The 57,671-nt window shown below is 36.6% G+C and carries 53 protein-coding genes and 2 pseudogenes (1 of these 55 running past the window's edge); 14 read left to right on the top strand and 41 right to left on the bottom strand.

Annotated features, from left to right (window positions below; genetic code table 11):
• A protein-coding gene (locus BLS38_RS07235; RefSeq protein WP_092748146.1) for an NRAMP family divalent metal transporter crosses the window boundary here: on the bottom strand, window positions 1-61 show its 5' portion. Its footprint begins 1,172 nt before the window's first position; the window shows 61 of its 1,233 coding nt (coding positions 1-61); its start codon is at window positions 59-61; its stop codon lies beyond the left edge, outside the window.
• Between the two features lie 373 nt (window positions 62-434).
• Between BLS38_RS07235 and BLS38_RS07230 the strand changes: the two are divergent.
• The 3 genes and pseudogenes from BLS38_RS07230 to BLS38_RS07220 all read left to right on the top strand — a co-directional run.
• Window positions 435-695, top strand: a pseudogene (locus BLS38_RS07230) (PAAR domain-containing protein); the annotation flags it as partial.
• A 260-nt stretch (window positions 696-955) separates the two neighbouring features.
• On the top strand, window positions 956-1,708 hold the full coding sequence (locus BLS38_RS07225; RefSeq protein WP_092748144.1) for a peptidoglycan recognition protein family protein: 753 nt from the start codon (window positions 956-958) through the stop codon (window positions 1,706-1,708).
• 5 nt (window positions 1,709-1,713) lie between these two features.
• Window positions 1,714-2,007, top strand: coding sequence for a hypothetical protein (locus tag BLS38_RS07220; protein ID WP_092748143.1), 294 nt, complete (start codon window positions 1,714-1,716; stop codon window positions 2,005-2,007).
• Between the two features lie 333 nt (window positions 2,008-2,340).
• On the opposite strand, the gene BLS38_RS07210 is transcribed toward BLS38_RS07220, so the two are convergent.
• Together BLS38_RS07210 and BLS38_RS07205 are read right to left on the bottom strand one after the other, a co-directional pair.
• Window positions 2,341-3,279, bottom strand: coding sequence for a LysR family transcriptional regulator (locus BLS38_RS07210; RefSeq protein WP_092748141.1), 939 nt, complete (start codon window positions 3,277-3,279; stop codon window positions 2,341-2,343).
• Between the two features lie 68 nt (window positions 3,280-3,347).
• The gene (locus BLS38_RS07205; RefSeq protein ID WP_092748140.1) at window positions 3,348-4,031 is read right to left on the bottom strand and encodes a GntR family transcriptional regulator; all 684 of its coding nucleotides are present in this window, start codon (window positions 4,029-4,031) and stop codon (window positions 3,348-3,350) included.
• 738 nt (window positions 4,032-4,769) lie between these two features.
• Between BLS38_RS07205 and BLS38_RS07200 the strand changes: the two genes are divergently transcribed.
• The 4 genes from BLS38_RS07200 to BLS38_RS07185 all read left to right on the top strand — a co-directional run bounded on the left by BLS38_RS07200 (window position 4,770) and on the right by BLS38_RS07185 (window position 9,597).
• Window positions 4,770-6,053 carry a siderophore-interacting protein gene (locus BLS38_RS07200; RefSeq protein WP_092748139.1) on the top strand — a complete coding sequence of 428 codons (1,284 nt, stop codon included), beginning with the start codon at window positions 4,770-4,772 and terminating at the stop codon, window positions 6,051-6,053.
• A 9-nt stretch (window positions 6,054-6,062) separates the two neighbouring features.
• Window positions 6,063-7,241, top strand: a complete 1,179-nt coding sequence (locus tag BLS38_RS07195; RefSeq protein ID WP_092748138.1) for a multidrug effflux MFS transporter — start codon at window positions 6,063-6,065, stop codon at window positions 7,239-7,241.
• Window positions 7,242-7,461: 220 nt separating this feature from the next.
• A complete protein-coding gene (locus tag BLS38_RS07190) occupies window positions 7,462-8,133 on the top strand; it encodes an exopolysaccharide biosynthesis polyprenyl glycosylphosphotransferase (protein ID WP_092748137.1) in 672 nt (223 codons plus the stop codon).
• A gap of 51 nt (window positions 8,134-8,184) precedes the next feature.
• A complete protein-coding gene (locus tag BLS38_RS07185; RefSeq protein ID WP_092748136.1) occupies window positions 8,185-9,597 on the top strand; it encodes a mannose-1-phosphate guanylyltransferase/mannose-6-phosphate isomerase in 1,413 nt (470 codons plus the stop codon).
• 53 nt (window positions 9,598-9,650) lie between these two features.
• On the opposite strand, the gene BLS38_RS07180 is transcribed toward BLS38_RS07185, so the two are convergent.
• From BLS38_RS07180 to BLS38_RS07105, 16 genes are all read right to left on the bottom strand, one after another.
• Window positions 9,651-10,733, bottom strand: a complete 1,083-nt coding sequence (locus BLS38_RS07180; protein ID WP_092748135.1) for a glycosyltransferase family 4 protein — start codon at window positions 10,731-10,733, stop codon at window positions 9,651-9,653.
• A 1-nt stretch (window position 10,734) separates the two neighbouring features.
• On the bottom strand, window positions 10,735-11,766 hold the full coding sequence (locus BLS38_RS07175; protein WP_092748133.1) for a glycosyltransferase family 4 protein: 1,032 nt from the start codon (window positions 11,764-11,766) through the stop codon (window positions 10,735-10,737).
• 3 nt (window positions 11,767-11,769) lie between these two features.
• Window positions 11,770-13,029: a hypothetical protein gene (locus tag BLS38_RS07170; protein ID WP_092748131.1), complete on the bottom strand. Its 1,260-nt coding sequence runs from the start codon at window positions 13,027-13,029 to the stop codon at window positions 11,770-11,772.
• 8 nt (window positions 13,030-13,037) lie between these two features.
• Window positions 13,038-13,976 (bottom strand): glycosyltransferase family 2 protein, encoded by a 939-nt coding sequence (locus tag BLS38_RS07165; protein ID WP_092748129.1) that lies wholly within the window; start codon window positions 13,974-13,976, stop codon window positions 13,038-13,040.
• A 39-nt stretch (window positions 13,977-14,015) separates the two neighbouring features.
• On the bottom strand, window positions 14,016-14,786 hold the full coding sequence (locus BLS38_RS07160) for an acyl esterase (RefSeq protein ID WP_092748127.1): 771 nt from the start codon (window positions 14,784-14,786) through the stop codon (window positions 14,016-14,018).
• Window positions 14,783-16,039 (bottom strand): oligosaccharide flippase family protein, encoded by a 1,257-nt coding sequence (locus BLS38_RS07155; RefSeq protein ID WP_244518235.1) that lies wholly within the window; start codon window positions 16,037-16,039, stop codon window positions 14,783-14,785. Before BLS38_RS07155 ends, BLS38_RS07160 begins: the two co-directional genes overlap by 4 nt.
• A gap of 17 nt (window positions 16,040-16,056) precedes the next feature.
• Window positions 16,057-16,959: a glycosyltransferase gene (locus tag BLS38_RS07150; protein ID WP_092748123.1), complete on the bottom strand. Its 903-nt coding sequence runs from the start codon at window positions 16,957-16,959 to the stop codon at window positions 16,057-16,059.
• A 15-nt stretch (window positions 16,960-16,974) separates the two neighbouring features.
• The gene (gene rfbC / locus BLS38_RS07145; RefSeq protein ID WP_092748121.1) at window positions 16,975-17,550 is read right to left on the bottom strand and encodes a dTDP-4-dehydrorhamnose 3,5-epimerase; all 576 of its coding nucleotides are present in this window, start codon (window positions 17,548-17,550) and stop codon (window positions 16,975-16,977) included.
• Between the two features lie 14 nt (window positions 17,551-17,564).
• Entirely contained in the window at window positions 17,565-18,464 is a 900-nt protein-coding gene (gene rfbA / locus BLS38_RS07140) for a glucose-1-phosphate thymidylyltransferase RfbA (RefSeq protein WP_092748119.1), read from the bottom strand.
• Window positions 18,461-19,369: a dTDP-4-dehydrorhamnose reductase gene (rfbD, locus tag BLS38_RS07135; RefSeq protein WP_092748372.1), complete on the bottom strand. Its 909-nt coding sequence runs from the start codon at window positions 19,367-19,369 to the stop codon at window positions 18,461-18,463. Before rfbD ends, rfbA begins: the two co-directional genes overlap by 4 nt.
• An 11-nt stretch (window positions 19,370-19,380) precedes the next feature.
• Window positions 19,381-20,454, bottom strand: coding sequence for a dTDP-glucose 4,6-dehydratase (gene rfbB / locus BLS38_RS07130; protein ID WP_092748117.1), 1,074 nt, complete (start codon window positions 20,452-20,454; stop codon window positions 19,381-19,383).
• Window positions 20,455-20,487: 33 nt separating this feature from the next.
• Window positions 20,488-21,930, bottom strand: coding sequence for a capsule assembly Wzi family protein (locus BLS38_RS07125; protein WP_092748115.1), 1,443 nt, complete (start codon window positions 21,928-21,930; stop codon window positions 20,488-20,490).
• 24 nt (window positions 21,931-21,954) lie between these two features.
• Window positions 21,955-24,159 (bottom strand): polysaccharide biosynthesis tyrosine autokinase, encoded by a 2,205-nt coding sequence (locus tag BLS38_RS07120; protein ID WP_092748113.1) that lies wholly within the window; start codon window positions 24,157-24,159, stop codon window positions 21,955-21,957.
• Window positions 24,160-24,169: 10 nt separating this feature from the next.
• Window positions 24,170-24,604, bottom strand: a complete 435-nt coding sequence (locus BLS38_RS07115) for a low molecular weight protein-tyrosine-phosphatase (protein ID WP_092748111.1) — start codon at window positions 24,602-24,604, stop codon at window positions 24,170-24,172.
• A gap of 1 nt (window position 24,605) precedes the next feature.
• Window positions 24,606-25,706 carry a polysaccharide biosynthesis/export family protein gene (locus tag BLS38_RS07110; RefSeq protein ID WP_425283472.1) on the bottom strand — a complete coding sequence of 367 codons (1,101 nt, stop codon included), beginning with the start codon at window positions 25,704-25,706 and terminating at the stop codon, window positions 24,606-24,608.
• 214 nt (window positions 25,707-25,920) lie between these two features.
• Complete coding sequence (locus BLS38_RS07105; protein ID WP_171258552.1) at window positions 25,921-26,682, bottom strand: DUF4184 family protein; 762 nt, start codon at window positions 26,680-26,682, stop codon at window positions 25,921-25,923.
• Window positions 26,683-26,822: 140 nt separating this feature from the next.
• Here BLS38_RS07105 and BLS38_RS07100 point away from each other — a divergent pair, with 140 nt between their 5' ends.
• Window positions 26,823-27,416, top strand: coding sequence for a hypothetical protein (locus BLS38_RS07100; RefSeq protein ID WP_092748105.1), 594 nt, complete (start codon window positions 26,823-26,825; stop codon window positions 27,414-27,416).
• 186 nt (window positions 27,417-27,602) lie between these two features.
• On the opposite strand, the gene BLS38_RS07095 is transcribed toward BLS38_RS07100, so the two are convergent.
• The 18 genes from BLS38_RS07095 to BLS38_RS07010 form a co-directional block, all read right to left on the bottom strand.
• Window positions 27,603-28,094 (bottom strand): flavin reductase family protein, encoded by a 492-nt coding sequence (locus BLS38_RS07095; protein WP_092748103.1) that lies wholly within the window; start codon window positions 28,092-28,094, stop codon window positions 27,603-27,605.
• Between the two features lie 155 nt (window positions 28,095-28,249).
• Window positions 28,250-29,278 carry a methionine synthase gene (locus tag BLS38_RS07090; protein ID WP_092748101.1) on the bottom strand — a complete coding sequence of 343 codons (1,029 nt, stop codon included), beginning with the start codon at window positions 29,276-29,278 and terminating at the stop codon, window positions 28,250-28,252.
• A 34-nt stretch (window positions 29,279-29,312) separates the two neighbouring features.
• Window positions 29,313-30,290, bottom strand: coding sequence for a DUF1852 domain-containing protein (locus BLS38_RS07085; protein WP_092748099.1), 978 nt, complete (start codon window positions 30,288-30,290; stop codon window positions 29,313-29,315).
• Between the two features lie 506 nt (window positions 30,291-30,796).
• Entirely contained in the window at window positions 30,797-32,869 is a 2,073-nt protein-coding gene (locus BLS38_RS07080) for an OPT family oligopeptide transporter (RefSeq protein ID WP_092748097.1), read from the bottom strand.
• A 253-nt stretch (window positions 32,870-33,122) separates the two neighbouring features.
• Entirely contained in the window at window positions 33,123-33,833 is a 711-nt protein-coding gene (locus BLS38_RS07075; protein WP_092748095.1) for a PqiC family protein, read from the bottom strand.
• Window positions 33,823-35,484, bottom strand: a complete 1,662-nt coding sequence (locus tag BLS38_RS07070) for a PqiB family protein (protein WP_092748093.1) — start codon at window positions 35,482-35,484, stop codon at window positions 33,823-33,825. The genes BLS38_RS07075 and BLS38_RS07070 overlap by 11 nt, the downstream gene beginning before the upstream one ends.
• A 1-nt stretch (window position 35,485) precedes the next feature.
• Complete coding sequence (locus tag BLS38_RS07065) at window positions 35,486-36,274, bottom strand: paraquat-inducible protein A (RefSeq protein WP_092748091.1); 789 nt, start codon at window positions 36,272-36,274, stop codon at window positions 35,486-35,488.
• The gene (locus BLS38_RS07060) at window positions 36,271-36,936 is read right to left on the bottom strand and encodes a paraquat-inducible protein A (RefSeq protein ID WP_092748089.1); all 666 of its coding nucleotides are present in this window, start codon (window positions 36,934-36,936) and stop codon (window positions 36,271-36,273) included. The genes BLS38_RS07065 and BLS38_RS07060 overlap by 4 nt, the downstream gene beginning before the upstream one ends.
• Window positions 36,937-37,335: 399 nt before the next feature.
• Window positions 37,336-38,031 (bottom strand): aspartate/glutamate racemase family protein, encoded by a 696-nt coding sequence (locus tag BLS38_RS07055; RefSeq protein WP_092748087.1) that lies wholly within the window; start codon window positions 38,029-38,031, stop codon window positions 37,336-37,338.
• Window positions 38,032-38,040: 9 nt separating this feature from the next.
• Window positions 38,041-39,012 carry a succinylglutamate desuccinylase gene (astE, locus tag BLS38_RS07050; RefSeq protein ID WP_092748085.1) on the bottom strand — a complete coding sequence of 324 codons (972 nt, stop codon included), beginning with the start codon at window positions 39,010-39,012 and terminating at the stop codon, window positions 38,041-38,043.
• A 22-nt stretch (window positions 39,013-39,034) separates the two neighbouring features.
• Window positions 39,035-40,378: an N-succinylarginine dihydrolase gene (gene astB / locus BLS38_RS07045; RefSeq protein ID WP_092748083.1), complete on the bottom strand. Its 1,344-nt coding sequence runs from the start codon at window positions 40,376-40,378 to the stop codon at window positions 39,035-39,037.
• A gap of 24 nt (window positions 40,379-40,402) precedes the next feature.
• A complete protein-coding gene (astD, locus tag BLS38_RS07040; RefSeq protein ID WP_425283476.1) occupies window positions 40,403-41,857 on the bottom strand; it encodes a succinylglutamate-semialdehyde dehydrogenase in 1,455 nt (484 codons plus the stop codon).
• 27 nt (window positions 41,858-41,884) lie between these two features.
• Complete coding sequence (gene astA / locus BLS38_RS07035; protein ID WP_092748079.1) at window positions 41,885-42,907, bottom strand: arginine N-succinyltransferase; 1,023 nt, start codon at window positions 42,905-42,907, stop codon at window positions 41,885-41,887.
• Between the two features lie 20 nt (window positions 42,908-42,927).
• Window positions 42,928-44,139 (bottom strand): acetylornithine/succinylornithine family transaminase, encoded by a 1,212-nt coding sequence (gene astC / locus BLS38_RS07030; RefSeq protein ID WP_092748077.1) that lies wholly within the window; start codon window positions 44,137-44,139, stop codon window positions 42,928-42,930.
• Between the two features lie 116 nt (window positions 44,140-44,255).
• Window positions 44,256-45,527: a Glu/Leu/Phe/Val family dehydrogenase gene (locus BLS38_RS07025; RefSeq protein ID WP_092748075.1), complete on the bottom strand. Its 1,272-nt coding sequence runs from the start codon at window positions 45,525-45,527 to the stop codon at window positions 44,256-44,258.
• Between the two features lie 336 nt (window positions 45,528-45,863).
• Window positions 45,864-46,091 carry a hypothetical protein gene (locus tag BLS38_RS07020; RefSeq protein WP_092748073.1) on the bottom strand — a complete coding sequence of 76 codons (228 nt, stop codon included), beginning with the start codon at window positions 46,089-46,091 and terminating at the stop codon, window positions 45,864-45,866.
• Window positions 46,092-46,117: 26 nt separating this feature from the next.
• Window positions 46,118-47,815, bottom strand: a complete 1,698-nt coding sequence (locus tag BLS38_RS07015; RefSeq protein ID WP_092748071.1) for an NAD-dependent malic enzyme — start codon at window positions 47,813-47,815, stop codon at window positions 46,118-46,120.
• A 183-nt stretch (window positions 47,816-47,998) separates the two neighbouring features.
• On the bottom strand, window positions 47,999-48,259 hold the full coding sequence (locus BLS38_RS07010) for a type B 50S ribosomal protein L31 (RefSeq protein ID WP_092748069.1): 261 nt from the start codon (window positions 48,257-48,259) through the stop codon (window positions 47,999-48,001).
• Window positions 48,260-48,455: 196 nt separating this feature from the next.
• Between BLS38_RS07010 and argS the strand changes: the two genes are divergently transcribed.
• Together argS and BLS38_RS07000 are read left to right on the top strand one after the other, a co-directional pair.
• Complete coding sequence (argS, locus tag BLS38_RS07005; RefSeq protein WP_092748067.1) at window positions 48,456-50,246, top strand: arginine--tRNA ligase; 1,791 nt, start codon at window positions 48,456-48,458, stop codon at window positions 50,244-50,246.
• Window positions 50,247-50,262: 16 nt separating this feature from the next.
• Entirely contained in the window at window positions 50,263-50,835 is a 573-nt protein-coding gene (locus tag BLS38_RS07000; RefSeq protein WP_092748065.1) for an SPOR domain-containing protein, read from the top strand.
• Here the strand turns inward: BLS38_RS07000 and BLS38_RS06995 are convergent, their stop codons facing one another.
• Entirely contained in the window at window positions 50,836-51,744 is a 909-nt protein-coding gene (locus tag BLS38_RS06995; RefSeq protein ID WP_092748063.1) for a DMT family transporter, read from the bottom strand. It lies immediately after the preceding gene.
• A gap of 152 nt (window positions 51,745-51,896) precedes the next feature.
• Here BLS38_RS06995 and BLS38_RS06990 point away from each other — a divergent pair, with 152 nt between their 5' ends.
• A complete protein-coding gene (locus BLS38_RS06990) occupies window positions 51,897-52,772 on the top strand; it encodes a helix-turn-helix transcriptional regulator (protein ID WP_092748061.1) in 876 nt (291 codons plus the stop codon).
• 222 nt (window positions 52,773-52,994) lie between these two features.
• Here BLS38_RS06990 and BLS38_RS06985 read toward each other — a convergent pair whose 3' ends face one another.
• Together BLS38_RS06985 and BLS38_RS06980 are read right to left on the bottom strand one after the other, a co-directional pair.
• Complete coding sequence (locus BLS38_RS06985) at window positions 52,995-53,528, bottom strand: DUF924 family protein (protein WP_092748059.1); 534 nt, start codon at window positions 53,526-53,528, stop codon at window positions 52,995-52,997.
• A gap of 94 nt (window positions 53,529-53,622) precedes the next feature.
• Entirely contained in the window at window positions 53,623-54,921 is a 1,299-nt protein-coding gene (locus BLS38_RS06980) for an MFS transporter (protein WP_092748370.1), read from the bottom strand.
• A gap of 228 nt (window positions 54,922-55,149) precedes the next feature.
• Here BLS38_RS06980 and BLS38_RS06975 point away from each other — a divergent pair, with 228 nt between their 5' ends.
• Window positions 55,150-55,836 carry a glycoside hydrolase family 25 protein gene (locus tag BLS38_RS06975; RefSeq protein ID WP_244518234.1) on the top strand — a complete coding sequence of 229 codons (687 nt, stop codon included), beginning with the start codon at window positions 55,150-55,152 and terminating at the stop codon, window positions 55,834-55,836.
• 76 nt (window positions 55,837-55,912) lie between these two features.
• The gene (locus BLS38_RS06970) at window positions 55,913-56,269 is read left to right on the top strand and encodes a RidA family protein (protein WP_092748055.1); all 357 of its coding nucleotides are present in this window, start codon (window positions 55,913-55,915) and stop codon (window positions 56,267-56,269) included.
• Between the two features lie 53 nt (window positions 56,270-56,322).
• Here the strand turns inward: BLS38_RS06970 and cysK are convergent, their stop codons facing one another.
• Window positions 56,323-57,297 (bottom strand): cysteine synthase A, encoded by a 975-nt coding sequence (gene cysK / locus BLS38_RS06965; protein WP_092748053.1) that lies wholly within the window; start codon window positions 57,295-57,297, stop codon window positions 56,323-56,325.
• Window positions 57,298-57,406: 109 nt separating this feature from the next.
• On the opposite strand from cysK, the pseudogene BLS38_RS06960 reads away from it, so the two are divergent.
• A pseudogene (locus BLS38_RS06960) lies at window positions 57,407-57,538 on the top strand (DUF1345 domain-containing protein); the annotation flags it as partial.
• Window positions 57,539-57,671: the final 133 nt, after the last annotated feature.

The following is a 57,671-nucleotide window of genomic DNA, read 5'->3' as shown; positions in this document are numbered from 1 at the left end:
AAATAGAAGCAACAATTGCCCACTGTCTTTCACTAAAAAATTTCTTGGTATTATTTTCCATGACACTCCCCATTCAAAAAAGTAAAATACTTTACTTAATAAATCATAGAAAACATTGAACACTCAAGGCTTAAATTATCTTTTTTTAAATTATAAATAATTGATAAATAACAATATAAATAAAATATTAGTTTAGCTAATACAAAAGCATTAAATAAACTAATGATTGAAATTTAAGCATGTTTTATTGTGGTGCTTTATTGGTTTTATTGTAGTGCACTCTGCAACATCATCATGCAATTTATATCTGTTCATTGCTTTCTACTTCCTTCTTGAATTTACCTAAAGCAAAATCAAAAAAATCAACACATAAAACACTAATGAATTAAAATGTGATATATTTCACATTATGTAAAATTCAAATTGAATTCAAAATGAAAGGCTTTGCAATACATAACGCACCCACAAATCATGGTGGTGTCATTCCATCAACTCAAAGCAGCGCATCACAAGAAAGCAAAGCTTTCGTAAGAGCAGGTGATAAACATTTTTGCCCTCAATGCAAATGTTGGTCTACCGTACAGGCAAGCCATAGCCATGTTATTTTCGATGGTAAACCTGTGGCTTATGTTGGTGATAAATTGAGTTGTGGCGCAAAAATTTTAGAGCAGCAAACACATGTTGTTGGCGATAACTAAGGGAATAATCAAGTAAGTAAATCGTCAACTCATGTAAAACATACCGCACAATTTAAATGTGCAGATAAACATACTAACGAACCCATAAAGAATAAAAACTATGTTTTAACGCTTGAAAACGGGCAAAATATTTATGGAAAAACAGATGCAAATGGATTAACCAAAGTTATTGATGCTCGAAAAGATAAAAAAGTAAGTATCAACTTCTTATTTACCTCCCCGAAGGGTGATGTTGTTAAACACGAGGATATTCACTGATGAAAGATAGTCGTTTTACAACAACCGTTAGAGCATCATCTGGTCAGTGTGAGCCTACAGAGGTTCAAGTTGATGATCGTGCAGCCACGAGATCGGCTATTCTCAATTTCATCAAAAAACAGCAAGTACATGTGGTAGAAAGCTCTGAATGGGGCGCAAAACCTCCTCAAAAAGTAAATAAAGAATGGATGTATAAATCCATCGCACTTCACCATGCAGGCAATAGCTTTGCTTGTAATACAGATGCCCGAGAACTACTTAAAAAAGTTGAAGAAATTGATCGTAAGACTTTTCATCAATTAACCTATCATTATGCGATTGCTTGTGATGGCACAGTGTACGAATTATTAGATATTCGTTGGAAAGGCTCACATATAGACAATGGTAATACTAAAGTGATTGGCATTGTAATGTTAGAGGATTTAAGTCATAGCGGTGAAGCATATGTGCAAGAGTATAAAAATAAAAGTTTTAGACAAAAAATCAGAAACTTAAAAGGCTTAATTTTTGATCAATTTGATACTAGTTATGACACCGTTAGCCAACCACAAGAAAAGGCTTTAACCGCATTATTGTCAGCATTAACAAAGTATTTTGCGATTGATATTTTAGGTGGGCATCGAGAATTTCAAGTCCTAGCAAATAAAGAGGGTCGAGCTTGTCCTGGTGCAGAAGGAATGAAACTTGTTAAAAATATGCGAAAGACTTTTAGTTTTGTTGCACCTTCTAAATCTAATTACCCACATAAGTGATAGGTATGAAAAAACTGAAATATACCATTTTAATTCTCTTATTGATTTGTCCATTATTCTATTTTTTTGTAGGGATTGAACTTGTTGGTACAGAAGATGACATACTTTACGATTTTTTTATCAAAAAACACCCAACAAGCTTATTTTTTTATCAAAATATGGTGAAGTGTGGTGAGTGTGACTTTGTTGAATACAAGGATCTTTACTCAGAAGAAACTAAAACTGATTTTAGAAACCTATGCTATTACCGCTATGACTTAACCGATATTAAACAATGTGAAAATTTATTTCGTTATTAAATTTTAAAGCATTATTTCACTGTCTCTATAAAGTATACACATGAAAAAACTGAACTATATTATTGTAACAGTGCTTGTACTTTCCCTATTATTCTATTTTTTTGTAGGCAACGAAATTATTGGTAGAGAAGAGGGTTATGAATATAATTTTTTTATAAAAAACACCCAACAGGTTTATTTATTTTTCGGAATTGGGTTTTATGTGGGGAATGTGATTTTAAGGAATATTCAAAATTAGATACAGAAAGTCAGAGTGATTTTAGAAACCTATGCTATTACCGCTATGATTTAACTGATATTAAACAATGTGAGAATTTATTTCGGTATTAAATTTTAAATCAGATAAAAATCCTCAGCTTCAAACTGCTGATTCAGCTTTTTCATGGCATGATTGGCGACATCAACCGCAATATCTGCTAAATCTTTTTTTACCCTATCATCGCGACCTACCGTATACACACATAAAAAACGGTAGGGGCTTAGCGTAATGTCAGTTGATAAAATATAAAGCCGTTTTTCTCGTAACTCTTTCAATACAGACAAGTGAGGCAAAACCCCAATTCCCATCCCTTCTTCAGTCATTTTTATCAGTGTAGCCAATGAATAACTGGTAATGGTTTTCGGCTCAAGTAACCGCAACTGGTTGAGTTTCTGCTTAATATCTAAATATGGATAGGTATTTTTAGGATAACTAATAATGGTTGAGCGAACAATTTCCCTCAAACTCAAAGCACTACGCTGTAAAAAACGTTGGCCATGCTTAGCAGAGATTAAAAAACTTTGTTCAAAGTGACATAAAGGTCGTTGAATACAGTCAAAGTCACAGGTATGGTCCAGCATAAAAACCATGTCTAACTCACCGTTTTTAAGTGACTCTTTTAAAACTGGCGTAATATTGACAATAATATCTACTGTAATATGCGGATACGTGCGGTATACCCTTTCTATAAAATCTACTAACCATGTATGAACAATAGTTTCTGCGACGCCTAAGCGAATAGTACTTTCTGTCAGGCTATGGTTAGATATTTCAGCCAAGAACTGTTCGTTTAATTCAATACTTTTTTCTGCATATTTAAAGGCAACTTTGCCCTGATCTGTCAAATGTATTGTACGTGATCTACGTTCCAATAATTTCACACTTAATTCTTGTTCTAATGCAGCAATACGCTGTGACACAGAAGATTGTGTGGTATTAAGCTGTATGGCAGCCTTATTGAAGCTGCTTAATCGAGCAACCCAATACAATGTTTCAAGACCTTTATAATTCAAATGCTGAATCCAAACTATTTATATCCATGAATACAATATACTCGATTGAAGAACGTATGATACAAAACTTAGAGCAAATCTAAATTTTTTGGCAATAAATGCAATAATTGCTCACATACTTGATGAATATGCTGTTCAATCAATTGTTTTGCTCGTACGGTGTCTTTAGCACGACAGGCCAGTAAAATTGCACGATGCTCACGATCAGCAATGACTTTACCATCAACAGACTGTTCCATTTGTAGTCTTAAATAGCGCTCTATTTTATCGTAAATGGAGCGAATCATATTCACCAAGACTGGTCGCTGTGAAGCATCATATAATGACTTATGAAATGCCCAGTTTAGCTCTGCTGTACGTGACGGATCGTCTAAATTTATAAACTCATCTAAAATATGTTCAGCACGTGTGAAGTCATCTTCTGTTAAGTACGGTATTGCCATTTGAATGGCTTGAACTTCCAACATGACTCGTATTTCAAAAATTTGTGCCAACTCAAAATCACTAATACGCGTAACCGTTGCACCTTTATTACGATGAAATTGTACTAAGCCTTCTGCTTCAAGACGCTTTAATGCTTCACGTACAGGAATCTTGCTGACATTAAATGATTTTGCAATATCATCTTGTCGAATGGGTTCATTATCTAGAAATTCCCCTCGAATCACTGCATCTCTCAAAAACTTCAAAATCACCTCAGAACTCGATGGTATCTCGCCTAAGTTCGGTGCACTTTTTAATGTTGCAGACATCCCATATCTCACATTTATATAATTTTTGTATATCATATATGAAATATACTAAATGCAGTAAATTTTTCAGCCTTCATGTCTTCGTTAAATGACATGGTAAAACAGCTAAAAAAGTGCCTCTCTATTATTTTAGTAAATAGCGATTTATACTCATTTTTTTAATTCGGTCAAGTCACTCTGCTTTAAAGTCAGATAAAAAATACCTATATTAAATAACAGATTTCAAAGCAGAAATAGATGCATAGGGCTTCCTCTTCTTAGCCATTTTATAGTCATTCATTTAGACATAACCAATGTTTATCTGACCATAAAAATGACATAGCGCAGTAAAGAATTTTTGATTCTACGTGAATTATAAGCTCTTTAATTCTGACTATCCTTATTTTAAATAACGTAACTATCTAATAAATACACTTTCATAAAATGTATGCATGACTTACTAACGTTTATATCTCAGACTGGTTTCAAACAACCAGATATACCTTGTCAAAAAAATTGAATAACACATCAGATCAATACCTAATCACAAAAAATCTTAATTTCAAATACTATGGGGACCACACACCACAATGTTAGGCGTTGTAGACCATAAAAGTATAAAACTCTTTCACATATACACTTTATTAAGACATATGACAAAGAAACCAAATAAAATAAAAAATATATCTTTTACAAAAAAATATTAGAAAATTAAGAGAAAATAAATAAAATAGATATATCTTTTATTTTTAGTTAATTATGAAAAACAAAACATCTCATCATGGTTTTGGCCGTGGTGGTTTACGTTGGGTTGTACTTTCGCTCATTCAACACAAGCCTCAACATGGTTATGATTTACTCAAAACTATTCAACACATGACTCAAGGCACCTACACCCCGAGTGCAGGCGTTTTATATCCACTACTGAACGATTTAGTCGAAAAAAAACTTATTTACAGTGAACCTGATGCACATGATGGGCGCAAACGCAGTTATCACATCACTGCCTTGGGTCAGCAAATTGCACTGGCTTATCAGCCAGAAGTAGAGGAGTTATTAAAAAAAATACAACGGCGCTCTCAACAGCCTGCGGTATTACTCGAAAAACTTGATCAAGTCAAACAAGACATGCGTCAGTTACTTACACAACAAGAACTCACCCATGCAGATGCAGAACTCTTGGCTAACAGCTTAGAACAGACACGAAAAACCATACAACTTATTCAGCGGAGTCAACTTATGCAAAATCCCCCTGCTATAAATTCTGATGAAAAAAAACCTTACCGTGTTAAACATCAACTCAAAATACGCTGGGTTGAAGTACAACAAAAAATACATTTATCGCCAAACCTAGTACGCATTATTTTTTACGGTGAAGACTTGGCAGACTTTCAAAGTTTAGGCTTTGATGACCACGTAAAACTCTTTTTTCCAGACCCAAATACAGGTGAAATACACCTACCTAATTTCAATCAAACCACGCAACAACCCACAGACCTTCCCAAAATAAGTAGGGACTACACACCTCGCTCATTCGACGTGCAGCAAAAAACGTTATGCATCGACTTTGTATTACATGATGCAGGTCCTGCAACCGATTGGGCAAAACATGCTGAATGTGGTCAACGACTTGTCATTGGTGGCCCACGTGGTTCAATGATTATTCCACAAAGCTATGCTCAACATGTCTTTATTGGCGATGAAACTGCACTACCTGCCATTGCTCGGCGTTTAGAAGAACTTTCAAAAAATACTAAAGCATTGGCTTTTATTTTTGTAGATAATGCATCTACTGAAATTAAACTGACGCACTCAATACATAGTCAGATATTTTGGCTACATCGCCATCAACAAAATGCATTAACAGAATACCTATGGTCAAACATAGATTGGACACAAAAAGATAGTTTTTTCTGGATCGCATGCGAAGCCGAACAATCTCGTCAACTCAAGCATACGCTGATTGAACAATACCAAATAGATAGCGCTCAGATTAAAGCTGCAGGCTATTGGCAAAGAAAAGATCCTACTTCAAAAAATTGAGCGTATTTCATGCAAAAAAAACCATATACAACGACATGGCTTTGTGTACTAGCAACACTTACTGCACTTGGGCCATTTTCTATAGATATGTATTTATCTGCACTCCCCAGTATGGCAAAAGACTTACATGTAACCACTACAAGTATTGCCAGTACTTTGCCTGCGTACTTTATGGGACTGGCATTTGGTCAGCTTATTTATGGACCTCTCACAGACCATTTCGGGCGTAGAAAACCATTATTTATTGGCCTAGCACTATACATTTTAGCCAGTTTAGTCTGTGTATTCGCAACACAATTAGAAGTACTCATTATCGCACGAGTTGCTCAAGCACTTGGTGGATGTGTGGGTGTCGTAGTTGCACGCTCTGCTATTCGTGACCGGTTAGAAGGGGCTGAAGCTGCACAAGCTTTTTCATCACTTATGGCAGTACAAGGGCTTGCTCCTGTGCTTGCGCCATTGTTTGGAAGTCTAGTCTTGGCATACTTTGACTGGCGGGCTATTTTTGGCTTTCTTTTCGCCTTAGGGGCCATTGCTTTTATTTTCTCTTGGTTTCAATTTCCAGAAACACTTCCCGCTTCACGTAGAAAAAAACATACTTTTTCTTCAGCAATCAAAGGCTATATTGAACTGATTCAAGACAGCCGTTTTATTATTCCATCTGTAGCCAGTGGCTTACTTATGGGGCTCATGTTTACTTATATTAATAGTGCATCTGAACTATTTATAGACCAACTACATACCTCTACAGCACTCTTTTCAATCTTGTTTTCAGTCAATGCTTTTGGCTTAGTGATTGTTGCAAATATTAACCGTATACTCAGTAAAAAACATGCCCCTCTACAACTTCTGAAGTTTGGCGGTACTATACAATTGGTCGCAACCCTATTTTTACTTGCTATTGCATTTTTAGGCCAAGTTTCTATTATTACACTCATGTTCGGATTATTTTTTATGGTGGCATGCGTTGGTTTTGTTGCACCTAATGCCACAGTACTTGCTTTAGCCAGTCAAGGGCAACGTGCAGGCCAAGCCAGTGCCCTATTGGGTGCCTTACAGTTCTTTTTTGGTTTAATCTCCGGTGTAGTATTGACCGTACTCCCATTAGATCTTATGCACAATATGACTTTAATTATGCTCGTATACTGTATGGTTGGCGTTCTGTTGATTTGGAAAATTAGAGGGTAATATTGACGTAGCAAAGACAGTTTGACCTGAGCTACCTTATATTAAAGAACAAAAAAGTACAAAAAATACGTATTGCAACATGCTCAAGATATCATATAAGATCAACCATAGATGCAATACGTAAAGTTATTTAAAACACGGTATTTTATACTACAAAAAACATAGAGCTAGTTATCGTAAATTACAATTATGATAACTATATCACAATTTTAGAATCGTTATGATAGAACCCAAACATTCAGTACAACATGTTACCCCCATGCAAAATCAAAATACGATCTTATCTACTCCTTTTATTGGCTTTAATAAGTTCATTAAACGTCTAGAAGACATCATTGTTTCTTTTATTATTTTAATACTCATTTCTCCACTTCTACTCATTATTTCTATTTTAGTAAAAACGACATCTCATGGCCCTATTTTGTTCAAACAAAATAGGCATGGTTTAAATGGTACAATTATTAAAGTGTGGAAATTTCGCAGTATGTCAGTTATGGAAGAGGGAGACTCTGTTAAGCAAGCTACAAAAAATGACCAACGCGTAACACGTGTGGGGGCATTTTTAAGAAAAACATCGCTCGATGAATTGCCACAATTTTTTAATGTACTATTTGGAAGCATGTCTATTGTTGGCCCAAGACCACATGCTTTAAGCCATAATGAATATTATGCAGAGCACATCAATGACTATATGCTTAGACACATTGTCAAACCTGGTATTACAGGGCTTGCTCAGGTCAGTGGTTGGCGAGGTGAAACAGACACCCTAGACAAAATGCAAAATCGAGTCACATGTGATTTAGAATATATTGCACACTGGAGTTTATGGCTTGATATCAAACTCATTTTCCTCACCATATTACGTGGTTTTACCCAAAAAACAGCTTATTAATTAGAAAAGATCATATATAACATCACTCAAAACTGTATTAGGAATATTTTTATGTCAAAGATGGTCACTCCTGTAATTATGGCTGGTGGTAGCGGCACCCGACTTTGGCCACTGTCTCGAACACAGCACCCTAAACAATTCTTAAAACTTTCACCAGATGGTCATACATTACTACAATCTACTTTACTTAGACTACAAAATTTGCCTTGCAATGAAGCCATTATTATTTGTAATGAAGAACACCGCTTTTTAGCTGCCGAGCAAATGCGAGAAATTGGTGTTTCTGCAAAGATTATTTTAGAGCCTGAGGGAAAAAACACCGCCCCTGCCATTGCATTGGCTGCCTTTTGCGAGCAATCTATACAGCAAGACAGCTTACTTTTGGTATTAGCCGCTGATCATGTTATACAAGACCAAATTGCTTTTGAAAAAACAGTCACTGATGCCATCACATTAGCAGACTCAGAGAAGCTAGTTACTTTTGGTATTGTGCCAACACATGCAGAAACAGGCTATGGCTACATTGAAAAAGGTGAGAGTCAATTCACTGGCTTTAAAGTCAAACAATTTGTAGAAAAACCAAACTTACAAACAGCTCAAAATTATTTAGAAAGCGGTCTATTCTTATGGAATAGTGGTATGTTCTTATTTAAAACAAGCACGTTTTTAACGGAACTTAAAACACATGCCTCAGATATTTTTGAATGTTGCAAAAAAAGCATTGAAAAAACAACAACTGACTTAGATTTTGTACGCATAGATAAAGAAATTTTTACAACGTGCAGATCTGAGTCTATAGACTATGCCGTTATGGAAAAAACTCAGCACGCTGTGGTTATACCACTTGATGCTGCATGGAGCGATATTGGTTCATGGTCAGCACTATGGGACATTCAACCTAAAGATGAACATGGAAATGTAAACCATGGCGACATTATTAACGTAGACAGCTATAACTGTTATAGTTACAGCAGTAATAAATTGGTGACTCTCTTAGGTGTGAATGATTTAATTGTCGTTGAAACAAAAGATGCAATTTTAGTTGCACATAAAGACAAAGTACAAGACATTAAAAAAGTTGTTGAAAAACTCAAAAAAGACAATCGTACTGAACATTACAACCATAGAGAAGTGTATAGACCTTGGGGTAAATATGACAGTATCGATCATGCTTCTCGCTATCAAGTCAAACGAATTACAGTAAAACCAGGTGAGAAACTATCTATTCAAATGCACCACCACCGCTCAGAACATTGGATTGTCGTTTCAGGTACAGCCAAAATTCATAAAGGTAAAGAAAGCTTTTTACTCACTGAAAACCAATCTACCTATATTCCTCTTGGCGAAATACATGCTTTAGAAAACCCAGGAAAGTTACCACTTGAATTGATTGAAGTTCAATCTGGTTCTTACTTAGGTGAAGATGATATTGTACGTTTTGAAGACATTTACGGACGCTGTTAGAATACAATGTATAAATTTTAAAGATTATTTAGACTTTCTTGTATAAGTAATCTTTAGTTCTTTGTATAGAGATCATTTGTTAGATCAATCATATTCTTTGCAGTAAAAGTATTCATATACTTGTCATATGCATTGGCTGAAAGAATTTTCAAATCTTCTATTGTCAAAAATTCAATAGCGAACTTGACTTTATTATAAAAATCTTCGTCATTATTAAACATAAAGCCGTTCTCCCCTTCATCTATTATCTCAGGAAAGGAGCTTACTTTTTTAGATATAATTGGAACTCCTAAACTTAAAGCCTCTATAGCAACCATCGGTAAGCCTTCCCATCTAGATGGCATAAGAATAATATCTGAATTAAGGTAATAAGTAGCCAATTTTTCTTTATTTAACCACTTAGAGTACTTAACATTTTCATATTCTAACTGAATAAAGTCACTACCATTTACAACATCTCCAACGATATTAATATTAAAATTTTTAATATTATTTTTAAGTAATCGCTCTATTAAGTTAACTAATTTGTCATAGCCTTTTTGATAGTCGAATCTACCAATAAATAATAAGTTTAATTTTTCTTCATTTAAATATTTTTTAGCCTTTAAATTTATATTCTGATCTATCCCATTATAAATTAATTTTAATTTTCTTTCGTTAAAACCATAAGAAGCTGCTTCTTCAATTTCATTTTTACTAACACAAATAATAAAAGTAGTCTTTAATGTAAGAATTCTTTCAATTAGGATAAAAAATCTTTTCTTGATTGGGCTTGTATCCATCAAAAAAGAAAAAGAGTGAGGGCAGTATATTATATTACATTTGCTAAAAGGAAATAATAACATTAATGTAATACGACAGATTAAACCAGCAAATGAACTATGTATATGTAAAACATCTGGTTTATAAGTTATAAAGTGATATATAAATTGGAACCAAAGATTTAACAGCCCGATAATACCTCTTTTATCACGGATAAATGATTGCATATCATCATGAAAAAATAGTTGGTCTAGCTGGTCGCTAGGTGTTAATGTTCTAATAGTATATCCGTTAGCTAATTGAGCCTCTATCAGCTGATTCATAACGGTTGCAACGCCACCCTTAATAGTCTCTGCAACATGAAAAACCTTCAAGTTATACCCCTTCAATAATTTTATTTAATTGTAATGCTGAGCTTTTCCAAGAGAATCTTTTAACATTACTTAGGCCCCTCTCTATAAGCTCATCAACCAACTCTTTATCACTTGAGATGGTTTCAATTGTAGATACTATTTCTGTTAAATTATTCGGATCAAAATAAATAACACTATCACCTAGTACTTCTGGCATTGCTGTTGTATTTGACGAAATAACAGGACAACCGCAAGCTTGTGCTTCTAGTGGAGGGATACCAAACCCTTCGTATAAGGAAGGAAAAATAAAAAATTTAGCTTTTTGATACAGTAGTATCATTTCTTCATCGGTCAGTCTTCCCAAAAATTTAATTCTACTGTCTTTTTTGTACTGAATATTATTAAAAGTATTGGATAAAGAACCTATTATATATAGTTTTGTTTTTGTATTAGATACTAAGAAAGCTTCTATCATTTTTTGAAAGTTTTTATGATAATTTGGTGATGATACCGCTAAAGCAAAGTCTTCTTTACCTACATCATTTAAATTAAATTGGCTACTCACAGCATTATAAATGATACTAATTTTTTGAGGATCTACATTATAATACTCAGATATTTCTTGTTTCGAAAAACTACTTACTGTCAAAACTCTTTTACTATTTCTTAAAATATTTGGAATTAATAACTTGTAGAATAATTTAAATTTCCAAGAAAAACTTTTTGGATAGCGAATATAAGTTATATCATGGTGAGTAACTATTTGATTAAAATATAAAACTGGTGCAGTACTGCATAAACTTAATAATAAAGGAGAACAATTTTTTTTCAAAAAAATTGGTAATGTAATTTGTTCCCACAAATGTCCTTTATAACCTCTCACCTCTTTTATATTAAATTTTTTTAGTAGAGCTTTGTTTTTTATTTCAGATAAATCGGATACTAATACTGTGATATCAGTACGTATTAAAATAAGTTCTAAAAGTAATTCTGTTGCAAATCTTTGAACACCAGTAATTGGTTGTTCTAAAAATCGACCATTTACGTAAATCATTAACTATATTCTCACTACCGAAGTTTCTTTAGATGTACAAATACATGCAAAAATCAAATTCCACATAACAGCTATAGTAATTTCCTGAATAGATGCAAAAGAGCCAAAAAAACTTATTGCTAAAGCAAATAGTAGTAAATTTTTAGTCTTAGAGTAAGATAAATCTAATATCTTTATTATTATATAAATTAAAAATATAGATAAAAATATTCCCAAGTTATTTAGCATAGTTAGTATTAAAGAAGCTGGCCTCTCGCTTCCCAAACCTAATCCAAACATATATGATTCAAGAAAGTTACCAAAAGCATGCCAGTTTACATCTGCTCTCACCTGACCCGAAATAGATTGTGACTTATTATTTAAATAAGATAGCAAAAACTCATTGAACAAAAAATAAGCAAAGCTAGAAATAAAAATAGAACATATTAGAAATATTATTTTTATTTCCAATCTTTTTTTAATAGAGAAAAGTAGTATAACTAACCCCACCAAGAATGCAAAAACTAGAGTTGTTGATAGATTAAGTAGTGACAAAAACAATAAAATAAAACCTACTATTTTAACTTTAATTTCATTATAAATTAGCATTGGAATACAATAACTTGCGATAAATAATCCAGCTAATGAAGGCTCACTAAATGTACCAGACAATCTATTCTCAAATATGGCAGAGCTAGAATAGCTATCATTGTTAAGAATAATGATAGCTACTATTTTATAGGCATATGGAAAAAATTTCCAAATCAACGAGATAGTAAAGAATATATATATAGAGAATAAAATAGTTTTCAAATAAAATTCTGCACGCAATAAATCTCTACGTAAGTATATTACTACTGCTGTTATTAAATGCATCGATAATAAAACTAATTGATTTATATTAGCAGAACCCCATGAAAGATGAATACCACCTTGTGCAACATTTTGCTCATTACTTCCAACAATAGATGAATAAACTGTCATACCATCAAATATAAATGCCATTAAATAAGAGTATAACCAAATCAAAATTATAGTTGATATATATATATATATATATTTTGATTTAAAATTAATTAACCCAGAGTCTTTATAAGGTAAAATTAATCTTAAAATCAAGATAAACTCAATACAGAAAAATAGTGGTAAATTTGTCGAACCTATTGACAACATTTTACTAGTTTGAAAAATTGATGAGACGGACAGTAATAATATGATTGGTTTGTAACCGAAAGGAAAAACTAACAAAGCAATTCCTAACCAAAGAGCACCCCATAAGTCCATAAGAATACCTATTCAAGTATGAAATTTAAATATTTACAAGCACGCTTAAATTGCAGGCGAAATACTCTATTAAAAACAACCAAAAAAATAGATAACTTAACAAAAATAGTTTTATTTTTATAAAATTTTTTTGATACCAGTATTCTGTTTTTTACTTGGCAATAATCTGATATTTCACTTCTAGTTACACCTTTGCCAGTAGATACTCCTTGTTCATGGAATACAATACTTTGAGAAGCAATACCAACTTTAAAACCATTTTGTTTTACTCTATTACAATAATCAAGTTCTTCATAATATAAGAAATAATCTTCACAGAGTAATCCAACTTCTTCTAAACACTTTCTGGAAAAAAACAGAGATGCACCAACAACGAAGTCAATTTTATTTTCCCATTCACTTTCGTCAATTACCTCACTAACAGTTAACTCAGAACCAATTTCTTTCGTTGTACAAAACCATTTATTAACTATGCCCCCCAAAGCTTGTACTTTATATCTATTTTTCATTTCTACTAAACGCGAACCACAAATACCAATAGAAGGCTTCGAAGCCATTTTATTTACTAATGCTATGAGTGCATTACTGTCGACCTCTGTATCATTATTTAGTACCCAACAGTACTGCACATCTTTTTGATTTAATGCTAAACGTAAGCCGACATTATTACCGCCAGCATAACCATAATTTTTATTATTCTTAATTAGCGTAATCTTATCTTTTAAATTAACAACATGGTTTTTAACGTTATTTTCACCAATAACTGCTAAATTTTCACTATAAAATTTTTCTAAGTAACTTTTTATTTCATTAAATGATTCTACTTTTGAGTCATTATCACAAACAACTAGTTTAAAATCACTAGTAGACTTCAATTGAAGAAGGCTCTTTACACATTTAATTGTATCTTGTGCAGAATTCCAATTAAGTACAACAATATAAATCATATATTTTTCACTAATATGCTATAAATAAAATACAGAGTATTATTTCTGCCTTCTTAATAAACTTGTTAACAACTTCAAGATAACTTTATTATTCAAAATTGCATTCCACAATACAGAGGATGTTACGCAGAAACGAGTACATGTGGTAAAAAACCACTTTAGCTTTTTTCTTCGTTGTTGTAACTGAATATATTCTTTTCTGCTATTAAAAAAGGATTGGTCAATATTACCTTTACTTTTATGCAGCAAGTGAAAATCTATAACGTAACTTTTTAAACCTAAATATTCAGCATTTTGACATAAATCTAAGCCATATAAGTGAAACCCTTTTAGAGTAGTGGTCGCACTTAAGTTGTTTTTCATATTTATAATCATAAAATTTTCATCTACACTCATAACCTCTGATGGTAGTGGTCCCTGAGTTTGCTCTTCGCCATGTGGGTCCGTAATCTTAATAATAGGTTGCCCTTTTCTTGTTCTACCGGCATTACCTATCACAGCCCAAGATGGGTCTATAGTCTCGAGCTCCTCAATTTTTTGAAGGAGATGATCTTTAGTATCGAAATTAAATAAGATATCTTGATGACAAAAAATTAAGTATTTTGAAGTACACAGTTTTATAGCATGGTTTATGCCACTAAATGCATCAAAATCATTTATATTTTTATTATCAAAATAATAAAACGCCGAGTCTTGAAAACCTGCATTTTTTGCACTTTTGACCATTTCTTGGTATTCATCAAAGCGAGTCACCAAAGTAAAAAATTGGAAAAATGTACTTTTTTCAATATTAGAATCAATTAGTTTCATGATAGCTTATTACAACTCTTTGCTTTAATTAAATACACTAAATCAGACTTATGTTTATAAAGATATAAAACCAAGACCAATGTAATTAAAAGCTCAATGACCTGCATGGCATAATATATTCCATCAAGTCCCATAGCTTTTTGGAAGAAGTATACTGTAGGAATAAATATTAAAAATGCAGCAAAATATATTTTCTTTAGAATATAACTGCGTTCACTTGGTAATATATAAAAATTTACTAATAGTATTGCAACAGAGACAATAATCTGAGTAATTATGGCTAAATTTAAATATCTCCAAAGATCGATATTTTTACCAAATATCAATGATAATATATACTCTCCCACAAAAAAGTTAGCTACAAGTGCGCCAAATCCAAGAACAAAAAATATTACAGATATTTGTTTTATATATTTGAAATATAAATTTTTATCTTGATTTGTATAAGCAATACATATTTTTGCAAAGAAGGATTGAACAACAGGATTATAGAGTTGCCTAAAAATACTAATTAGCTTGTCTACCATTGTATATATACCTAAAGCATAATCACCTAAGCTATACTTTACAACGAGCGGTATAAGATATGTAAATCCTAATGTAAAAAAAGATGCACTATAATTATGAAAAGCCTCTTTGACTTCTAAAAGACAGGTTATTTTATTCAAATACTCTTTTCTAAATATAACTATTTTTTTCTTAAAAATTAAAAACTGGACTAAGATCCCTGTAATTAAACTGTTACCCAAAATGAACACTATAGCAATAAGTACATCTTCTATAGTTTTAACAAATATAAAAATTGGTATAATTAAAATAACTCTTACAATGAAACTTATAATTGCTAAAGTAGAGTTTTGATTTAAACCATTGAATAAAAAATTAGGTATTAATACGGAGCTAAAAGAGAATAATGTGACTATTAAAATAATATTTTCATCTGTCGAGTCAAAACTAAATAGCTGCGTAATAATTGATACCATCACAACAATAGAAAAAAATACAAAAGCTTTAAATGCCTGTATATTGGAATATATACTGTTAATACTTTCATTCTTTTCTACTTTTATTCCTATATTTTTTGCACCAGATAAATTGAATCCAAAATCGATTAAAAAAGTAAATAGCATAAATAACGTTTGTGCAAATCCAATTTTTCCCATGCCTACTACACCCAAAGTATGTACCATATATGGGAAAACAAGTAGCGGAATCACTAAATTCGATATTTGTATTAAATACAAATATGACATTTCTTTTTTTATACTATTCATTTTGAAAAAACTTTATCTAGAAAAGCAAAGAACTTAATTAACCTAGCATCTTTAAGCTTTATTTTATGATTCATTATAAATGCTGGTGTATGTTTTTGATTTAAATTAATTATATAATTTTCAATTGATTGGCGCATTAACAAGTCATATTCATACAATTTTTGTTTATGTTTAAATTTACGTCCAGTTAATTTACTTTCCCTAGCTATCACACTTGAATCATGGTAGCGAAAGTTATTTAATGTTTGCGATGTATAGAATACGTCACCAACTAATAACATTTTAAACCACAAGTCCCAATCACCATTAGTTTTTAATTTGGCATCAGCACCGCCAACTTGTTTATATACATCTGATCTGAATACTGTAGCACTAGCATTGGGGATAGTATTTTTATAGACTAAATATTGGTTTATGTAATCTTTACCCAACATAGTAAAATCTTGATTAAAACGATCTCCTCCAACTAGATCATTGGTATGATTGAACCAAGTGCCAGTTATATGGTCTTGACTATTCATTCTATTCGACTGGGTATAAGATATTACGATGTTGTTATTTTTTTGCATTGGCAATACTAATGTTTCTAACAAACGAATATCTGCTACGTCATCTGACTCTGCAATCCAAATAAACTGGCCTTGTGCAAGCTCAAAAATAGCTTTGTTCCACTGAAAAAAAGTAGAGCCAGAGTTTTTTTCATTGTAAATAATTTGGCTTACTTTAGGGTGTTGCCGGTATTTCTCTATAATGTCTCTGCTAGCATCTGGTGACAGATCATCTAAAATAATTAGCTCAAAGTCTTGAAAAGTTTGATTTAAAATACTTTCCAATCTTTGTTCTAAAAACTGTGCATGGTTATAGCTCGGAACAATAACAGATACGACCGGACAACTCATTTATGTAACTACCTATTAAAATATGTCATTATTGTTTTTTGCTTGATTTAAAGATGGTGCAAAATGATCTTTGTCTGTAAGTTTTAGCTCAACAGATGCGTCGACAGGCCACTCAATCGCAATATCTTTATCATTCCAAACAATAGAGCGCTCACATGCTTTAGAGTAGTAGTTAGTCGTTTTATATAAGAACTGAGTATTGTCTTCTAGTGCAACAAAACCATGGGCAAAGCCCGCAGGAATCCAAAATTGCTTATGGTTTTCACCGCTAAGCTCCACCCCAACCCACTGACCAAAAGTTTCTGAGTCTTTACGTATATCTACTGCAACATCCCATGCACGACCTTGTACTACACGTACCAATTTACCTTGTGCATGTGGGTTAAGTTGATAATGTAAACCACGCAATACGCCTTTTTGCGAGTATGAGTGATTGTCCTGTACAAATTGTGGCACATCTAAGTTTCGCTCACGTAAGGCATTTTCAAAGCTTTGTTGGTTAAAGCTTTCCATAAACCAGCCACGGTCGTCACCAAATACTTTAGGCTCTAGTATAAGCAACCCTTTGATTTTTGTTTCTATAATATTCATGGTGCAATGCTCCCTTACGCTTTAGCTTGGTGTTCTTGGTAAAGTTTCAGTAAGTACTGACCGTAACCTGTTTTCTTAAAGAACTCGCCACGTGCTAATAGTTGCTCTGGGCTAATCCAACCATTGTTAAAAGAAATTTCTTCTAAACTTGCCACCTTAAGACCTTGGCGATGCTCAATCGTTTGTACAAATTGGCTTGCTTCTAGCAATGAGTCATGTGTTCCTGTATCTAACCATGCAAAACCACGGCCTAATACTTCAACATTTAACTGTTCTTGTTGTAAGTAAACATTGTTTACATCTGTAATTTCCAACTCACCACGGTGTGATGGTTTAATATTTTTTGCAACTTCAACGACACTGTTGTCGTAGAAATAAAGTCCTGTCACGGCATAGTTCGATTTTGGCTTGGCTGGTTTTTCTTCAATACTTAAAGCTTTACCCTGCTGGTCGAAGTCAACCACACCAAAACGCTCTGGATCATTTACATAGTAACCAAATACTGTCGCACCCTGCTCTTGAGCTGCTGCACGCTTGAGCTGGTCGCTAAAGTGTTGACCATAAAAGATATTGTCGCCTAAAATTAAACAAACATTATCTTGCCCAATAAATTCTTCACCCAAAATAAAGGCTTGGGCTAAACCATCTGGCGAAGGTTGTACTTTATAAGAAAGTTTAATTCCCAATTCTTCGCCCGTACCGAGTAATTTTTCAAAGTTAGGCAAATCTTCTGGCGTAGAAATAATTAAAATTTCATCAATACCTGCAAGCATGAGTACAGACAATGGGTAGTAAATCATTGGTTTGTCATAAATAGGCAAAAGCTGTTTTGATGTACCCATAGTAATTGGGTATAAGCGTGTACCTGAACCGCCTGCTAAAATAATGCCTTTACGTTTTGTAGTTTGACTCATGATAAAATTTCTCCAAGCGTATGTGCTACGCCTTGCTGCCAATTTGGTAAATGTATTTTAAATTGTGTTGTCAGCTTTTTCGTGTTTAAACGTGAGTTTAAAGGCCGTGCTGCAGGTGTCGGATATGCTTCGGTAGCAATCGCATAAACATTTTTTAGGGTATGTGTTGCCCCCAAATTTATTGCTGTTGAAAAAACAAATTGAGCATAGTCAAACCAGGAGGTTTCACCTTGTGGTGCTAAGTGGTAATGTCCGTGCAAGGTTTTTTGTAAGCTCGGGTTTAGCACATAATAGCGAATTGCTTGAGCAGTAATGTCTGCAATCAATGCTGCACTTGTTGGCGCACCTATCTGATCCGAAATTATGCTCAGCTCTTCTTTCACCTGTGCCAATTTAAGCATGGTTTTAATAAAGTTATGACCATGTGTGCCATAGACCCAACTGGTGCGAAAGTTTAAAAAATTAACACCAGATTGCTCTAGTACCATTTCACCTGCACGTTTACTCTGCCCATATACATTATTTGGTGCTGTTGTATCTGTTTCAGACCACGGCGTTGTACCTTGGCCTGAAAACACATAATCTGTAGAGTAATGCACGAGTAATGTATTATATTTTTTGGCTTGCATCGCCAAATGCTCTACAGCCAAATGGTTTACTAAATTGGCTTGCTCTTGCTCTGTTTCAGCTTTATCTACAGCAGTATAAGCGGTAGCATTAACCACAACATTAGGCTGATACTGCTCAAATACTTGACTGATTTGGTCAAAGTCACAAAGATCACCACTCAAACCCAATGTAGGGTGTGTTTGGCGGTCTAATGCCAACACATCACCTAAAGGCTGTAAAGCACGTTGCAGTTCCCACCCAACTTGTCCATTTTTACCGAGTAATAGTATTTTCATACGTAGCAATCTCACTCATCAGCTTGGTATTGTTCAACTAACCAATTTTTATACTCGCCACTTTGCACATTTTCAATCCACTTGGTATTACTCAAATACCACTGTACAGTCTTTCTTAGCCCTGTTTCAAAACTCTCTAAGGGTACCCAGGCCAGATCTTTTTCAATTTTACTGGCATCAATCGCATAACGTAAGTCATGGCCCGGTCTGTCTTTTACATATGTGATTAAATCTTGGTAGTGTTCAATGCCTGATGGCTTATTTGGTGCTAATTCTTCCAAAAGCGTACAAATAGATTTCACAACATCTATATTTTTTTGTTCGTTATGACCACCAATATTATAAGTTTCACCTACTTTTGCTTCTGTAACCACAGTATACAAAGCACGAGCATGGTCTTCTACATATAACCAATCTCTAATCTGTTCACCATTGCCATACACAGGCAATGCTTTGCCAGCAAGCGCATTTAAAATAATTAAAGGAATTAGTTTTTCAGGAAAATGGTACGGCCCATAGTTATTTGAACAATTCGTCAATACTACAGGTAAACCATAGGTTCTATGCCATGCTCGAACTAAATGATCTGAACTGGCTTTGCTTGCAGAATACGGCGAACTTGGTGCATACGGTGTCGTTTCTGTAAATAAGTCGTCTGTACCTTCTAAATCACCATACACTTCATCTGTAGAGATGTGATGAAAACGGAAAGTGGCTTTTTTGCTTTCTTCTAAAGCATTCCAATAAAAACGAGCAGCCTCTAACAGCTGATATGTACCTATAATATTAGTTTCAATAAAATCTTTTGACCCTGTAATAGAGCGGTCTACATGTGACTCTGCTGCCAAGTGCATCACTAAATCTGGCTGAAATGTTTTAAAGAGTTGATCTAATGCCACTCGGTCACAAATATCTGTTTGTGAAAACTGGTAACGTTCATGATCTGCAACACTGGCCAATGATTCTAAATTACCCGCATACGTCAATTTATCTACATTTAAAACATGATGCGATGTATGTTGAATAATATGGCGCACAACTGCTGACCCAATAAACCCTGCACCACCGGTAACTAAAATATTCATGTGTAAAACACCATTATATTGATTTTAAATTTATTAAAAAACGAGCGGAAACTTCACACCCAAAGAAACACCATTGTCAAAATGACGATTTTCTGAATGCCCAACCCAGCCATTTACTTGTACTTCGTAGCCTGATTTAAAGGTATTCGTCCAACCTAGCTCTAATGCTTTAATCGTATCTTCATGACTAAAGGCTTGGTTAATGGTTAAGTTTGACTGATTCACTTTGGCATACAATACTCTAGTATTTAATCGATTCATGGTATCTAGCTGTATATTGCCACCTAGGCTATACATTTGGCCATCGCCCCCCATTGCATGCCCAAGCGGATAACCATATTGGTAATAACCATCTGTATACTGGTGATGATTATACGTATAACCCTCTACCTTACCGCTCGTTCGTGTATCTGCCCACTCTGCATATAACTGATAAGGTAGCCCTTGATAACTTGAGGAAAAATCTACACCAGCCAAATATAAGTTACGTGATGGCAACTTACCCGACTCATCTTCACCAATAACCTGTGTATAAACACCTACAGGCACATTAAATAAAGGTTGTAAGTTTAATCGAGCATCAAATCCCCCAAGCTGATTAGATGCATTTTCTGCATTTGCATCACACTGAACGTCTTGGCAACTATTGTCATTACCAACAAAGGCATTCCAATATGCTTTAAAGCTATCGGGTTGCCCTTTACCCCCAATCTGAAACGTACGCGATGCACCTAGCTCTAAAAAGGGGAAAGGCTGTATTGTTACACGCATACCCAATAATTTGGCGTCTGGAACAGCGGTATAATGTTGTAGTTGACCTGCAAATAGTTGATACTGCCATGGGCCTAACCAAGAAAGCCATTTTGTTTCAAAGGCCTGTTGCTGTGCGCGTTGCGCTGAAAAACCAGCTACAGGGCGAGTTGCATCTCCACGAATTAAACTACCATCATGCCCAGGGCCCCACCATACCGGTATATCACCCACAATAAGCCATTGGTTCCATACTTTTCCTGCTGCGTAAGAACCATTCAAATTCAGCTTACTATTTGTTTCTATACGTTGTTTACTTTCAACATTGGTTTGTAAATGAATATCCCAATTTGAAGTACTGTGTTGTAACGTTAGGCCTGCTTGGTATTGAGAAGTATTGTTTTCTGAGAAACTAGAAGGCAAACGGTTTTGATCGGTCGCTGCATTTAGCTGTACTGTTGCGAAAGTACTTGGCTGTAATTTTTGTACCACAGCATTAACTACTTTTTGTTGTGCACTATTTTTAGCAACAGCATGGCTCAAAGCATCATTTACGGCATCGGCACTCATAGGCCAAGTCGAAGTACTTAGCTGTATAACACCTTGCTGGTTAAGCCAGTTTAAGTCTGATCGTAAATTAGTGTCGTTCAGTAACAATGCTTGTGCAGAGGCAAAAGTACCCGTTAAACCTAACGCAGACAGCAATACTATTTTTTTCAACAACATATCTTCTCTCACCTTAATTTTAATTTATTTTTTAGGTTTATAGTCGTAGGCGTAATTATAGCCATAGCCATAGCCACCACTACGTTGAATATCATTGAGTACCACACCATGTATTGGACTATTTGAGTTACTAAAACGGTTAATCGTTAACTCAAGCTCTTTCTTACTCGTTTTAGCAAAGCGCACGACCAATAAGTTTACATCACTAAACTGTGACACAATAGTTGCATCTGTGACTGCAAGTACAGGTGGCGTATCTATAATAATATGATCATATTCATTTTTTAGTTGCGCTAGCATTTGCTCAAATAAACCAGTATTGAGTAATTCAGATGGATGCGATGGATTTTTACCACGCCCTAAAAAGTGAAGTTTCTCTAAGTCAGTTGTTTTAATGACTGTATTAATGTTGGCTTTTTCTAACAGTACTTCAGCTAAGCCATTTTCATTTTCATCACTAAAGTATTTATGTAAATAACCACGGCGCATATCGCCATCTATAAGTAAAATACGACTACCACTTTGCGCTAAAATAGCGGCTAAATTGGCTGAGATAAAAGATTTACCTACTGCAGGTGATGCACCAGAAATCATAATGACTTTATTTTCAGTTTTTGCCAATGCAAAATGAATCGCTGTACGCAAACTTCTTAAGCTTTCTATTGCAACATCATCGCTATCCTTAATGGCAAGTAGCGGAATATGCTTTTTCTTTTTCAGTAACTTGTCTTTAATAATTTGCTGTGGTGAACGCGGTACAGTCGCATAGACTGGTAGGTCAAACTGAGTCTCTATTTCAGATGTATCTTTTATACCTGTACGTAATAAGTTACGTGTTAATGCAATCATTACACCAAAAAACATGCCAACAATTACAGATAACGCTAAAATAATCAAATTGCGTGGCTTAATTGATTTAATCGGTTCAATGGCTGTATCGATAATGCGGACATTACCAATTTCACCTGCTTTCGCCACACTCATTGTTTGGTATGTATTGAGTAAGCTAGTATAAAGTTCACTCTTTACCTCTACCTCACGGTACAGTTGTAAATACTGACGCTGTGTTTCGGGTAGTTTTTTCAAGCTACTATTGAGTTCAGCAATTTTTTGGTCAATTGCAGTGATTTGTGCATTAATCTGCAACACCATTGGGTGCTCAGAAGTATATTTCGCTTGTAATTCAGCTTGCTTTTCTTTCAATACAATTTTTTGTGTTTCCAAATCTACACTTTGCTTTAAATATAACTGTGCTTCTTGGTTTACATCGACTGTATTATTTTTTTCACGAAAACGGTTAAATATTTTTTCGGCAGTATCTAAATCTTCTTTTAAAATTGGTAATTGTTTATTTAAGAAAGATAACGTTTGTGCTTTTTGCGCTGAACTACTTTCAATATTTTGTTGTTTATAGTTACTCAGTACACGATTCAATGCTTCTGTAATCAGCTGTTTGTCTGTGCCTTGGTAGCTTAAACCAATAATATTGGTTTGCTTTCCTTTTTCTTGTGCAGAGTAACTGGCTAAAAAGTTGTTAGTGGCTGTAGTAATCGCATTTTTAGTAATAATATACTCATCTTGAATACGATCTTTCGTATCTATTTCAACAGCCCATCCACCATCTGCAATGTCTTTTTGCTGTTCAACAGTATTTAGCTGTCCTTTAAAAACCACTTGCTCTGTTTTTTGATCAGTCAGTGTATATCCATTCGCATTAAAGCTTAATAGTAAAGGTTCATCTAAAAATGCTTGTGGTACATTTAGCTTTTTAATCTGAAAATTGGCTTTGTCTTGGTAAACCAACACGCCGCGAGCTGCATATTGCGTATTAAATTTTAACGGGCTAAAAATTTTTGTAATGAGGGAATTGTTTTTAGGCACAATCGCAATATCTAAATTTAACTGCTGTATGGTACTGCCCAAAACTAAACGTGACTTTAAGATTTCCACCTCGCCGTCGGCCACTTGTGAGCCACCTAGGCTACCTGCACCCATAATACCAGATAGCTCTTTACCCAATAGTGCAGATGAAGCACCACTTTTATCTTCAACCTGTACCATCGCATCTACAGCATATACTTTTGGTGTAACTCGCAAATATAAAATAGCGCAAACTAAAGCAATCAATATGCAGATAATAATGACTTTCCACTGCACAATTAAAGAGAAAAACAACTCTTTTAGGTCTATGGTATCTTCAGGTTTTTGTGGTGTATATGTATAGCTCATAGAATCCGCATCAATTTGTTAAATTTTTATTCCAATCTGCAACACATGTCGTAATAAGATCGCAGGCCTCATCAAAAACATGTTGCTCTTTTTTAAATGGGTCAGCAATATTTCTATCTTGCCAATGCCCTAAACGGAACGTCTTTCCTTTTGCCATAGGCCATGTTTGCTCAACGTGCTTTTGTTGGCGCTGGCTCATCACCAAAATCAAATCTGCACCCATAACAAGTGCTGTATTTAGCTGTCTTGCACGGTGTGGTGATAAATCTAGCGCCAAACGTTTGGCTGTATATTGTGCTTTTTCATCTGCTGGATAGTCGACCAATGCGGAAATGCCTGCAGATGATACATTTAAGTGAGGACATTGTTTTTTAAGTAAATACTCACCTATGGGGCTACGGCAAATATTGCCAATGCAAACCACCAATACATTTTTGATTTGCATATTATTTTCCTAACTGGTCAATCGTATACAGTGTACTAGAGAATGGAATGATTTGATTGACAATACGCTGCCAGCGTGTCAAACCAGTTGCATCGACATAGACTACATCGTTACGTTGCATCACAAATTGATTTGCGATGGCTAAGTCACCAATATTAGATAAATTCATTTGATAAATTGTGGTTTTTTTATCTTTTAAGTCACTACGTACCACATAAATTTTGCTCGCGCTGGCTGCTGTAGCATCTATACCTAAACCTTCACCTAAAACGTCAGATAAACTCATGCCTTGGTCGCGCATAGGCAATGCTTGGTTTTTACCCGCCTCACCCATCAAATAAATTTTGTTATCTGCTTTAGCATTTACATAAATGGTATCATCAGGTTGTATAAGCAGTTTATTTAGTGAATAACCTGCTTTTTCTAAAGCTACCGTATTTAAGTTATAGCTTTGGCCCTGACGTACGAGCACCACTGATGTATTGTCACCTGTTGTAGTTACGCCACCTGCAAGACCAAGTGCTGCATAGACATTAACAGGTTGATCATTTAAATAAAATTGACCACCTTTTTGTACATTGCCCTGTACAGAGTAGCGCTTACCCTGATACGTAATCACACGTACGACAACGTCTGGGCTTTTTAAGTAACGTGCAAAAAGTTGACGCACTTCTTTATTCACTTGCGTTAAGTTTTTCCCTTGGGCCAAATAACGACCAACCAATGGCAAATAAATATAACCTTCTTGGTCTATCGGATAACCATAAGCTTGTACACTTTGCTCATTAGTAGTCGTTGCTACTGGCGGTGAAATTTCAGGATAATTCCAAAGTTGAATAGAGAGTACATCGCCAGAGGCCAATTTATAAATATGTTGTTGTGTATTAAATAATGCCGCATAGTTGGTGATATTTTCAGCTTTGATTGGCGTAATGGCTGAAATGGTATTTTGATTTAAAGGTACAACGTTCACTGTTGTCCCTAAGTCTGTTTTATACTCACCCTGAGCCGGTAAATTATAGGTTTGCAAACCTGACACCATTGCACAGCTCGTGACATTTATGCTTAAAAAACCAACCAGAAGTATTTTAGAGTAATTCACTTTAATCACTTGAGTCTAGACACTGTAATATATGTTATTTGACTTATAATAATCTAATTTTCCTATATTCCAAGCACTCTGATGTAATTTCTTTATTTTTTATAAAAATCTAGAGTTTAAATACAAATACAGGTTAGAAACAACATCATATAAAACAGCATACTAAACAGTATAAGCGATTAATACTAAATCACTTTTTATTTAAATTCTATCTTCATCTCAAAATTAATCTCAATTGTTTAAGTAACATATATCCCACACTTACAGCGGTTAATCCAAGTAAAGCACCTTTAAAAAAATCAACCAATCCATCGCCAACTGTATGATAAGGATCAATTTTTAAACGTTGCCAACTTAATGCATCTATCCCACACCACACTTGCACAAAAGCAAATATACAGACCACTGCACATAAAAGGAATATTGCAGGTATTTTCAGAGATAGTCTCGTTACACGATATTGTTTTACATACTGATGCGTCATATAAGCGATGATCGGCAGAGGAATGGCTGAGCTCACAAGCTGTAAAAGCATGTGCACAGAAATAATATGGCCAAATAACGATATATTTTTTGAGAGTTGCTCATAAAAAATTAATGTGCGTGCATCTGCATGTGTGAAACCATCCCACAGTAAATGTGTTGCTACACCTATAATAATGGCAACAACAGTCATCATTATAAAAAATAATTTTTTAGGCCACGTGGGTAATTCAATTGGATCATTCAATACAAAAAAATCGTAGAGCATAGGGCGATAAAAAAAGTACCACAAGGCAGTAAAAAACAGACCTATAAACAAGTTTGGCTCGATAATTGCAGACCACTGATGGCTCGCATTATTGTCATTTTCGACAAAAAATCGAATAAGGTCTGGTGTCATACACCCCACCGCTAAAGCAGCAATTGGCAACTTACCTTTGCTAAGTCTTGCCAATGGCGGTGCAAGTACGGCGTGAGAAATTGTAAATGGCAATGCAGTGTCCTTCATCTAATATGTAATTGCTTTTAGCTAAACTTTATTGAATCAGCTTTTATTTTTAAGCTATTTTAAGTTTTGTACTCTAAGATCAATTCCTGTTGGCAAAATGTAACAAACGTACTTAGAGAGTAACTATGATTTACAGTGACTACAGCATACAAGAGTTAAACCATACGATACCCACCGTTGCACATTATGCTGACGTGACCAATACACTCAGCAAAAATAGCTTTTCTATCGATGACTACATACAGAAACAAATCAGTGCAAAACACCTTAAAAATAGTCTTTCTGATACATATAGTGCAATTTACAAACATTTAAATGATGCCATTATTAAACAAACAGATCAAATGAATCAAATCTTTGATTTAAGTAAGTTTACCAATCGACTCAAGCAAATTTCTGCACGTGTCAGCTCTGCACGTTGCGCACGTAGCATACGTACTGCACTTGAAAATGCAGGTGCCCAAATTGGGCAACACCCTGTTGCTGCATCAGATTGGGGACAAACCTTAGAAAAAATTGGTTATAAAAAAATTGACCCAGCTTTTGATCAACCGGTCGAAGGTGATATTTATATTATTCAACGTACTAGACGCCATACGTATGGCCATATTGCAGGCTACACAGGAACACAGTGGGTTTCTGATTATAAACAGCCTTCATATGATGTATATCATGACCCCGAAGCAACCTATGCATATTACCGTTTAGGTATGTCTTAGAATATAAATGAACCATCATTTGGTATACAACAGATTTATATTATCTAATTTTAAAATAAAAAAACCTCACAATTTGAGGCTTAAAATACCGGATCGCATCATTCAAAAATGTATAGTTATGGCCATAAGACCAAACGTATTAGTATTTGGCTAACGATTTAACCTAGTCATGATTTTAAACTTCATTTAAACCATGTCTTCATTTCCAACCTGATGATAAGCACGGTTAAAGTAAACGAGGCCTGACTTATTTGTATTTTGTTGAATTGCAACTACAGCACACATAAATATAGCATGCGTTCCAATTTCTTGAATCTGATCAATTTTGCAGTCAAAACTTACCAATGTCTCTTTTAAAATTGGTGCTCCTGTCATTAAAGTCGTCCATTCACCATGTTCAAAGCGCTCTTCTGAACTCAGTTTTGAGGCAAATACTTGAGACATATTTTGTTGATGAGCAGCTAACACATTTACCGTTAAAATTTTATTTTCTATAAAGTGTACGTATGATCTAGAAGATGTATTCATACATACCAATAAAGTACCAGGCGTGTCAGTGACACTACACACAGCAGAAGCTGTAAAACCGTGATGGCCAGATACGCCTGTGGTGGTAATCACATTGACTGCACTTGTTAATAAAGACATTGCATTTCTAAAGTCGATTGCTTCAACCATGACGTTATTCCTTGTTTAAACCACGTGTATCTGTCGTGTATAGCAAAATGCAACTCTATATCATGTCAAAGAGCTACAAGAGAAAGGGGCTATTGTATAAAATAAAGACAACTTTAACCCTAGGCTAAAGCAGTCTTTATTCTGATTGAGCTATTTTATTTCAATAGCTCATTACGTACGATGGCTGCACCAGCAGTTAAGGCATTCAGTTTACCTCTCGCTACCGAACGAGGTAACGGTGCCATACCACAGTTTGTACATGGGTAGAGTTTATCTGCATCTACAAACTGCAATGCTTTTCTGAGTGTATCTGCGACTTCTTCTGGCGTTTCAATTTGATGATTTGCCACATCAATAGCGCCCACCATCACTTTTTTGCCTCGAATCAGTTTAAGCAAATCCATTGGCACATGAGAGTTGTGGCATTCAAGTGAAATGATATCAATACTCGATTTTTGCAATTTTGGGAATGCTTCTTCGTATTGTCTCCACTCTGAACCGAGTGTTTTTTTCCAATCTGTATTGGCTTGAATACCGTAACCATAACAAATATGAACCGCAGTTTCACACTTTAAGCCTTCAATCGCTCGTTCAAGTGTAGCAATCCCCCACTCATTGACTTCATCAAAAAAGACATTAAATGCAGGTTCATCAAATTGAATGATATCAACCCCAGCTGCTTCTAGCTCTAAAGCTTCTTGATTAAGAATCTTGGCAAATTCCCATGCCAATTTTTCACGGCTTTTATAATGGTTGTCATACAGTGTATCTATCATGGTCATTGGACCAGGCAGTGCCCATTTGATCGGCTGATCTGTTTGCTGACGTAAAAACTTTGCATCTTCAACAAACACAGGCTTTTTGCGTACCACTGGGCCAACAACTGTAGGTACACTTGCATCGTAACGATCGCGGATTTTAACTGTTTCACGCTTTTCAAAATCAACACCTTCAAGGTGTTCAATAAAAGTGGTCACAAAATGTTGGCGTGATTGTTCACCATCACTCACAATATCAATGCCTGCAACAGATTGCTCTTGTAGGGACACACGTAAAGCATCTTGTTTGCCTTCAATGAGCTGATCGCCTTCTAACTTCCAAGGTGACCATAGCTTTTCAGGTTGAGCTAGCCAAGACGGTTTTGGCAAACTGCCAGCAGTTGAAGTAGGTAATAATTTTTTCATAATAAAGTCATCTTGCCTATTTTTAATTGATCAGTTAAACAACGTAATCTGCAGCCCATTTTTCAAGAATGTCTTGGTATGGCTGAATGAACTGTTCTTCTGTAAATTTACCTTGTTTTACTGCCAATTGGCTACGTTCTTCACGATCATACACAATTTGGGTCAGCGAATAATCTTGGTGCTTTAAACTAGGTTGGTAGCACTGCCCTGCTGCTGCATTGGCATTATAAATTTCAGGGCGGTAAATTCGTTGGAATGATTCCATAGTACTAATCGTACCAATCAATTCAAGATGACTATAATCGCTGAGTAAATCGCCACGGAAATAAAAAGCCAAAGGTGCAACACTATTTTTTGGCATAAAATAGCGAACCTCCAAACCCATTTTTGCGAAATACTCATCGGTCAAAGAGTACGCATCTTGTTTGTATTCAACACCTAAAACTGGATGCTCGTTTGTAGTACGGTGATATGTTTTAGTGGTTGAAACACTTAAACAAATTACGGGTTGCTTATTAAACCTTTCTGCATATGTACTTGAATTTACAAATGATTGAAAGATTTTTCCATGTAAATCACCGTAGTTTTTTGGCACGCTAAATTGCGTTTGATTTTTATTATGTTCATGTAGTAGTACACTAAAATCATAATCACGTACATATGAAGAAAAGTTATTACCAACAATGCCATCAATTCGTTGATTATTTTTATGATCAACAATATGTGTTTTCAATATTTCAATGGTTGGAAAAGTATTGCCATTGCCTTCAACGTCAATATCTACAGAAACAATTTCAATTTCTAAAGAGTAACGGTCTGCATTGGGGTTATCCCAATGTGCCAAACTGTTAAAACGATTATTCATCATGGTCAGCGTATTACGTAAGTTTTGTTGGCGACTTTCACCACGAGCCAAATTCGCAAAATTTGTTGTTGTACGAGTATTATTTGATGGCTGATAGTTTTCGTCGAAACGAATGCTTTTTACTGTAAATGTAAACGCTGTAGTCATGTGATTTGGCACCTTATTTTTTGAGATAAACACTGCATGTCTGTTGCTCTTGCTTACTGTATATTCCAATCTTGGCATTTTACAGTTCGTCATATATTTTGTTTTTCTACCTTGTGCCAAAGGTTCAAGGAGAAGTTAACAATTTATATTCGCTATCGTTCAGAGCATGGTGTTATTTATACCGCAATCCATGCATGAATAAAAATGATTTTATTTCACAAAAAGGTGAGCTAAATTCATTTTATGTTTTTGGAACCTGAGATGGTATGGCTTAGTTTGAAAGAATCTCAAATATTTGACTGATGATTTAAAGTGTTTTATTAAAATATTCCAATATTTTAGGTCGCATTTGAAAGTGTTTATAATTTTAGACTCTTGGTTCTAACAAATAAAAACGTCTTAGAACATACAACAACAAAAGACATGGTTAAAGCCATATTTTGAAATAAATACAGGCATACATGGCCGAGATTACTCAGCCATGTATTTTAGCGGTTCGCTTACTTCTATTTTAATTTTAAACAACGTTGCACAAAAATGAATATCGCTACACTAAAGAATGTCAAACCTAAATAATCTGCAACATGGCCCCAATTATTTAATTGAATTGCAATCGGCGAATCTGAACCACCCGTACTCGTTGAAATCACAATTAAAATAGCTAGAACCACTCCCATCAAACTTTCACCCACAATAAGACCTGCAGCGAATAAAGTACCACGCTGTTCTAGCTGTTTCATGGTATCTGCTTGCTGTTCAATGTGGGTCTGTTTTTTGACGTATTTTTTAATGAGCCAAAACATGACTGCACCAATAAATAATGGCATATTCACACTGGGTGGCAAATAAATTCCCATACCAATGGCCAATACAGGTAAACCCATTTTATTATGGCTGATTTTTTTCAAAATAAAGTCTAAAACAATACAGACAACACCAATCAAAACACCAATAAAAATATAATTCCACTGCAATTGATGAGAAAAAATACCTTGTGCAATGGTCGTCATCAGTAACGCTTGTGGTGCAGCAAGTGCTTGAGCCGGGTCCATATTGGCACGAGGCATTGCACCAGCAAAACCATAAGCATGATATAGCAACTCTAGTAATGGTGAAATCATCAATGCACCCACAATACTGCCAATAATTAATGCAATTTGTTGGCTTTCGGGTGTGGCATGTATAAGATGGCCTGTTTTTAAATCTTGTAAATTATCATTAGAAATTGTAGCAACAGCCAATACTGCAGAAGTACCAAATAATGTTAGGGCTGTAAGAAATTTCACACCGTGACTAGATGTGGTTAAATGCTCAGCATTGCCCACAACCAATAAAATAACAGCAAACACCAAAACCGATAAAATACCAATCCCAGAAATTGGACTTGAAGATGACCCGACCAAACCCGCCATATAGCCACATGCGGCAGCAATTAAAAAACCTATTACAAATGTGATGATTGTCATGAGCAACACCAATGCCCATGCCATTTTAATGTCTAAGCCTGATGTTTCCACAAAAGAGTAAAAGGTCACAAAAAGAATCACAACCATAAACAAAGTAATGCCCAGCATGTATTTTGGACTTAAATCACGTGCTGCTCGTTCTACTGCTACATTTGAATTTTTAACTGAAGTGTATGCTGAAATAGATAAACGAACACCTTCAATCATGGGCTTAAATAAAATGAGTAATGTCCAAATTGCAGCAATACCAATGGTCCCAACTCCAATAAATCGAACCTTTGATACCCACAGTTGTTGAGCGAATGCTGTCATTTGCATATGTTCAGGTTGTGGAACAATACTGCTCAATACAGGAACTGCAACACCCCAAGCAATAAATATACCTAAAAATATGGCACATCCTGCTGCAAGCCCCATCAATGACCCTGCACCTAGTAAAGCTAAAGAGAATCCCATAGGTAACTGAAAAATGGCTGTACCTGATTTGAACCAAAAACTTGTACTGTCTGAAATTACACGCACGCCACTGTTAAGAAATGTAGTAATGGCTGCTAATACACCCCCAAATACAATCTCTTTGGCATGGTTTGTTTTTGATTCAGCATGTTGCTGATCTTGTAATAACTCACCATGTTCGTTTGCAACACGACCCACAGCACCTGCTTTTAAAATTTCAGCGGCTGCCACTCCTTCAGGATAAGGCAAACTACTTTTTACAACCATGACTTGCCTTAATGGCACTGTAAAAATAACCCCAAGTATGCCACCACTTAAACACAACAATGTCGTTTGCCAAAATGGAAATGACTGCCAATAACCCATCATTAATAAACCGGGAATAACAAAAACAACAGAGGATAACGTTCCTGCAGCAGATGCCTGAGTTTGTACAAAGTTATTTTCTAAGATATTTGAATTTTTTGCATAACGTAAAACTGCCATTGAGATCACAGCAGCAGGAATAGATGATGCAAATGTCAGCCCGACTTTAAGCCCCAAATAAATATTAGATGCCATAAAAATAATGGTCATTAAAATGCCAAGAATCACCCCACGTACTGTAGATTCTTTATACCCCAAATAAGGATCTGTATATTTTGATGGATGTTGCATGAATTGAACCTCTGTTTTTTTATTTGAATTTAACTTAGGATTCTTAAATAAATCTTTTTGGTTTTCAAATCTATTTTTCTAAATAATAAAAAAATTTATTTTATATTTAATAAGTTAGTAAATGATGTAAAAATCAAATTCTTTAGTTTTCTTAATAAGTGCTTTAAAATATAGTTGAGCGACTAAGTAGATACACCATGCTTTAAGCTCTATTTATCTGCCACATAAATAGAGCATTTGGTGTACATACCCATTACGAACAAACGGTATTACTCACCTGAGAAGTTCCTTTTTCAACAGCAAGTACAGTATCTGATATACCTGTAGTGACTCGACTCAGTGCCAATTTAGATGCACTCACCATATCTGGAATTGTAGCTGTATTGGCCACATTTTGATTAAAAGTCATTCTGCAACTTAAAGGTTTATGAATAAGTTGCTTTGTCGTTGAGCTCGTTTGAATGGGATCAATAGGTTTTATTATCCAGCTCACTTCCACTTCAACATCTGCATTTTTTTGTGGAGATGTTGATTGAATAATATCAAAACGTGAAAAATCAATCGCTATTCTGTAGACCGTACTTGTGGTTGAAATACCATTACTATAACGATCTACCGCACCAAGTTGTTGTTGAAGGCCCGAAGAGAGACTGTCATGCAATTCCGTCGCTAGACTAGAAGTCCATCGATCATTGTCTAAAATTTTCGCTTGACCTTGTGCTGTATTAACCATTATAGATGGGCGATCTAAACGATCAGGTAAACTCACAGGTAAGACTTCAATGACTCTGAGTGTTGCCCCCCCTTGTGCAGGTAAAACACGTGGTGCAAGCGTATAGTAGTTGGGGGTCACAGAACTGGCACAGCCTGTTAACCCAATCAAAACTATACTCAATACTGCCAATGATACAGCTGGTACTCGATTCACTTGAGACAAACGGAGTGCTTTCATTTTATTTAGCATTTTTTATTTCTCCTTTTTTACCACGAATCAGAGATTCAGGATGTTGCTCAATATAATCAGACATGAGTTGTAATGATGCCGCTGTACGTGTGACTTGTTGTAGTACTTTACGCAAGTCCTGTTGTAGTGGTGCGTCACCAGACAATACTGATTCTGTCGATTGCATGGTTTTACGTGCATCATTTAATGTCGCTTGAAAATCTGGTGCAACTTTAGTGTCAAGCTGTTTCACGAGTTTGTCTGTTGAATCAATCGTGGTATTCATACTTTTTAAAGTTTTACGTACATCTGCACCAATTTCATTAATTGGGAATTTACTTACTTTATCTGCTATTTCAGAGACTTGCGCTTGTAAACTATTTAGCTCAGGCGGTATTGTTGGTACTTCAACTAAATCCCCCTCGTGATGTATTAATGTCACAGGCTTCGCTTTGTTAAACTTATCAAAGGCAATATAGTTTTGTCCTGTTAACAAGTTACCTGTACGCATTTGTGCACGCCAGCCTTGCTGAATAAAGCTTCTAAAAATAGTCCCTGTTGGATCCATTTCTTTACCATTGGCTAAACGAGATGGGTAAAGCACAGCATCTACACGCATACGTAGCTTACGATAATTTGGCTCAAACTCAACATTAATTGCTGTCACATCACCAATGTTTATGCCCATAAAATCAATCGGTGCGCCTGCAGCGAGTCCACGCAGTGACGTATCAAAATACATCACAATTTTACGTGGCTTACCATCTGGCACTTTCAATGCATCTACTTTCGAGTTCCATAAAGTAAACTGACTCTTTATAGGTGCAATCCCGGCATTTGAATTTTCTGGATAACCAAAAGCAACACCACCTGTGACAATACTGGCTAAAGATTGTGTGTTCAAACTAAAACCTGAGGCATTTAAGCTAACATCTACCCCACTGGCTTGCCAAAAACGTGCATCTGTCGTTACGAATTTATCGTAAGGGCTACGAATAAATGTTTGTAACTCTACGTGCTTACCATCTTCAGATAAGTTATACGCCGTAATTTGACCAACATTCATTCGTCTATAGTAAATTGGGGAGCCAATATCTAAAGATCCAAGGTTATCGGCTGTAAGAAAAAATATTTTTCCTGGTACATCAGATGGTACGACTGGTGGCGTTTCTAAACCCACAAAATCGGTTTGTTCTTCAGATATTTTTCCGCCGTCTACTTCAATGTAAGACCCCGAAAGCAATGTATCTATACCCGATACGCCTGTTGTACCAATACGTGGGCGTACCACCCAAAAACGTGAGTCTTTGGCTGCAAAATTACGATTATCTTTGGTCAGTTCAATTTGAGCAATCACATGACTATTGTCTGACGCGAGTTTAATTTGGCGCACAAGACCAATATTAACCTGCTTATAACGTACATTGGTTTTACCTGCTTCAAGGCCATCGGCTGTTCTAAAGCTCACTTCAATGGTTGGCCCCCGCTCCCAAATGGCTTTTACAGCCAATGAAAGTGCAATCACTAATGCAACAATGGGAATAATCCAAATCAGTGACACTTTACTACGTGGTTTCTTTCTTTGAGGTTCAAGAATATTTGTGCGCTCTGGTTGCTGTTGCGCATTGGTTTTCTGCTCTAAACCATCATCAGTTTTTATATTTTCAGACATATTATCGTTCATTTAATGATTTGGAATGGGAAGGGTCAGATTGGGGATGTGACTGTATTAAATTATGATTCATTTCAGCAGGTGTTGACTGAGGTGGATGCATAACTTCTTTTTTTGAATAATAATTATCCCAAATCATGCGTGGTTCAAAACTCAGTGAAGCTAACATGGTTAAAATAACAACTGCACCAAAAGCAACAGCACCCGGGCCTGCGAGTATTGTGGCTAATGATTGAATTTGAATCAGTGCTGTCAGTAAGCTCACCACAAATACATCTATCATAGACCAACGACCAATAAACTCTACGATCCGGTACAAAATACTGCAATGCCTTGGGCTGAAATTCCACCGCTTTAAAGATTGCATATAAATACTAAGCAATAAAAAGATCAGAATAAATAGTTTTAATAACGGAATAAAGATACTGGCCAAAAAAATGACTGTAGCAACAAGGTAGTCTTGCGTTTGCCAAAAGTAAATCACGCCACTCATAATGGTGTCTTTTTGACTACCGAAAACAGAGTTGGTAATGGTCATTGGAAGTATATTTGCAGGAATATATAAAATTGTGGCTGCTATTAAAAATGCGAATGTTTTTTGTAGACTTTGTGGTTTTCTAACATGTAATGCCAAGTGGCATCGGGGGCAATATTGAGGTTCAGGTTGTTCCTCTGTTTGCACATCTATTGGCTGATTCGCATGACTAAGTAGGCCGCAACAATGACACCGAATTAAAGATAAGTCACTAGCACGCGTATAATAGGTATGATTTTGCTGATGATTTTTCATGGCAAATACCTATCTATGGCATCCCATGTATCTTGCACTTTAATATCATTCAAATACACCATAAAAATACTGAGTAAAGCAAAGCCCCAAAGTGCAATTTCAGGAATCACAATCACCATACTAATCAGTTTAACCAAGGTCACTAAAATACCAATCAAGAATACTTCAACCATGGCCCACACTCTAAATAAGTACAGGGTTCTGAGTGCAAAGAGCATAAAGTATGGTCGTCTTTTGAACCAGCCGACATTTACAAACACGTACATGAGTAAGATTAAATTCACCAGAGGAACAATAAATGTGGTCAGTATTAAAATAATTCCGACAATTGCTCGATCAATTTCAAACATCGTCCACGCTGCACCAAGCAATGTGGTTTGTATACTGTTACCTTGTACCTCAACTTTTATAATCGGAAAACTATTGGCAACAATAAAAATAATCAATGCCGTTAATACCAGTGCAATTAAAGTACTAAAAGGTTTTATATCTTTATAAATTTCTGCACCGCAACATAAACAGCGTGCTTTCTCACCTTGAGCCAAAGGAACTTTATGATAAAGCGTGTCACATTCCTCACAGCTTGCAAATTGCGTTAGATCGTGAGGTACATACGCGGCCGTTTTATTGACTAATGTATTTTTTTCATCAGCTTGGGTCATATAATCGATACACCCTTATTGGTTTATTTTAGTCAGATCGATTGTTATGTATTCTATTTAAACATAAATCAATCAATAGTACATAATCATCGACCCATTTTTGTAAAAATGCATGCACCTCTACTCTAATTACAAAATAAATTTGAATACTTCATTTTATTTATACATACCATACGCACATAAGAAAAAATATTTTTTATATAAAGAACAATATATTAAATCTTAAAAAATTAAACTCGAATCGCTACACGCCCTCGCTCATTGGCTGACTCAAACATAAATGCTCAATTTCAGATATCACATTTCAACTAATCATCATTTAAAAATTATTTTTAGATTGACTGATCTAACTCACCATCATCAACCAATACAACATATTTTATGCATATAACTTCGTTGTTAATTGTCTAACATAAAATCAACTGCTGACTGTACATGTATAGATGTGGTATCGAATAACGGCAAGTCATGTGCTGTGGTTTCTGGCAATAACATCACAATTTCAGTACAGCCTAAAATTACACCTTGAGCCCCTTGTTGTTTTAAATCTTCAATGATTTTTAAAAATAACTGCTTAGATGATGCTTTGACCTGCCCTAAGCACAGCTCATCATAAATGGTACGATGTATAAACACTCGATCTTTATCTTGAGGTACAAGCACTTCTAGGCCTTGCTCCATCAAACGAGCTTTGTAAAAATCTTGTTCCATGGTAAATGCTGTGCCCAATAGTGCAACACGCTGTATACCCTGTGCCAAAATGTGTTTTGCTGTCGCATCGGCAATATGCAATAACGGCACAGTCATGGCTTTTTGTATTTCTGGCGCAACCAAGTGCATGGTATTGGTACACAATACAATTGCATCGACCCCGGCACGTTGTAATTTTTGCGCTTCTTGTTTTAATACTTCAGCAGCTTGTACCCAATCGCCTTGTTGTTGTAATTGTTCAATTTCAGCAAAATTCACACTATTTAAAATGACTTTAGCACTATTTAAACCACCTAAATACTGCTGTACTGCTTTGTTTAAATGCTGATAATACAAGGCTGTAGACTCCCAACTCATACCACCCAATAAGCCAATTGTTTTCATTATTATCTCTCATTCTATGCGTTTAAGTAATAACCCCGCACGTAAGCCTAAAGCCACGTTTGGGTTTGGAAATAAAATATAAAAGTTTTCTGTTGCATACATGACGTCTTGTTCAGATGATTTAGTGACCCAATCTCCTCTTTTAAACTGAGAAAAATTGGCTGCATCTGGGCTTAAATTCAGTTGAAATGTTGCTGTTTTTTTAATAATCGCCTGTTGGACTGCAAATTGTTTGATGGTTTCTTTACGGCGTAAAGGCAACGTATCTTGTGCAATCACTGCACGAAGTAACAGGTCTATGCCTCTAAAGTCAGCCAAATGATTATGACCAAATGGCTTAGCTTTACCTAACTCTAAAGTCACACTGTGCGCATGACAAACGTGCATACTAAAATGGCTAAACGTCACGCCTACGCTATTGTGATAAACCAATGCATCTAAATCTGCACATTTCAACTGGGCTAATAACAATGGGTCATAGGCATGTGTTTGGTATGGCAACATAGCAAATGTTGGAAAAATGGCCTCACGAATAGCCGTATGTAAATCATAATGATACCGCTGTGTATACGGTGCAATATCATAGAAATCTAGACAATATTGCTCAAGCTTTTGTACACGTTCGGTTTCAGCACATGCTTCAATATTCTGATACGCCCCAGAAAACATACGGTTCATGTCATAGTTAATATAACGCACGCCTTGCCGTATGGCTTCAGGATTACCTAAAATCAGCAACAATCCAACCTTTAACTGCAACCGACCTGCCATGAGGTCATCATAAATTTTAAAGAGCAATTCGATTGGTGCTGTTTCATTGCCATGTACCCCTGCAGAAATCACCACTGAACAGTCATAAGCCATCTTCGGTGTAAAACACACCACACCTTCGTCCCACCAAGACCAGCGAAAATTGGCTTCTTCACCCTCTTTCACTAAAAGATCATGTGTTGGCTGTAAGACCTGCTGTAACATGTTCATGTGAACCCCTCAGTAAGCAAAATTAACTACGCTGAAAATCGTATACTGAACCGAGTTTTAAAATTTGTGTCAGCTCGTCAAGTGCCGTTCTGTTTTCTTGCAGTAAAGCTGGGTCTGCCAAGTCCTGTTGTGACAATTGATCACGGTAATGCTTTTCAACCCAGTCAGTTAAAATCTCATATACCGCTTCATTCATAAAGACATGCTGATTAATCGCGTCTAACTCATCTTCATTCACAGCAACACGTAACCGTAAACACGCTGGGCCACCGCCGTTTTGCATACTTTCTCTTAAATCAAAGACTTGAATTTGATCTATTGGTAAGCCTGAATGAGTCATTTCAGTAAGATAATCCCAAACCGCTTTATTTTGACGAGATTCTTCAGGTACAACCAAAGTCATTTTGCCATTGGCACGGGTCAGTATTTGGCTGTTAAATAAATAAGTGGACACCGCATCTTGTACTGAAACACGCGAGTTCGGCACAATAATTGGACGAAACTCTGCACCTAGTACTGCCATTTTTGCTTCAATTTCAGCAAAAGCATGTGCTGTTTGTACAAAGGCATGTTCGTGGCAAAAAAATACCTGTTGATTACTCACCGCAATCACATCGTTATGAAACACCCCTTGGTCAATTACATCTGGATTTTGTTGCAAAAATACAGTATTTAAATCATTTAACCCATGTAAACGAGCAATCGCTTGACTGGCCTCTAACGACTGGCGCGCAGGATATTTTTTTGGTCCTAAATGATTACCAATAAATTGCTGACCATACACAAATACATTCACACCCGCTTGATCATATGCACCGCCTAAGCGATTATGATTAGCTGCCCCTTCATCACCAAATAAAGCCACACCGGGTAATGCATGATGGTGGCTAAAGTATTCTTCATCGTGAAACATGGCTTGTAAAATACGCCCTGTTGTTGGGTGCTCAATGGCGCGATGAAATTTGTTATTTAAGTTGGCAGGCGTGAAATGTACTTTTCCATCGGCACTGTCCGCCGACGGCGTAACGGTACACGAGTTAGCTGTCCACATGCTCGATGCCGAACTGAGTGATGACAGTAAATCAGGCGATGTTTTCATGGCCTGTGTAATCACTTGCTCATCTGTACCACTAAAACCAAGTTGGCGTAATGTCGCCAAGTGTGGGCGTTCTTGTGGTGCAAAAACAGCCTGCTTTAAGCCCGAGTCTGCCAAAGTTTTCATTTTTTCTAAGCCTTGCAATGCAGCAAGTTTAGGGTTCGCGCTATTTTTTTTATTTTTGGTCGATGCTTCATTGCCAAATGACAACCCTGCATAATGATGCGTTGGGCCGACTAAACCATCAAAGTTAATTTCATAACCAGACATAACAACACTCCTGTAAATCTATTTTTATAGTTGAATACCCGGGCTTAATGTTGCAGGTAGGCTCACATGGTCTTCTTCAAGTGATGCCATTGGCCATGCACAATAATCTGCCGCATAAAATGCACTGGCACGATGATTCCCCGATGCACCCACACCACCAAAAGGTGCTGCACTCGATGCACCTGTCAGTGGTTTATTCCAATTGACAATACCCGCACGTGCTTCCAGCACCAATCGTTCAAAGTCTGCTTTATTTGGCGAAACTAAACCAATAGCCAAGCCAAATCTGGTCTGATTGGCAAGCTTAAGTGCTTCATCAAAGTCGATATAACGGTAAATTTTAGTCAGTGGGCCAAAGTACTCCTCATCTGGAATATTTGAGATGTCTGTTACCTCTAAAATACCCGCAGTCAATAAAGCATTGTCTGGGTTTGGGCGTGTCATTTTTAAAAGTGATTTTGCACCTAGATCAATTAATTGTTGCTGTACTTGCATGAGCTGATCTGCGGCATGTGATGAAATCACCCCTCCCATAAATGGTGCAGGCTCACTGTTCCAAGCACCGACTTTTAGTTGTTTAGCCACGTCAATAAAACGTGCCACAAATGCATCACCTATCGCACCTTCTTTCACTAAAATACGGCGTGCACAGGTACAACGCTGACCTGCTGAAATAAATGCCGACTGAATGGCCAAATGCACGACAGCATCTAAATGCGCTATTTCATCAATAATGAGCGCATTGTTACCACCCATTTCTAAGGCTAAAATTTTATCGGGACGACCAGAAAACTGCTGATGCAAGTGATACCCTGTATTGGCACTGCCTGTAAACAGTAAGCCATCTATATCTAGGGCATTGGCTAAAGCTTCACCTGTACTGCGACCGCCTTGTACCAGATTAAGTACGCCGTTTGGCAAGCCTGCCAGTTGCCATAGTTTTACGGTTTCTTCAGCGGTACGTGGCGTGAGCTCGCTCGGTTTAAACACTACAGCATTGCCTGCAATCAGTGCAGGAACAATATGACCATTCGGCAAGTGACCCGGAAAATTATATGGGCCAAAAACGGCCAATACGCCATGCGGTCTATGTCTTAATGATGCACGACCACCTGCCATATCTTGGCTATGTTCGCCTGTACGTTCATGGTAAGCACGAATAGAAATGGCAACTTTACCCACCATAGACTGTACTTCAGTCAAAGACTCCCACAGTGGTTTACCTGTTTCTTGGCTAATGGTTTCGGCCAATTGCTGTTTATGTTCAGTCAGTAGTACTGCAAATTTTTCTATTGTTTTTATACGTTCAGATACAGCTAAGCGTGCCCATGATGGAAATGCTTGACGAGCCGCGATACAAGCAGACTGTACATCATGTGTGGTCGCTTCATGACCTGACCACACTAAAGCATGGCTCACAGGATCTTTTTTTTCAAAAGCTTGACCTTGTGCAGGCAACCATTGCCCATCTATAAACATTTTGCCGTGTTGCATGCTGTAATGCTCCTAAGTATTTAATGGCAATATCCGCACATGGCTGCCCACCTCCACGTGTAATTGTTGGGCTTGTATCTGGGTTAAATAAATATGTTCTAAATCCATTTCAGCTTCAACTAAAATGGCACAATAGTTTTTATAGTCATCGTTGGCTACCATGAAACGTGGAGCATCTAATGGTGTTTGTGTTTCTTGTATAATGACACGGCGTTGTTTACTGTCACGCACCGCACGTAAGTCATCTATATTGGCTTCTATGGTCGGCCCTGCATCAAAAATATCAACATAGCCTTGATACTTTAAACCTTCAGTTTCCAATAAGCGATATGCGGGGCGTGTATGCTCATGCACTTGCCCAATCACTTGTTGCGCTTCTTTTGGCAGTAGGTCAACATAAACAGGAAAGCGTGGCATTAACTCGGCAATAAATACTTTCTGCCCAACACCGCTTAAATAGTCCGCTTTTGAAAAAGGCATATTAAAGAAGTGATGACCCAGCGCAGACCAAAATGGTGAGTAGCCGTTTTCATCACTATAACCACGCATTTCTGCAATTAATTTTTGTTCAAATTTTTGCTGAAAGGCTGCAATAAATAAAAAGCGTATTTTAGAAAGAAATTTACCGTTTTGATTTTTTCTAAACTCGGGGTCTAAAAATAGCGTACATAGCTCACTTGAACCTGTGTGGTCATTACTTAGAAATAAGGTGTTGAGTGACTGATATACATTCAGTGCTTTAGATGCATGTACCTGTTTACCCACATGAAAGTTATAGAAGGGTTCAATCAATCCAACCGCAACTTCTATACCGCTCACACCCACGACTTTTTGCTGTGTGGTGTCTTCTAAAACGAATAAATAGCCTTGTTCACTTTTTTCCAAGTGGCCTTGACGTGTTTGTTCTGTACGAGCAAGTTTGGCAATTAATGCATCTTCATTTTCAGGCAAAGAAGTCAGACCAATGCCTGACTTCTTTGCTAAAGTGTAAATGTCATTTAAATCACGTTGCTCGGCGTGTCGCACTCTCATCATGCTAAACCCACCTTGTATAATTAAGCTGTGGTAAAACCTGCTAAAGCCTGTTCAAAACGTGCCAAACCTGTGGCTACTTCTTCATCAGTAATCACCAGTGCAGGTGCAAAACGAATCACATTTGGCCCTGCAATCAGCACTAATAAACCGTGTTCTGCACACAAAGTCATAATATCTTTAGCGCGACCTGCGTATTTGGCATTTAAAACACAACCAATGAGGAGGCCTTGACCACGTACCTGTTCAAACACTGCATATTTGTCATTCAGTACTTTTAAACTTGTAAAAAACTGCTCAGAACGCTGTTTTACGCCGTCTAATGTTTCTGGGCGATTCACATATTCAAATACTGCATTCGCAACTGCACAGCCAAGTGGGTTACCACCATAGGTTGTACCATGATCACCAATCGCATATTGGCTTGCATAATGGTCTGTGGTAATCATGGCCCCAATAGGGAAACCGCCACCTAGTGCTTTGGCAGTGGTTAAAATATCTGGGGTAACACCTGTATTCATATAAGCATACAGTGCGCCTGTACGGCCAACACCTGTTTGCACTTCATCAAAAATTAATACTGCACCCACTTCATCACAACGACGACGCAAGCCCTGTAGAAACTCAATAGTGGCAGGTACAACCCCGCCTTCACCTTGAATTGGCTCAACAATGACCGCACAGGTTTTTTCACCAATCACAGCCAATGCTGCATCTAAGTCGTTATAATCGACATGTTCAATATTTGCAGGCAATGGTGCAAAGTCTTGTGAATATTTTGGCTGACCACCTGCAGTCACGGTAAACAAAGTACGACCATGAAAAGCATTTTTAAATGCTACAATTTGATTTTTATCCGTTTGGCCACTGTTTAATCCTACTTTACGAGCCAACTTTAGTGCCGCTTCGTTGGCTTCTGCACCCGAGTTAGCAAAAAAGACTTTATCGGCAAAAGTATGTTCTACTAAATTTTTCGCCAAACGCAATACAGGCTCATTGGTATACACATTACTCACATGCCATAATTTTTGCGCTTGTTCTGTCAATGCATTGACTGCAACAGGGTGAGCATGGCCCAAGGCATTCACAGCAATACCGCCTGCAAAATCAATATATTCTTTGTCATTTTGGTCCCAAATACGAGAGCCCCGACCATGTGTTAGTACAAATTGTGCAGGTGAAAACACAGGTACCATATAGTCGTCAAAATGATGTCTTTGAATTTGATCTTGCATGCCAACCTCAACTCAGCACATAAATGTGCATTTGATAAAAATAATATCTCTGACCCTGATATTAGCATTTAGGCCATGATTTCATAGCCTAAATGTGTATTTAGATGGCTTTTTTATTAACCTGGAAAAATACCACGCTCTTTACGAGCTTTTAAAATACGCTCGCATGCCAAAATATAGGCTGCTGTACGCAAACTACAGCCTTTTTCTGTCGCTGTGTTCCAAACATCTGCAACGGCATTCACCATGAGCTTATCTAGACGCTCATTAATTTCATCTTCGCTCCAGAAGTAGCTTGCCATGTCTTGTACCCATTCAAAGTAACTGACAGTTACGCCGCCTGCATTACAAATCACATCGGGTACAATGGTTACACCACGAGCAATTAAGGCATCGTCTGCTTCAGGGTAGGTTGGGCCATTTGCGCCTTCTAGTACCATTTTAGCAGTTAAACGCTCGGCTCTCGCCACCGTAATCTGACCTTCCAAGGCAGCAGGTATGAAAATATCCATATCCACGTCCCACATGGCTTCATTGTCTATCGCTTTTGCAGTTGTAAAGCCAGCAACACCATGATGCTCTTCAACATATTTTTGTAGTGCTTTGACATCTAACCCATCTACCGCAAAAATAGTACCTGTATGATCTTGTACAGCAACGACTTTCGCACCCGCTTGGTTAAATAGATAAGCAGCTTCGCTACCCACGTTCCCAAAACCTTGCACAACCACTTTACTACCTTCAATAGATAGTCCAATTTTTTTAGCGGCTTCTACACCAGTCACAAACACACCACGGCCTGTTGCACGAACACGGCCAAGTGAACCACCCAAATGCACAGGCTTACCTGTTACAACACCTGTAACAGTATGACCTTGAGCTGTTGAATAAGTATCCATCATCCAACCCATAATATTCGGGTTTGTACCAACATCTGGTGCAGGAATATCTTTTTGAGGGCCAATGATTGGACTAATTTCAGTTGTAAAACGACGGGTTAAACGCTCAAGCTCACGTGTTGAAAGTTTTCTTGGGTCAACACGTACGCCCCCTTTTGCACCACCAAAAGGAAGGTTAAGTACTGCTGTTTTAATCGTCATCCATGCAGACAGTGCCATCACTTCATTTAAGTCAACACTTGGGTGATAACGAATACCGCCCTTACCAGGCCCACGAGATAGGTTATGTTGAACACGATAGCCTTCAAAGTGTTGGATCGAGCCATCATCCATCACAATGGGTACATCAACAATTAATGCGCGCTTTGGTCGCTTAAGTGTGTCTAAATAATTGCTTAAATCGCCAAGATAGGGTGCAACACGATCAATCTGTGCGAGATACGTTTGCCAAGCATTAGTGTTTTCGTTTGCGTAAGAAAGGTTTGACATATATTCCTTGACCTTTTCATAGTTTTTAGGCAGTCGAAGCGATACATCACAGATATTGGGCCTGTATTGTGATGTATACATTCACTGCCCGCTATTTTTTCCAACCGAGTGGTTGTATTTATTCAACATGAGTTGTAACTGACTCTTTTATAAATCACGATACCCGAAGAATCGGTTACTTGAATAAGTGGCAATTATCATATACCTGCCCTTAAAAAAAGCAACTAAAAAGCGTGATATTCCCAAGCATAAAAACCACTTAACTCAAAACAATCACTTGAATTAAAATATCTTTTAAAAAAAAGAGGTGATATTTCTATCACCTCTTTTTTTACTTTACTTACCGTGTTCATGGCCACCATGATTCATACCATCATGCCCCATTGGCATGCTCGCCATAGGTTCTGATGCAGCATCACCTGCCCATGTTTTGGCATACTTATTGACTTTCGTTGTATCTTGTTGCACTGACAAAAATAAGAATCCTAGAAAAAATATTGCAAAAACAACAGCAATACCTACACCCATCCAGCCTTTATGACTTTTTTGCTTTTCACTGCTCATTTTCAATACCCTAGAAAATTAATACATTAAAACGGTACACGTTTATATTGACGATATTCAGGTGTCCAGAAGTTATCTTGAATATTTTTTGTCAAAATTTCATCAGAAATTGCAGGAGCAACGCCAGCAGCAATTGCTGCTTTTGCAACATCGAACGCAATTTTACGTGAAACATCTTTGATAAGTTTTACATCAGGCAGTAAGTCGCCATGCGTGTCATGTAACAATGGTGAACAATCTGCTAAAGCATTACTAGATGCCATTAACATGCTATCTGTGACTCGTGTTGCACCCGATGCAATAACACCTAAACCAATACCGGGGAAAATATAAGAATTATTGCACTGTGCAATATTATAAAGTTGCCCTTGATAATTTACAGGCGCAAATGGACTACCTGTTGCAATTAAAGCACGGCCTTCTGTCCATTGAATTAAATCTGCAGGCACAGCTTCTGCACGTGAAGTTGGATTAGATAATGGAAAAATAATCGGACGAGTACAATGCATACCCATAGTCCGTACAATTTCTTCAGTAAATAAACCGGGTTGTCCAGATACACCAATCAACACTGTTGGTTTGGCATGTTTCACCACATCAAGCAATGAAATCACTTCTGTTGGATTTACCCATGTTTCAACTATAGCTGCTTTTTGTGCCAATTTCTTTTGGAAGTCGAGTACATTCGGCTGATTGTCGGTAATTAAACCAAAGCGATCCACCATAAATACACGGGCACGTGCTTGTTCGTCGGTTAAACCTTCTGCCATCATTTGCGCGACGATTTGCTCAGCAATACCACACCCTGCCGAACCTGCACCTAAAAATGCAATCGTTTGATCTTTCAATGATTTACCTGCAGCACGACTGGCGGCAATTAAACTGCCCACAGATACTGCAGCTGTTCCTTGAATGTCATCATTAAAACAACAAATCTGGTCACGGTACTTATTCAATAAAGGTAAAGCATTTTTTTGTGCAAAATCTTCAAACTGAATAAGGGCTTTGGGCCAACGACGGCGTGCACTACGAATCACTTCATCAACAAAATCATAGTACTCATCACCCGCAATACGGGGTTGACGCCACCCCATGTAAATTGGGTCATTCAGTAATTGTTGGTTATTCGTTCCTACATCAATGGTAATAGGTAAGGTATATGCAGGGCTAATACCACCACATGCGGTATATAGCGACAATTTACCAATCGGAATCCCCATACCACCAATACCTTGGTCACCTAAACCTAAAATACGCTCACCATCCGTGATCACAATGACTTTGACATTTTTGCGATTTACATTTTGTAAGATATCATCAACATGGTGACGGTCAGGGTAAGAAATAAATACCCCACGATGACGGCGGTAAATATCAGAAAAACGTTGGCACGCCTCACCCACAGTCGGCGTATAAATAATGGGCAACATTTCTGCTAAATGGTCTTGAAGGACTCTAAAAAACAGCGTTTCATTGGTGTCTTGAATATTTCTTAAATAAATATGTTTATTAATGTCACTATTGAATGCACTGTATTGTTGATAAGCACGCTGACTTTGCTCTTCAATGGTTTCTACAACATGAGGAAGTAAACCATGTAGATTGAAGCGTGTACGTTCATCTTCACCGAATGCAGAGCCTTTGTTAAGTAAAGGCAATTCAAGCAATGAATTTCCCGCATAAGGAATATAAAGTGGACGTTTCTGCGATAAATCTGCACTCATAACTTTCTCTCAGAGGTTGGCTAAAATACATTGTCATTGCGTTGCTAATCAATAAAAATGCCACCTGATATGCTCTCAAGCAAAATAGGTTGCTTCATTGTACACCACCAGGCAAAAAAAATGCCCTTAAATCATGCAAAATCATTTAAGGGCAAAAGATTTTTGTGGTTAAAGTACAGCGATTTAGTCTGCTTTCTTTTTCGAAAAACGGGCAAATTTACGATTGAAGTTCGCCACACGACCATCTGTACTCGTTTGACGCATTTCACCCGTGTAAAACGGATGTGATGCACTGGAAATATCTAAGGTTACATAAGGGTATTCTACCCCTTCGTACACTTTTTTCTGACTCGGTTGCATGGTCGAACCAATCACAAAATATATATCTGCATTGGTGTCATGAAATAATACCTTTTGATATTGCGGGTGAATATTGTCTCTCATAATCATATTCCAAATATTAATAACATTGTTACTTTATAACATAACATTAATAAAATCTTTGGTATTTGTCAATCTGAATAGCAATAGATTCCCACCCTACGCAAAAATTGCACCAAAGTGCTATAAATCGTTTCCCCTAAATGATGCTAAATTTGCTATATTTAGCACTTTAAATGCCACAGCTTTTTTGAATAATATGAATACGGCCATACAAGCAGCTTTAGACCATGCAGTGCAAACACTTATTGCACAAGACATTCTGCCTTCTGAGTGGAAAAATATTAGCCAACTTACGCGAACTAAAGACCGAAGTCACGGCGACTTTGCGTCAAATATTGCGATGGTGGCATCAAAAGCTGCAGGTATGCGACCACGCGATTTAGCAGAAAAAATTCTAAATGCATTACCTCAAATGCCTGAAATTAGCAAAGCTGAAATTGCAGGTCCGGGGTTTATTAACTTCTTTTTAAATGCAGATGAACGCTATGCAGTACTCGAATTAATTCAAACAGAAAAAGAAAAGTTTGGGCAAAGCCAAGACAATAAAGACGAGCGTATACAAATCGAATTTGTGTCTGCTAACCCAACGTCAAGCCTACATGTTGGGCATGGTCGTGGTGCTGCGTATGGCATGACGATTGCCAATATTTTAGAAGCCACTGGTGCAAACGTTGAACGTGAATACTATGTCAATGATGCAGGCCGTCAAATGGATATTTTGGCTACATCAACCTATTTACGCTACCTAGAGCTATGTGGACAAACACTGGTTTTTCCTAAAAACACATATCAAGGCGAGTATGTGAAAGAGATTGCACAAAGTATTCTTGACCAAGATGGCCAAGAATATGTTTTTGCAGTCGCTGACGTTTACAATAATGTACCTGAAGATGTGCAATATGCTGAAGCTCTCGATGCTGAAGGTAATAAAGTAGTACTTTCTGGCGACAAAGAGAAACACATTGACGGTTTAATTGCCAATGCACAACAGTTGCTTGGGCATAATTACCGCATTTTCCATCAAGCCGCCTTACATGCCATTTTAGAAGACATTAAAGATGACCTAGGCGAATTTGGTGTGACATTTAATCAATGGTTTAGTGAAGCCACTTTGGCAGATAAAATTGATGAAGCACTAGAAACACTCGAGCAACGTGGCTTCTTATATGAGCAAGACGGTAATATCTGGTTTAAGGCAACTGCTTTTGGCGATGAAAAAGACCGTGTTGTGAAACGCCGTAATGGTCAACCGACTTATTTTGCGTCAGATATTGCCTATCATCTCAACAAGCTACAACGTGGCTTTACCCATTTGGTCAATATTTGGGGTTCAGACCACCATGGTTATATCACACGTGTTAAAGCAGCCATTGATGCATTGGGTTATGATTCGTCAAAACTGACCATTTTATTGGTACAGTTTGTCAGCCTATGGCGTGGCGGTCAGATGTTACAGATGTCTTCTCGTTCTGGCCAATTTGTGACCCTTCGTGATTTACGTAAAGAAGTGGGCAATGATGCCGCACGTTTTTACTATGTCATGCGTAAAAGTGAACAGCACATTGACTTTGACTTAGACCTTGCTGTTTCTCAAAGTAAAGACAATGCTGTGTACTATATTCAATATGCACATGCACGTATTTGCCGTATGCTCGAAAAAGCAAAAAATACAGCAATCGTGTTTAGTATAGAAGAAGCTCAAAACCATGTAGCACGTCTGGACTTAGCTGCAGAAGAAGCCATTTTGGCCAAATTAGCAGCTTACCCAGATGTGATTCGCCGTGCAGCAAGTAGCTATGAACCACATCAAGTGGGGAACTATCTCAAAGAACTCGCAGCACTATTTCATGCATGGTATAACGAACATAAAGTACTCAATGATGATTTAGCGTTAACTCAAGCACGTTTGTTGCTTTCGATAAACGTACAGCAAGTACTACGTAATGGTTTGACGCTCTTAGGCGTATCTGCACCTGAAAGTATGTGATAAAAAGGAAAAACTCGTGTTTGGCAAAACGCAACGCTGCATTTCTGAAAAACCGAAACACCCCAAACCTGCTCTACTTCCAGTATGGGCAGGTACGGCAGTGGTGTTTTTTATTTTAATTTGTATTGTTGTTGCGTTTGCATTTTGGAAACCGTGGGCACCCGTAAATACACAAGTGATAGACACGAAGCCAGCCAACCAAGAAACTAACCATGATTATCGCTTTTATGAACAGCTTCCAAAGCAACAAGTGACGCCTATTCCAGAACAAGCCATTCCTAAATCACAAATAAATACAAACAGTATCATTGTATCTACAGCGATTGCTTCAGACCCTGCAACGGCTTCAGATACCCCCATAACGGCCTATTTTCTACAAATTAAAAGCTTTAGTGACCCAGACAGTGCAGATGCACGGCGCTCAGAAATTTTAATGAATAAGCTTCCTGCCAATGTCATCACTCTTAATGAGCATGGTCAAACGTGGTACCGTGTTATTTCTGGGCCATATTTAAACCAACAAAATGCACTCAATGCACAACAATTACTACAAAATAGTGGCATAGATTCTATTGTGGTTAAAAACTGATTAAGCATGCTGTTTCATATATCGCCAGATTCGCTCAAAAGGGATAAAGAAAATTGCATTACCAATCAAAATACAAATAATGCCAATCACCGCATTACTGTGCCATGTATAGCCCTCAAAATAAGTTGCTAACAACAAAGCAATTAAAGGAAAAATCAGTGTGCTGTAGGCTGCATTTCCTGCACCAATACGTCCAATTAAAAAGAAATACGCACAAAATCCAATGACTGATCCAAAAACAGCCAAATAAACGATCGAAAGTAAAGACACTGCTGTAAGGGTTGGAAATAAATCATGGCCTTGTATAAGACTCAAAAATAACATCACTAACATTCCATATGACATGGCATATGCTGTGGTTGTAAGTATCGGATTGCCTTTTTTTTGGTGATATAGACTTAACATATTCCCTAAAGAAAACCCATACGTTCCCACTAAGCACAATACAATCCCTTTTAACGTATCTAATTTAAAGTATGTTCCTTGCAGATCATGCCAAAACAACGCAATCATACCCAAAAATCCAAAAACTACAGCAGGATAAAAGCGTAATCGAATGGGTTGCTTAAAAAACAACTTACTATTTAGCGTATTGAACAATACTGCCATAGAGAAAATAACAGCTTCTAAACCACTATTAATATAATTAACCGCTTGATAAAAACAAAAGAAATTAAAACCAAAAATTAAACACCCTTGCAACGCACACCAAAGATGATCTTGAAAAGATAATTGTGCTAATTTTTTCGTTAGAATTAAGCCGAGTAGTAAAATCATTGCCGAAATAAAAAAACGCCAAAATACAGCAACTTCTGGTGCAATATGACTACTTTGTTGTAGCGTAATCGCACTCCATGTCGTTCCCCAAAGCACAACAATCAGCGCATATAAAAAGAGATTTAATTTCACAGATTACCCCATATACCTATTTATTTTTATTGTATATATGGTATTAAAGTAATCTTATATATTCTTGCGATGTACTGATATATTCTTGCTTTTTTTTCTATACACGCTCTTATACTAAGTACAGAAAAAACACCCGACTCATGAGCCAAAACATGTCCTATCAGACCCTAGACCATTTGCAACGTTTCAATGCACAGCTAATTAATACCGTAAAAATTGGCTCTGGCATGCAATTGGCACATTGGTCAAACCATCAAGATCGTATACAAGTCTGTAGCGACCACCATACCCTTAGCCTATACATCAAAGGAGGTTATGAGACCTACCGAAAAACACGTCATGGCTGGCAAAATGGTGGTGCACCAGATCGCTTTTGTTTAATGCCACAACATACTGAATCTACTTGGGATATACGAGGTGATCTTTCTTTCGTACATCTGTATTACACACAGCAACACATAGAACGCATCATCACACAGATTTGGGATAAAGAACCACGCCAAGTCATGCTTAATGAACAAAGCTTTATGTTTGATGAAAAAATCATGCTTTTATATCAGCACTATATTATTCATAACGATTGGCAACAGCATGAAAATCAGCTTGAAATGAGTACGGCTGCCACACTTTTACTCATGCAGATCATCAAAAAATATAGCAATATTTGTTGGGATACTCCGCAGATCAAAGGTGGGCTTAGCAGATCTCAACGTCAATATATTATTGAATGGGTTGATCATCATTTAGATATCGCATTAACTCTGAGTGACTTAGCGCAGGCTATTGGTTTGAGTGAATATCACTTTGCACATTTATTTACTGCCTCTATGGGCATCGCACCACACCAATATGTCATGCAGCAACGTTTAAAAAAATCTCATACAGATATTTTAATCAATAATCAGACACTCACCGACATTGCACTTAACTATGGCTTTAGTTCAAGTAGTCATTTTAGCTACCGATTCAAAAAATTTTTTGGCTATACTCCATCTAGCTTACGTTCGCTCAAAACCGATACATCTTAAATTTAGCTCTACGAACCAAATCAAAGTTGTAACCTATTGCTTGAAAATGTACTTAAATAAATCACCATCGCTCTATAGATACTTTAAGTAGTTGATCAAGCACACACAAAGTACATATTTCTCATTTTGAGTCTATCAAAGTAGATTTTTTATATCAGTCTACTTTAATCCTTTTTAAAAAAATAATTCAACCTGTAAATTCATCTATTTAGTTATACGAGATCAAAAATGACTATTCGGCTGTTTTAGAAACTCAAGCTCCTCAGCTGTAGAATCTCGTCCTAAAATTTGGTTGCGGTGTGGGTAACGACCAAATTTTTCAATAATTGCCTGGTGTTTATATTCAAAATCTAAATTATGGGCATTACCAAGCGCCGTAAATAATTGCACAGCATATTCATGTATCTTTTTTGACTCGCTATGCATAAAGGGCATATATAAAAAAGCACGTTGTTCAGGTAACAGCTCTTGATCCATTTTCAAATCAACTGCCTCTTGTGCTAAAGCCAATGCCAAGCTATCTTGCGCAAAGGCTTGTGCAGACCCTCTAAACAAATTACGAGAAAATTGATCTAATACAATAATTTCAGCCAATCTTCCTTCAGCGGTTTTTCGCCAAGACCATAACTCTGCCTGTTTTGCGTGATTATGCAACATAGAAAACTGTGCAGAAATGGCTTGGTCAAAGTCATCATCTTTTTTAAACCACAGCGGTTGATGTGACTTTGAAAACCAAAAATCTAAAACATCTTTCATTTTCTATGCCTCATTTTGTTACTTAAAGAATCTATAAATCTACCTGATGAAACTTCCAATTGCTGTAATAAAAATGTTGAAAGACCATTTTTAGTTAGTGATCTTTCTCTAAATATTCAGGCTTCTTAGGTAAAGCTAAACTACATAAAAAACAAATCACAAGCATAACAATCACATAAAAAAAGAAAATATTTTCCATACCTGCAGATTTAAACTGTAAAGCAATAGATGGTGCAGAACCACCAAATAACGCATTACCTACTGCATAGGAAAAACCGACCCCCAATGCACGTACATGCATTGGAAACATTTCAGCTTTAATCAAACCACTAATTGACGTATAAAAGCTCAGTAACAACATCATAAAAATAAGTAATACTGCCAATAAAACAGGTGAATTCACACTCATTGGCATAGCGATTGCCATAATAGGGTAAATACAAATGGCCAATGCTGCACTAAAAACTAACATGACTTTACGGGTACCTATTTTGTCTGCAACAATACCAAACACAGGTTGTACGACCATAAAAACAAACAATGCTGCTGTCATGATGTAGCCTGCAGTTTGTGCAGACACACCCACACTATTGGTTAAGTAAGTCTTTGAATATACAGTAATCGTATAAAATGCCAATGACCCTGCCGATGTATAACCAACAACGAGTAAGAATGATTTCCAATGGTTTTTGAGTAACTCACGTAAGCTTCCAGATGCCTTTTGACTTGCATCATCTTTGACCTCAACAGACAACGTTTCTTCTAAATGACTACGAGCCAACAAAGACAATAAAGCAGCACATCCACCAATAAAAAATGGTAATCGCCACCAACCTGCCTCTAACTGTTGTGTCGTTAAAAATGCAAGCATAATCACACTGAGTAGGCTTGCAAGTAATTGCCCACCGGCTAAAGTCACATATTGAAACGAAGAGAAAAAGCCTCTTTGCCCTTTTAACCCCATTTCACTCATATAAGTTGCAACAGCACCATACTCTCCACCTACAGATAAACCTTGCAATAAGCGAATCATCAACAATAAGAAAGGGGCCCATAATCCGACTTGTTCATAAGTAGGTAACAGTGCAAATAAAAATGAACTTGCCGCCATAAAGCAAATTGAGACAACCATCGATTTTTTACGTCCATGACGGTCAGCAATACGTCCAAATAACCAACTTCCTATGGGTCGCATAAAGAAACTGGCAGCAAATACCCCCCAAACATAAATCGACTTTGTAGTGGCATCCATATCTGGTGCAGTTAAAGCATGTGTAAAATACACTGCAAATACTGCATAAATATAAAAATCAAACCATTCCACTAAGTTGCCCGAAGCCGCACCAACAATCCCTTGAATACGACGACGTTTTTCTTGTTCCGTATAATTTATTGTCATATTTTTTCCTTATTAAAATATAAACAAGATTTTAATTTTACTGAATGGTTAGTATCTCGCGTTTAATTAGGGTTTGATATTATCCCTTTGGCTATATCTATATTTCTACACCATGTAAAACATAATCTCTATTGAGTTTTGGTGCGAATATTGCACAATACAGCTTTATTTTGTGGCTACGGATTTATGCTCATGCTTACACAAAACGCAATCATTTTTAGCATGTGGCAAGCTTTATTTATTATCGTATGCCTATTTAGCTCAACACTATATGCTCAAGACTATCCGGTTAAAGGTTTTGATATTTCACACCACCAAGGTAACATTCAATGGAAAAAAATATCACCAAAGCAATACCAATTTGTCTATATCAAAGCAACTGAAGGCACAGACTACCAAGATCCTAAATTTCAAGAAAACTGGTTAAATGCCAAAGAAAAAGGATTTCATGTTGGTGCATACCATTTTTATCGTTTATGCAGTAATGGCAAAACTCAAGCCAATAATTTTATTAAGACTGTACCCAATCAGATCAGTAACTTACCCCCTGTCATTGACATAGAATATGACAGTAAATGTATTAGTACCTACACCAAAGAACAGCTTAATCAAGAAATTAAAACAATATATCAATCACTTGAAAAGCATTATGGGAAAAAGCCAATTATTTATACATCTGCCCGTTTTTATAACTTATTTCTAAGTTCCACATTTAGTTTTGCATCATTATGGATTCGACACTATCAAACAACCCCGCCCATACTTGAAAAGCAACATAGTTGGTTTTTTTGGCAATACACAAAACAAGGTCATATTGATGGTATCGATGGCGATGTTGATATCAATGTTTACGCAGCATCAAAAGATATTTGGGATAATTACTTACATTATTTAGAAAAACAGCAATAAATTACTCTGTTGACTTAACCCTATTTTTATTTCGTATTATCATACTTTCTATCCATGATAAATAAAGAGCGCACCTATGAGTATTTCTCGACTACATAAAACTTCTAGATTCTGTGAAGTTGCCATTTCAGGTGACCTTATTCATTTAGCAGGACAACTTGCAGACGATACATCTAAAGATATCACCTCACAAACACAACAAACCCTAGACAACATTGACCGTTTTTTGGCAGATGCGGGCGCAAGTAAGCGTGATATCCTTTCTGTTACAATCTATCTTAAAGATATAGATACAGACTACCAATCCATGAATGCTGTTTGGGATACATGGATTGATCCCGAACATCCACCTGCACGTACGTGCGTAGAAGCAAAACTTTATGCACCCGAAGTACTGGTTGAGATGACTGCTGTTGCTGTTAAATCTAAGTAATAAAAAGGTCGCTATACCCTCTATAGCGACTTCAATTCATACCCTATTAAACTCTATTCTTCAAATAAGCCTTCAAACAGTACAGAAGATAAATAACGTTCACCACTATCTGGTAAAATTACAACAATCGTCTTATCTTTATTTTCAGGACGTTTTGCAATTTCTGCTGTTGCAGCCAAAGCAGCACCACAAGAAATACCTACTAAAATTCCCTCTTGAGTCGCACATTTCTTCGCCCAATCAATCGCATCTTGACTAGATACTGTAAATACCTCATCTACAATATCTAAATCTAAATTTTTAGGAATGAAGTTTGCACCAATACCTTGAATTTTATGTGGTGCGGGTGTGATTTTTTCACCCAATTTTGTTTGAGTAATAATCGGAGATTCTAAAGGCTCTACTGCTACAGAATACAAAGGCTTATCTTTAATTTTTTCAAAGTAATAAGATATACCTGTAATTGTACCGCCAGTGCCTACACCAGATACTAAAATATCGACATTACCATGCGTTGCTTCCCAAATTTCAGGGCCAGTGGTCGTTTCATGAATTTTTGGATTAGCAGGGTTTTCAAACTGTTGTGGTAAAAAATATGTTTCTGGATTTTCTTTAGCTAAACGTACGGCCTCATCAACTGCACCTTTCATCCCCTTACTTGGCTCTGTAAGCACAAGATTTGCACCAAGTGCTTTAAGTACTTTTCTACGCTCTAAACTCATACTTGCTGGCATGGTTAAAGTAATTGAATAACCTTTCGCTGCTGCAACAAATGCCAGCGCAATACCTGTATTACCACTGGTTGGTTCAATAATATGCATCCCTGCTTTTAAAATACCTTGTTCTTCAGCATCTTTAATTAGTGCTGCTCCAACACGACATTTCACTGAAAAAGCAGGGTTTCGGCTTTCAATTTTAGCAAGAACAGTTGCTCCACCAGTGATAATACGATTTATTTTAACTAATGGCGTATTACCAATCGCTTCTGCATTATTTTCATAGACTGCAATGCCTTTATTTATGCTCATATCGAATTCCTTTACCCAATCAATGTTTTTCAAATATTTTTTATATTTAACATGGTTAAGATGATGAATCAAAGTCTAATTATGTATAAACATAGCACAGAGTTTTATGAAGACAGCGGATGTATCGATAACGAGTTCAAGAATGAGGCGTTTGAATACACTACATTTGTTATTGGCATTTGCATATAACACATTGATTTTAGCGATTTGTATTAATATAGCGGCGAGTTTGCTGAGTTAAGGGGGATGTATTGGAGCTAATTATTTTGAAGTGGGTGTTTATATTTAAATTTGAGGGATAAAAAAAAGCCCCCGATTTTATCGGGGGCTTTTTAGGGAATAGATGCTGGCGATGACTTACTCTCACATGGGTA

This window comes from Acinetobacter boissieri (genome assembly GCF_900096955.1).
GTDB classification, from domain to species: Bacteria; Pseudomonadota; Gammaproteobacteria; order Pseudomonadales; family Moraxellaceae; genus Acinetobacter; species Acinetobacter boissieri.
The sequence above is the reverse complement of the archived record's forward strand: the minus strand, read 5'-3'. Positions and strand labels throughout refer to the sequence as shown.

Excerpts from the sequence above, each read along its gene's own strand:
- BLS38_RS07225 (WP_092748144.1), top strand. The coding sequence starts at position 956 with ATGAAAGATAGTCGTTTTACAACAACCGTTAGAGCATCATCTGGTCAG.
- BLS38_RS07220 (WP_092748143.1), top strand. The coding sequence starts at position 1,714 with ATGAAAAAACTGAAATATACCATTTTAATTCTCTTATTGATTTGTCCA.
- BLS38_RS07205 (WP_092748140.1), bottom strand. The coding sequence starts at position 4,031 with ATGTCTGCAACATTAAAAAGTGCACCGAACTTAGGCGAGATACCATCG.
- BLS38_RS07200 (WP_092748139.1), top strand. The coding sequence starts at position 4,770 with ATGAAAAACAAAACATCTCATCATGGTTTTGGCCGTGGTGGTTTACGT.
- BLS38_RS07195 (WP_092748138.1), top strand. The coding sequence starts at position 6,063 with ATGCAAAAAAAACCATATACAACGACATGGCTTTGTGTACTAGCAACA.
- BLS38_RS07190 (WP_092748137.1), top strand. The coding sequence starts at position 7,462 with ATGATAGAACCCAAACATTCAGTACAACATGTTACCCCCATGCAAAAT.
- BLS38_RS07185 (WP_092748136.1), top strand. The coding sequence starts at position 8,185 with ATGTCAAAGATGGTCACTCCTGTAATTATGGCTGGTGGTAGCGGCACC.
- BLS38_RS07175 (WP_092748133.1), bottom strand. The coding sequence starts at position 11,766 with ATGATTTACGTAAATGGTCGATTTTTAGAACAACCAATTACTGGTGTT.
- BLS38_RS07170 (WP_092748131.1), bottom strand. The coding sequence starts at position 13,029 with ATGGACTTATGGGGTGCTCTTTGGTTAGGAATTGCTTTGTTAGTTTTT.
- BLS38_RS07165 (WP_092748129.1), bottom strand. The coding sequence starts at position 13,976 with ATGATTTATATTGTTGTACTTAATTGGAATTCTGCACAAGATACAATT.
- BLS38_RS07160 (WP_092748127.1), bottom strand. The coding sequence starts at position 14,786 with ATGAAACTAATTGATTCTAATATTGAAAAAAGTACATTTTTCCAATTT.
- BLS38_RS07155 (WP_244518235.1), bottom strand. The coding sequence starts at position 16,039 with ATGTCATATTTGTATTTAATACAAATATCGAATTTAGTGATTCCGCTA.
- BLS38_RS07150 (WP_092748123.1), bottom strand. The coding sequence starts at position 16,959 with ATGAGTTGTCCGGTCGTATCTGTTATTGTTCCGAGCTATAACCATGCA.
- rfbC (WP_092748121.1), bottom strand. The coding sequence starts at position 17,550 with ATGAATATTATAGAAACAAAAATCAAAGGGTTGCTTATACTAGAGCCT.
- rfbA (WP_092748119.1), bottom strand. The coding sequence starts at position 18,464 with ATGAGTCAAACTACAAAACGTAAAGGCATTATTTTAGCAGGCGGTTCA.
- rfbD (WP_092748372.1), bottom strand. The coding sequence starts at position 19,369 with ATGAAAATACTATTACTCGGTAAAAATGGACAAGTTGGGTGGGAACTG.
- rfbB (WP_092748117.1), bottom strand. The coding sequence starts at position 20,454 with ATGAATATTTTAGTTACCGGTGGTGCAGGGTTTATTGGGTCAGCAGTT.
- BLS38_RS07125 (WP_092748115.1), bottom strand. The coding sequence starts at position 21,930 with ATGTTGTTGAAAAAAATAGTATTGCTGTCTGCGTTAGGTTTAACGGGT.
- BLS38_RS07120 (WP_092748113.1), bottom strand. The coding sequence starts at position 24,159 with ATGAGCTATACATATACACCACAAAAACCTGAAGATACCATAGACCTA.
- BLS38_RS07115 (WP_092748111.1), bottom strand. The coding sequence starts at position 24,604 with ATGCAAATCAAAAATGTATTGGTGGTTTGCATTGGCAATATTTGCCGT.
- BLS38_RS07100 (WP_092748105.1), top strand. The coding sequence starts at position 26,823 with ATGATTTACAGTGACTACAGCATACAAGAGTTAAACCATACGATACCC.
- BLS38_RS07095 (WP_092748103.1), bottom strand. The coding sequence starts at position 28,094 with ATGGTTGAAGCAATCGACTTTAGAAATGCAATGTCTTTATTAACAAGT.
- BLS38_RS07090 (WP_092748101.1), bottom strand. The coding sequence starts at position 29,278 with ATGAAAAAATTATTACCTACTTCAACTGCTGGCAGTTTGCCAAAACCG.
- BLS38_RS07085 (WP_092748099.1), bottom strand. The coding sequence starts at position 30,290 with ATGACTACAGCGTTTACATTTACAGTAAAAAGCATTCGTTTCGACGAA.
- BLS38_RS07080 (WP_092748097.1), bottom strand. The coding sequence starts at position 32,869 with ATGCAACATCCATCAAAATATACAGATCCTTATTTGGGGTATAAAGAA.
- BLS38_RS07075 (WP_092748095.1), bottom strand. The coding sequence starts at position 33,833 with ATGCTAAATAAAATGAAAGCACTCCGTTTGTCTCAAGTGAATCGAGTA.
- BLS38_RS07070 (WP_092748093.1), bottom strand. The coding sequence starts at position 35,484 with ATGTCTGAAAATATAAAAACTGATGATGGTTTAGAGCAGAAAACCAAT.
- BLS38_RS07065 (WP_092748091.1), bottom strand. The coding sequence starts at position 36,274 with ATGAAAAATCATCAGCAAAATCATACCTATTATACGCGTGCTAGTGAC.
- BLS38_RS07060 (WP_092748089.1), bottom strand. The coding sequence starts at position 36,936 with ATGACCCAAGCTGATGAAAAAAATACATTAGTCAATAAAACGGCCGCG.
- BLS38_RS07055 (WP_092748087.1), bottom strand. The coding sequence starts at position 38,031 with ATGAAAACAATTGGCTTATTGGGTGGTATGAGTTGGGAGTCTACAGCC.
- astE (WP_092748085.1), bottom strand. The coding sequence starts at position 39,012 with ATGAACATGTTACAGCAGGTCTTACAGCCAACACATGATCTTTTAGTG.
- astB (WP_092748083.1), bottom strand. The coding sequence starts at position 40,378 with ATGTCTGGTTATGAAATTAACTTTGATGGTTTAGTCGGCCCAACGCAT.
- astD (WP_425283476.1), bottom strand. The coding sequence starts at position 41,857 with ATGTTTATAGATGGGCAATGGTTGCCTGCACAAGGTCAAGCTTTTGAA.
- astA (WP_092748079.1), bottom strand. The coding sequence starts at position 42,907 with ATGATGAGAGTGCGACACGCCGAGCAACGTGATTTAAATGACATTTAC.
- astC (WP_092748077.1), bottom strand. The coding sequence starts at position 44,139 with ATGCAAGATCAAATTCAAAGACATCATTTTGACGACTATATGGTACCT.
- BLS38_RS07025 (WP_092748075.1), bottom strand. The coding sequence starts at position 45,527 with ATGTCAAACCTTTCTTACGCAAACGAAAACACTAATGCTTGGCAAACG.
- BLS38_RS07020 (WP_092748073.1), bottom strand. The coding sequence starts at position 46,091 with ATGAGCAGTGAAAAGCAAAAAAGTCATAAAGGCTGGATGGGTGTAGGT.
- BLS38_RS07015 (WP_092748071.1), bottom strand. The coding sequence starts at position 47,815 with ATGAGTGCAGATTTATCGCAGAAACGTCCACTTTATATTCCTTATGCG.
- BLS38_RS07010 (WP_092748069.1), bottom strand. The coding sequence starts at position 48,259 with ATGAGAGACAATATTCACCCGCAATATCAAAAGGTATTATTTCATGAC.
- argS (WP_092748067.1), top strand. The coding sequence starts at position 48,456 with ATGAATACGGCCATACAAGCAGCTTTAGACCATGCAGTGCAAACACTT.
- BLS38_RS06990 (WP_092748061.1), top strand. The coding sequence starts at position 51,897 with ATGTCCTATCAGACCCTAGACCATTTGCAACGTTTCAATGCACAGCTA.
- BLS38_RS06985 (WP_092748059.1), bottom strand. The coding sequence starts at position 53,528 with ATGAAAGATGTTTTAGATTTTTGGTTTTCAAAGTCACATCAACCGCTG.
- BLS38_RS06975 (WP_244518234.1), top strand. The coding sequence starts at position 55,150 with ATGTGGCAAGCTTTATTTATTATCGTATGCCTATTTAGCTCAACACTA.
- BLS38_RS06970 (WP_092748055.1), top strand. The coding sequence starts at position 55,913 with ATGAGTATTTCTCGACTACATAAAACTTCTAGATTCTGTGAAGTTGCC.
- cysK (WP_092748053.1), bottom strand. The coding sequence starts at position 57,297 with ATGAGCATAAATAAAGGCATTGCAGTCTATGAAAATAATGCAGAAGCG.